Raw genomic sequence first — 48,700 nt, 5'->3', positions numbered from 1 at the left:
TGGGAGAGAGGTTCAAATGAAAATCATAATCGATTAATTCGGAGATGGTTACCTAAAGGAACCAAGAAAACGACTCCGAAAGAAGTCGCTTTTATCGAAAATTGGATTAACAACTACCCTAAAAAATGCTTGGACTACAAGTCGCCAAGTGAATTTCTTTTGGGTGGCTAACTTCAACTTGAAATTTGGGTCCTAATAGAAATCAGGAAAAATTTATGCTATATTGATAGTAGAAAAATGAAAGAGATGTTCCTATGTCTAAAACAAAAAATCATATTGAAAAGATGGAACCCCTTCTGGCTGACTTGAGGGCTAGAGAATTAGAAGAGAAACAGCCTATACTGGAAGACTTATACAAACTGTACCAAGAACAGCCAGATGAGACAACTGCTCTGATTTATGCTAAAGGCTTGCTTAATTTAACAGCCTTTCAGGAATTATCCGATTGTGAAACAAGTGTAAATCGCCTATCTGAGTTATCTAGTCGTTTCCCTGATGAATCAGCTATCGCAATGGAATATGCCCAAGGTTTGGTAAACTTGACAGTCAAGCAGGGCTTAGAGGGTTGTGAACAAACGGTAAAAGAACTGGCTAACTTGCCTAGTCGTTTTCCTGATGACTCTGATATTGCACTGGTATACGCCCAAGGTTTGGTGAACCTGAGTGCTAAACAAGATTTATTGGGTCATGAGCAAACAGTTGGAGAATTGTGGCATCTTTCTACATGCTTTTCAGAATATCCGTTCATTGCCTTGGAATATGCTAAAGGTTTAGTAAACTTGACAGTGGAGCAGGACTTAGAGGGTTGTGAACAAACGGTAAAAGAACTGGCTACCTTGTTTAGCCGCTTTTCCGAGGATTCCTCTATTGCTCTGGCATATGCCAAAGGTTTGGTGAACCTGAGTGCTAAACAAGATTTATTGGGTCGTGAGCAAACAGTTGGAGAATTGTGGCATCTTTCTATACGCTTTTCCGAAGATCTGTTCATTGCCTTGGAATATGCTAAAGGCTTAGTAAACTTGACAGTCAAGCAGGACTTAGAGGGTTGTGAACAAACGGTAAAAGAACTGGCTACCTTGTTTAGCCGCTTTTCCGAGGATTCCTCTATTGCTCTGGCATATGCCAAAGGTTTGGTGAACCTGAGTGCTAAACAAGATTTATTGGGTCGTGAGCAAACAGTTGGAGAATTGTGGCATCTTTCCACACGCTTTTCCGAAGATCCGTTCATTGCCTTGGAATATGCCAAAGGTTTGTTTAACTTGACAGTTAAGCAGGACTTAGAGGGGTGTGAACAAACGGTAAAAGAACTGGCTAACTTGTCTAGTCGTTTTCCTGATGACTCAGATATTGCACTGGTATATGCCCAAGGTTTGGTGAACCTGAGTGCTAAACAAGATTTATTGGGTCGTGAGCAAACAGTTGGAGAATTGTGGCATCTTTCTACATGCTTTTCAGAAAATCCGTTCATTGCCTTGGAATATGCCCAAGGTTTGTTTAACTTGACAGTTAAGCAGGACTTAGAGGGTTGTGAACAAACGGTAAAAGAACTGGCTACCTTGTTTAGCCGCTTTTCCGAGGATTCCTCTACTGCTCTGGCATATGCCCAAGGTTTGGTGAACCTGAGTGCTGAACAAGATTTATTGGGTCGTGAGCAAACAGTTGGAGAATTGTGGCATCTTTCCACACGCTTTTCAGAAGATCCGTTCATTGCCTTGGAATATGCCCAAGGTTTGTTTAACTTGACAGTTAAGCAGGACTTAGAGGGTTGTGAACAAACGGTAAAAGAACTGGCTACCTTGTCTAGTCGTTTTCCTGATGACTCAGATATTGCACTGGAATATGCCCAAGGTTTGGTGAACCTGAGTGCTGAACAAGATTTATTGGGTCGTGAACACACAGTAAAAGAACTGGCTACCTTGTCTAGTCGTTTTCCTGATGACTCAGATATTGCACTGGTATATGCCCAAGGTTTGGTGAACCTGAGTGCTAAACAAGATTTATTGGGTCGTGAGCAAACAGTTGGAGAATTGTGGCATCTTTCTATACGCTTTTCCGAAGATCCGTTCATTACTTTGGAATATGCCCAAGGTTTGTTTAACTTGACAGTTAAGCAGGACTTAGAGGGTTGTGAACAAACGGTAAAAGAACTGGCTACCTTGCTTAGCCGCTTTTCCGAGGATTCCTCTACTGCTCTGGCATATGCCCAAGGTTTGGTGAACCTGAGTGCTAAACAAGATTTATTGGGTCGTGAGCAAACAGTTGGAGAATTGTGGCATCTTTCTATACGCTTTTCCGAAGATCCGTTCATTGCCTTGGAATATGCCAAAGGTTTAGTAAACTTGACAGTCAAGCAGGACTTAGAGGGTTGTGAACAAACGGTAAAAGAACTGGCTACCTTGTCTAGCCGCTTTCCAGAGGACTCATCTATCGCTCTGGTATATGCTCAAGGTTTGGTAAATTTGAGCGTTGAAAAAGAGCTAGGAGAACAGAGAGAGATTTCTGATAAACTTGAAGAAATACTTAAACAGTTTCCAAAGTCTATTGGAATTGCGGAGCAAACAGCTAGGCTTCAGTTGATCATCGGTGGTAAGGAAGAGGGAAAAGAAGTGGCAAAAGTAGCCTTCGCCCAAGCCCTTTCATACATGAATGATCGGTTCCCAAAGAAACATCATTCGCTGCTGGAACGTTTTTTAATGTTCTTCTCACAGGGTAATGAGGAAAAACTCTGTTTATTGATCGAAACCTTGTTAGAGTCCGAATTTATCGATCTTTTGAATGGAATTGAAGCCACTGCAATTATTAAAGCAACCGATTGCTATTTTTATACTTCAGAAAATTGGGCAAATGTCCGAGAATTTTTATCAGTCTGCAAAGAGCAGCTTAGTGAGAGCAAGTATGCTTACTGGCTAGATATGCTTCATAAGGCTAAAGACAAGGACATTGACCATTTGTTTAAGGCGACCAAAGCCTGCAAGACCATTCTTCATCTTCTCCGTGTCAACCAAAAAGACCTTACTCATCTGAGTCACTATACTGCTCTTGAAACCCTTCCAAAGATTTTGTTGGGTGAAAAAGATGATGATGGAAGAATGATTAGAAAGAATGGCAAGGTTGAGATGGCAGGTCGTTACCGCTTCTACAATGCCAACTATATGAACGACCCTGAAGAGGGCAAGTTGTTGCATAAATGGTTAGAGGCAGAGGAAGAGAACGTTGATCAAGTGAGTCCTTTTTATCTGATGAGCCTGACGACAGAATCTGATCACTTGCCCATGTGGGTTCAGTATGGTAGAGACGGAAAAGGGATTTGTGTAACCTTACATGATGACCTGTTTGAAGTAAAAAATAGCCTAGCAGAACACGAGCTGATTGCTAGGGCAACCGATTTGAAGTTGCAAGAATATGAAGAGGAAGCAGATAGTCAGGATGAACAAAAAACTTCGTCTTCCAAAGAGGCAGAGCGCTTTGCTCCCTATCGAATCTGTTATATGTCTGACACGAATTTGTATGGTAATTTATTTAAACCAGATGAACTCGAAAAAATCGAAAAAGAGTTGGCGAATTTAAAAGATATTTTCGCAGCTTCATCTCAAAAGAAAGAGATTTATCAGATAATGGAGGAAATCCGTTTTCTCTTTAAATCAGCAGATTATGTGACTGAAAACGAAGTTCGTCTATTAAAGTATGCCGACCTAAAAAGTGACAAGATATTGCTGGATGAGACTGGAGATGGAGTTCCGCGACTCTATGTCGAGCAGGGTGGACATGTCAAAATCAAGAAAATCACCTTTGGACCAAAGGTCTACAACGAGTCCAAGATTGTGCCCTACATTAAGTTTTGTGACCCAGAAATTGAAATCGGAGTGTCTGGAATCCACTTCAGATAGTTCTTGTCGGATGTCTGAGGTGGGCAGATGATAAAAGTAAATATTTCACTTGAAAATTGTTAGTTTTTTTGGTATCATAATAGAGTTGCTGTGCAACAAATACTCATCTCGGACCAATTGTGGTCTTGTTGCCGAAAGGTTGGGCTGCAAGTCGAAGTTCGGGAGAGGAGAAAAAACAAAAAGGAGAAATACTCATGGCAGTAATTTCAATGAAACAACTTCTTGAGGCTGGTGTACACTTCGGTCACCAAACTCGTCGCTGGAATCCTAAGATGGCTAAATACATCTTCACAGAGCGTAACGGTATCCACGTTATCGACTTGCAACAAACTGTAAAATTGGCTGACCAAGCTTACGAATTCATCCGTGACGCTGCAGCAAACGACGCAGTTATCTTGTTCGTAGGTACTAAAAAACAAGCTGCTGAAGCTGTAAAAGACGAAGCTATCCGTGCTGGTCAATATTACATCAACCACCGTTGGTTGGGTGGAACTCTTACAAACTGGGGTACAATCCAAAAACGTATCGCTCGTTTGAAAGAAATCAACCGCATGGAAGAAGATGGAACTTTCGAAGTGCTTCCTAAGAAAGAAGTAGCATTGTTGAACAAACAACGTGCACGTCTTGAAAAATTCTTGGGCGGTATCGCTGACATGCCACGTATTCCAGATGTAATGTTCGTAGTTGACCCACACAAAGAGCAAATCGCTGTTAAAGAAGCTAAAAAATTGGGTATCCCAGTTGTAGCGATGGTTGACACAAACACAGATCCAGATGATATCGATGTTATCATCCCAGCTAACGATGACGCTATCCGCGCTGTTAAATTGATCACAGCTAAAATGGCTGACGCTATCATCGAAGGTAACCAAGGTGAAGACAGCGTAGCAGCAGTTGAAGCTGAATTGGCAGCTGAGCCAGCATCTACAGAATCAATTGAAGAATTGGTTGAAGTTGTAGAAGGAAAATAAGTAACGAAGGCGTTTAGAAATCTGTATGAAAGTAGGAAACTGACGCAGTATGCTTGCATACAAGGAAGTTTATCTTTTTCACTAAGATTTTAGCCTGAGTACAATTGAATAAGTAACGAAGGCGTTAAGAAAAGCGTTAGATTTATCTAAATTCTAGCTTTTTAGTCCGAGTACATTCTACATCATTTATCAAACACAAAAACAATCCTAGAGGGGCAGGGCTGAGCCCGCTCCTCTATTTTATAAATACAAACAAGGAGAATAGACATGGCAGAAATTACAGCAGCTCTCGTTAAAGAATTGCGTGAAAAATCAGGTGCTGGCGTTATGGACGCTAAAAAAGCATTGGTTGAAGTAGAAGGCGATATCGAAAAAGCAATTGAATTGCTTCGTGAAAAAGGTATGGCTAAGGCAGCTAAGAAAGCTGACCGTGTAGCAGCTGAAGGTTTGACAGGTGTTTACGTTGACGGTAACGTAGCCGCAGTTGTTGAAGTGAACGCTGAAACAGACTTCGTTGCGAAAAATGCTCAATTCGTTGAATTGGTAAACACTACTGCTAAAGTAATTGCAGAAGGCAAACCAGCTGACAACGAAGCAGCTCTTAAATTGACTATGCCTTCAGGTGAAACCCTTGAAGAAGCATACGTAAACGCAACTGCAACAATCGGTGAGAAAATCTCATTCCGTCGCTTTGCTTTGGTTGAAAAAACAGATGCTCAAGCATTCGGTGCATACCAACACAACGGCGGCCGTATCGGTGTTATCTCAGTTGTTGAAGGTGGCGACGAAACTCTTGCAAAACAAATCTCAATGCACATCGCTGCGATGAAACCAACTGTTCTTTCTTACACTGAATTGGATGAGCAATTCGTTAAAGATGAGTTGGCACAAATCAACCACAAGATCGAACAAGACAACGAAAGCCGTGCAATGGTTGACAAACCAGCGTTGCCATTGTTGAAATACGGTTCAAAAGCTCAATTGACTGACGAAGTGATTGCAGCAGCTGAAGAAGCTATTAAAGCTGAATTAGCAGCAGAAGGCAAACCAGAAAAAATCTGGGACAAAATCATCCCAGGTAAAATGGATCGCTTCTTGCTTGACAACACTCAAGTTGACCAAGCTTACACACTTCTTGCACAAGTTTACATCATGGACGACAGCAAAACAGTTGAAGCTTACTTGAACTCAGTGAACGCTTCAGTTGTAGAATTTGCTCGTTTCGAAGTGGGTGAAGGTATCGAGAAAGCTTCAAACGACTTTGAAGCAGAAGTTGCAGCTACGATGGCAGCAGCTCTTGGTAAATAATTGGTAGTCTTCATTTTATCTTTTATTACTTCGTTAACTCGCCTTGCCGTACTTCAGTACAGCCTGCAGCTCGTTGCCTAGTACTAAAAGCAAACTGAAAGACTACTCGACAACTCAAGAACTTCCGAAAGGGAGTTCTTTTTATATTGAGGGTATTACTTCACGAATATGACTTGCTTCGCAAGTTCGATTTCCGATCTTGTACATGTACAAGATGTACGGCTCTTTTGAGGCGAATTTGGTTCGCACTATCTCCAGCCTTCAAAGGTTCCCCAAACCTTTGAAGCGAGTACTAAAAGCAAACTGAAAGACTACTTGATAATTCAAGAACTTCCGAAAGGGAGTTCTTTTTGTAAAATCGGTCTTAGGGCGGATGTCGGCTATGTTTGATTCGGTTATACTAGTATCAATCCTAAATATTTTTCATAATCTCCTTAAAAAGCACCGGCCTTGTGGTCGGTGCTTTTTGTTAGATTTCTAAAATATAAGTATCCCAGCTAGGCTTGTTTGGTTGTAGGAATTGGTCAGCTAAACGCATGGTGGCTAGGCTCAAATTCAGCCACGCTACTCAGAGTTCGTGTCAACATCTCAGCGCAGTGGTTGATTGGCAGATTTGTTCGTGTTTCACACTCCAAATCTGAGCTAATCAACTGTGCGGGGGTGAGAAGACGAACTCTTCTTAAGACCAGTCGAGTTCTTTCTCACTCCCAGTCATCAGCCTCAAAGCTAATCTGATCATACTGTTCAAATAGTTGGCAAATAACTGCTTGGATGAAGGAATCAAAGCTTTGTTCATCTTTTCCGCATACGTAGGCAATTTCATTGTTTTCTACGAAGGCCCAGTTTTCTGAGTCTGTATAAACCAGATCAGGTAAGCCCTTTTCAAATTCTTCTTGACTGGCAGTCCAAGGGTTGATGTTTTGATGAACTGTCTGGTAGTGTTCAAAGACTCGCTGGCAGGCTCTTTGGTAGAGTGCGGAGTCTTTGCGAGCTGTGATGAGGTTGGTGGTGCCTGTTTGACCAAGGTAGTCTTGTTTGGTCACTTCAAACTCGTAACATTTCCGTTTGCAGACAAAGCCAGCTGCGGTGAGGAAATGGATTCTTTCCTGCTCTGCAGAGGAGAGCATCACCTGAAGAGGATTTCCGTCCAAGGCAGTCTGTAGGGACTGGAAGAGCTGCTCTGCTATGGTGCAATCGAAATCAACCAAATCTAGTCGCAGATAGATATTGGTCTGGTGGTAGGGATTTTGGTAGCTGTGAATCTTGCCTAGTGGTTTTCCTTGATAAGAGATGTGGAAGGCGTTGGCTTGGTAGGAAATGTCTAGCATTAGTCCTCAATAAAAGCCACAATTTCTTCTTCCGTCATGCTGGAGTCGCAGCGGACTTGGACGCCAGTAGGTTTAGCGACGAGGAGGCCTGGGACGGTAGGAACTTGGTAGTGGTCGCGAAGGGCCTGGAGTTCTGGACTGATTTGGCTGGAGTCGAGGAAGTGGACGGTCACTTGCTTGTCTTGGGCGACCTTATGGAGTTTTGGCGCAAAGCGGTTGCAGTAAGGGCAGGTTGCTCGTCCGATGAAGAGAACAGCCCCCTCTTTTGCAGCTAGAAGGTTCTGTGCCTGCTCCACAGTCACACTTGTAAAGTCTTGAATGTAATCTTGAAAGTTCATGGTATAAGATATAAAGGGCCTTAAGCGGACACAGACAAAATAGGAAACAGAACGACGCCTAGTTCTCGTTTATCTTTTTGGTCTAGTCCGTAGCCCGTATTCAGTTCAACCAAATACGGAGACCCTAGTCCTTTCTATTTTTCTTTTATTATAGGATAAAGCAGAGCAGATTTCAAAATTCTGCTACGCTAGTTGCTAGGCTTTTGCTTTCAAAATTCGTCATTTTAAGGTATAATGGTCAAAGATAGTCAAAGAAAGAGGCGATACTATGGCGATGAAGAATACATCGGATTATATAGAAGAGCATATCAAAGCCATCTTGGACCAAGTCAGTGTAGCTGAGTTGCGTCGAAGTGAATTGGCCAGTCGGTTTGAAGTGGTGCCAAGTCAGATTAACTACGTCATTAAAACCCGTTTTACAGCCAGCCGTGGTTATATTGTGGAAAGCAAGCGTGGTGGCGGTGGTTATATCCGAATTGGGCGGATTACCTTTTCGGATAAGCACGAACTGGTCCATGATTTGTTAAACAATATGGGTGAGCAGTTGTCTGCGACGGTTTATGCGGATATTTTACAGCTCCTTTTTGATGAAGGATTGATGACAGAACGAGAAGGCAATCTCTTTTTGTCCACAGGATCTGATGAAATATTAGGAAAAGATGCAAGTACTATTCGAGCACGCATGATGCGTCAAATACTACGACGTTTAGATAGGAAAGAGGAATAATTCATGAAAATTTCAACTGGTTTACAAAGAGTATTTGAAGATGCTCAGTTGGTTGCCCAACGTTATGCCTGTGATTACTTGGAAACCTGGCATGTTCTCTTATCATTTGTCATCAACCATGATACCGTTGCGGGAGCTGTCTTGGCAGAATATCCCATTTCAATTTCTGACTATGAACATGCAACTTTTGTTGTGACCGACAAGGTCTATCGTGAAGAGTTGGATAGTTTTCGTATTTTACCATCTTCTAAACGTTTGGATGAAACGGCTAGTTTTGCCAAGAAAATTGCAGAAGTCGTCAAGGCTAAGGAGCTGGGAACGGAGCATTTGTTTATGGCTATGTTGTTGGACAAGCGGTCAACAGCTAGTCAGATTTTGGACAAGGTAGGTTTTTATTTTGAAGACTCAGATGATAAGTTTCGTTTCTTGGACTTGCGTAAAAACTTGGAGGCACGTGCGGGATTTACCAAAGAGGACCTTAAAGCTATCCGCAGTGTGATGAAGGGTGGCAAAGCCAAACCTACTAATATGGGACAGATGATGGGAATGCCCCCAGCACCTCAAAGTGGTGGATTAGAAGACTACACTCGTGATTTGACAGCTTTGGCGCGTGAAGGGAAGATTGAACCTGTCATCGGTCGAGACGCTGAGATTGCACGGATGATCCAAATTCTATCACGTAAAACCAAGAACAACCCAGTTCTGGTTGGTGATGCAGGTGTCGGAAAAACTGCGCTTGCTTTGGGTCTTGCTCAACGTGTTGCTGCAGGTGATGTCCCTGTCAGCTTGGCTAAGATGCGGGTTTTGGAACTTGACTTGATGAACGTTATCGCTGGAACTCGTTTCCGTGGTGATTTCGAAGAGCGGATGAATAATATCATCAACGACATCGAGGAAGATGGTCAGGTCATCCTCTTCATCGATGAGTTGCATACCATTATGGGTTCAGGGTCAGGGATTGATTCGACCTTGGATGCAGCCAATATCCTCAAACCAGCTCTTGCTCGTGGCACCCTCCGTACGGTCGGAGCGACAACTCAGACAGAGTATCAAAAGCATATTGAGAAAGACGCAGCCCTGGTTCGTCGTTTTGCCAAAGTGACCATTGAAGAGCCGACAGTGGAAGATAGCATTGCCATTTTGACTGGTTTAAAAGGTACTTTTGAGAAATACCACAGGGTCCGTATTGGAGATACTGCTGTTGAAACTGCTGTGACCTACGCTAAGCGGTATTTGACCAGTAAAAACCTGCCAGATTCTGCCATTGATCTGCTGGATGAAGCCAGTGCAACGGTACAAAATCGAGTGAAAGGGCAGGCTGAGGAAACGGGACTGACGAGTATTGACAAGGCCTTGATGGATAAAAAATATAAGACTGTCAGCAAGCTTTTGATTAAAACGAAAGAAGATGCCGAGGCTAGTCAAAACTATGACCTTGAAGTAACAGAAGAAGATGTTTTAGAAACACTTAGCCGCTTGTCAGGTATCCCAGTAGCCAAGCTTAGCCAATCAGATACTAAGAAGTATCTGAATCTGGAAGCAGAATTGCACAAGCGTGTGATTGGTCAGGAAGAAGCTATTTCTGCAGTTAGCAGAGCTATTCGCCGTAATCAGTCAGGGATTCGTACAGGTCGCAGACCGATTGGTTCCTTTATGTTCTTGGGACCAACTGGTGTCGGTAAGACAGAGCTTGCTAAGGCCTTGGCAGAAGTTCTCTTTGATGACGAATCTGCTCTTATCCGTTTTGATATGTCTGAATACATGGAGAAATTCGCAGCCAGCCGTTTAAACGGTGCCCCTCCGGGCTATGTGGGCTATGAGGAAGGTGGCGAATTGACAGAAAAAGTTCGTAACAAACCTTATTCTGTTCTTCTTTTTGATGAGGTTGAAAAGGCTCATCCAGATATTTTCAATGTTCTCTTGCAGGTCTTGGATGATGGTGTTCTGACAGACAGTAAGGGACGTAAGGTTGATTTCTCAAATACCATTATTATCATGACGTCTAACCTTGGAGCAACAGCCCTTCGTGATGATAAGACAGTTGGCTTCGGTGCCCTTGATTTATCTAAGGACCACAAGGAAGTGGAGAAACGCATTTTTGAGGAATTGAAAAAAGCCTATCGTCCAGAATTTATCAACCGTATTGACGAGAAAGTTGTCTTCCATAGCCTAACGGAAACTCATATGCAGGATGTTGTCAAGGTCATGATTAAACCGTTGTTAGCTATAACAGCTGAGAAAGGAATTACCCTTAAACTGCAACCGTCAGCTCTCAAGTTATTGGCTAAACAAGGTTACGACCCAGAAATGGGGGCTCGTCCTCTTCGTAGACTCTTACAAACCAAATTGGAAGATCCGTTAGCAGAAATGTTGCTCCGTGGTGACTTGGCTACTGGCTCGACCTTGAAGGTTGGGGTCAAGGGCGAAGAACTCAAGTTTGATGTCGTCATTTAGTTTTTCTTTTATTACTTCGACGTACGAGGAAACTTCGTTTCCCTATTTCCAACTTCAAACACTCCACAGGAGTATTTGAACTCGCCTTGCCTAACTTCAGTTATGCCTGTGGCTCATTGCCTCGTACTAAAAGTAAACTAAGAGACCATATAGTCAAATAGGAGGAAAAATGGTAGAACTAAGACCGCTTCTGGAAGAAGAGCGTGAAGAATTTATCCGCCGCAATCAAGCTGCGTTTTTAGAAGCCTTGGCAGAGGAAATGCCAGAGGGGGAAGAGGTGATTAGCCGTGAGGAAATCTTGGAAAGCTTGCTTGCCCCTAAGGCTCAAGCCTTTCAGGTTTATTGGAAAAATGACTTGGTAGGCGGTGTCGTTGTGCAGATTGATTCAGCAACCAAGCGCAACTCCTTGGATCTCTTGTTTGTTGATGGCAATCATAAGGGCAAAGGTCTGGGGTTAAACATCTGGCAGGCTATTGAGCAAGCTTATCCAGATACGGAAGTGTGGGAAACACACACTCCGCATTTTGAGGTACGCAATATTCATTTCTATGTCAATAAATGTGGCTTTCAGATTGTAGAATTTTTCAATCTTGCCCATCCAATGGAACATGTGCCTGACTTTCCAGATGCAGAATTGTTCTTCCGTTTTGAAAAAAGGATGAAATAGTTGAAGAGGTGAGCTTGAACGCCTCTTTAGCAAGTAGAAAGGAAATCTATGAATCAAACCATAGCTGTTGTTTTTGGGACCTTTGCCCCCATGCACAAGGGACATTTGGATTTGATCGAGCGAGCAAAGTTGGCCTGTGTTCAGGTTCGTATTGTGGTGTCAGGATATGACAAGGACCGTGGGGATTTGATTGGTTTAGATTTGACCAAACGATTTCAATTTGCTCAAGGGCAGTTTGAGGGTGATGATTTTGTCGAAGTTCGTGCCCTGGATGAAACGGACTTGCCTCCCTATCCAGATGGTTGGGACCTTTGGTTAGACCGCTTGCTTGGTTTATTGGATTTGTCTGAACATCAAGTACCAGTCTTCTATGTGTCTGAGGAAGAATATGCTCAGGAACTGCTCAGTCGAGGCTATCAAGCTCATTATAGTCCTAGAAAATTTGGTATTTCAGCGACCCTCATTCGCGAGAGTCCAGAGAAGTATCGAGACTACATTGCCCCTGCCTTTGTTGACTTCTTTGCTGAGCAGGAATAAGGTAATCATACAGAAAAAACGCATAAAATCAGGTTATAACCTTGGTTTTATGCGTTTTTTCTGTATGATTAATGATTGACAAGTATCAAACTTCTCAGATTTTCTTACTTAGTGATCCGTTCTTGATAAGCTTCTCTGGCTTGGTCAAAGAGTTCTTGGACCTGCTCAATGGTTTCTGCCTTGGCAACGGCACCACGGATTTTGGCAGCACCTGCTGAACCACGGAGGTAGTGAGGGGCAAGACCACGGAATTCACGTACGGCAATGGATTCGCCTTTGAGATTGGTCAATCGGGTCAGGTGGTCGAAGGCGACATTGAGTTTGTCATCGAAGGAGAGGTCGGGCAGGACTTCTCCTGTTTCAAGATAGTGGTTGATTTGGTTGAAGATGTAAGGATTTCCCATAGCAGTCCGTCCGACCATGACGGCATCAGCTCCGACTTCCTCGATTCGTTGGCGGGCATCTTCTACAGTACGGATGTCACCATTTGCGATGAAGGGAATCTTGGTTAGGCTGCTGGCTACCTTGGTGAGGGTTTCCAGGTCAACAGTTCCTGTGTACATCTGCTCGCGGGTCCGTCCGTGCATGGCCAGGGCAGACACACCGGCACTTTCTGCGGCCAGGGCATTTTCGACTGCTAGGTCGGTATTGTTCCAACCCGTCCGCATTTTAACAGTCAAGGGAATATCGAGGACTGAGGTCACTTCCTTGATGATGTGGTAAATCTTGTCGGGGTCCTTGAGCCACTTGGCACCAGCTTCGTTTTTAACAACCTTATTGACAGGGCAGCCCATGTTAATATCGACGATATTAGCCTTGGTGTTGGTTTGGATGAAGTCGGCAGCCCGTTTCAGTCCTTCGGCATCGCCGCCGAAAAGCTGGATGGACATAGGGTATTCGTTGTCATCGATATGGAGCATATGGAGGGTCTTCTCGTTGTTGTAGAGAAGGCCTTTTTCAGAAATCATTTCCATAACGACCAGACCTGCTCCCATTTCCTTGGCAATGGTGCGGAAGGCCGAGTTGGTCACGCCAGCCATTGGGGCCAGCACGCAGCGATTGGGGATTTCCACATCACCAATCATGAAAGGGGTGTTGAGATTAGCCATTGATGAGTTCCTCCAAATCGTTTTCGTCAAAGTGGTAATGGGTCTGGCAGAATTGACAGGTGATGTCTACGCCCTTGTCTTCCTCTTTCATCTCTTGCAGGTCCGCTTTTGGCAGGCTGGCCAGAGCATCGAGGAAGCGGTCTTTAGAGCAGTCGCAGACAAAGCCGATTTCCTCTTCTGACAGGCGTTTGAAGTCGTCGTCGCCATAAATGGCGGATAGCAGAGCTTCTATATGGTTTTCAGAAGCCAGCAAGCTCGAAATGGCAGGCATTTCCTGGATGCGTTTCTCGAAACGGGCAATTTCAGCCTCAGTTGCACCTGGTAAAACTTGCAACAAGAATCCGCCAGCCACCTTGACCTTATCTTCTTCGTCTAATAACACGTTTAGTCCCACCGCAGAAGGTGTCTGCTGGCTGTCTGTTAAGAAATAAGCAAAGTCTTCACCGATTTCACCAGAAATCAATGGCGTCATAGAGTTGTAAGGGTGACCTGTTCCGTAATCTGTGATAACCAGGAATTGCCCGTTGCCCACAAGAGGCCCAACGATGACTTCGCCAGTTGAGGTCCGTTTGTAATCCAAGTCTGGATTTTGAATGTAGCCCTTGACCTGACCTTTGGTATTGGCAACGGAGATGATAGCCCCAACAGCACCGCTGGCCAAGATTTTCAGGGTGATTTTTGTATCGCCTTTTTCATTGGCAGCCAAAATTTGATTGGCAATGAGGGTGCGCCCCAGAGCAACGGTGGACGACGCCATAGTGTCGTGTTTTTCTTGGGCTGTTTTCACGGTTTCTGTGCTATCTAGCACAAAGGCACGAAAATGCCCGCTCTTTGATAGTGTCTTAATAATTTTATCCATAACTTTAATTATAGCACAAGTGGAGGTGGAGCAGTAGAAAAATGAGCCTGAAAGTCATGCTTTCAAGCTCAAAAAATGATTAGGATTCTTTTTGTTTTTTAACAAGGCAGGCACTCAAGATTACGAGACCGATTGTGATAAGTACAAAGCTTGTTTCTCCTCCTGTCTTTGGAAGGATTTTCTTTTGACTGTTTTTGGCAGTAGGGGTCACGGTTGTTTGTCCCTTGTCTGTAGTGCCAGAACGGTCATCAGTATTTACAGATGTTTGATTAGAAGTTGAAAGATTTGTTGGCTTGTTATTGTTGGTCGTACCATTGTCATCACTATTATTGACTGTTCCTGAGTCATCTGTCTGCTTGTCGCTTGGTTCTGGTTGAGTTGGTTCTTGTGCCTTTGTCACATCCAGTTGTACCAATAGCGGATCGTGGTCAGAAGCTCTGCCATGTTCTTCCATAAAGGCCGAATTGACATGGACCATATCAAAGGCATAGCGCTCCAACAAGTTAGTTGATACCAGCATATTGTCAAGGGACTGATTGTTTCCATGATAGAAGTAAGAGTAGCGATCGGATGCATCGTGACGACTAACGAGGTTAGCCATTCCTCCTGTTTCTAAAATTTCTATGGTTTTAGTAAATTCATAGTCATTGAAGTCGCCTAGCATAACGATATTAGCATTTGGATTTTGAGTTAAGCCTGCTTTTGTAAAGTCAGCGATAATTTGTGCCAGTATGTGGCGTTTTTCTTCGGACTTGAAGCTGACGGGTTGGATTTTTCCGTAGAGACCATTGTCACCGCGTTTTGAGTTGAGATGGTTGGCAAGGACAACGACTTTTTCGCCTTTGAAGACGAATTCAGCTGCAAGTGTTTTGCGGACAGCTGCCCAAGCAGGGTTGGTTGGGTCGATTCGGCCCAGGCTGAGATTGAGTTCGCCGTTTTCCCAAGCTACTGCCTGTGTTGCGGTACCGATTGGTTTGTCAGATAGGCTGACACGTTTGGAGTTGTAGAGGAAGCCGACGCGAATATTGCCTCCCTCTTGTCCACCGTCTTTGTTGTTTTCAGGAGCAATATCCACATAGGTATAGGTTGGTCCGCCGGCTGCTTGAATGGCTGCAATCAGGCGCTCAGCACTCTTACTAGCATCAGTTGTACCGTCGTTTGTAGCACCGTTGTTGTCCTGCACTTCAATCAATCCGATAATGTCTGGAGAATGTAGGTCTGAAACAAAGGATTTGGCAATGCGTTGGACTTTAGCGTCTGATGTTGACTTACTATCAGCAGAGAAGTTTTCAATGTTATAAGAAGCGATAGTCAGCTTGTCATCATTTGGGATAATGGTTGTTGTTTCTGGTTTTGTAGCTCCTTCGTGCAAGGTTGGAAGGGAGCTATCATCTACATAGACCTTATAATTGGTGTAAGAGTAGGTAACTGGTCCAGCAATACGACCGGTAAAATAGTCTCCTGATTTGACGATCTGTTTTCCATTTTTCAAAAGTAGTGGAATGATATTGGTATTATTCCCTTCAGGGCGAAGGTTGACGCCTCCGACATTGTTTAAAGGAAGTTGACTAGTGGCAGGAGTGACATAGATTTCCTTGTTTTTTAGTGGGCCGAGGATTTTTGCATCATCAACGGCAACCACCATGCCTTCAACGGATTCCCAGAAATCGAGTGCATCTTGTTCTGGATCAAATTGAGCCAAACCGTCGTTGTCAATAATATCGGCTGGGATGGTTCGATCAAGACCAAGGACTATAGGAGATGGTACAGGTGCAGTCCCATCCACAGTTACTTCAGTAGCTCGAATTTGTGTGATGGTTAAGTCTGTTTCACCACGTTCTGTATAACCTTTTCCGAGGTATTCTTCTACACGTCCTGCGATAGTGACAAGATCTCCTACCTTGACATTTGTTTTTAATTTGTCAGTAAAAATATTAATACCGTCAGATGTTTTGACGTCTCCATCTGGTGTGACATCCTGCACGTAGAAGTTATTGGCAGAGGTAACGTAGGTTACTACGACGTTTTTAAGAATCACAGATTGATTCACCAGAGGTGATTGGTGACTTGCACCTTGAATGTGACCGACTGTTACAGTTTCGGTCTTGCCTGGTGCTGTTTCTGTTGTTGCCTTTTCAACGACTTCAAAATGAGAGAGGTCAAATGGTTTTAATTGTATTTTTCCATTATAGGTGGATAAAATAGCGGTTAGATTAATCTTATCTCCCTTGTTGATATGGTTCAAAAGATCAGCTGCTTTGATACCTGTTCGACTATCTAAACGCACATCCACAGTTTGTCCTTCGGAGTCAGTTACGGTAAAGGTAGAATTTTGATAGCTATCGCTTTGAATATCTCCGACAGTCAAGTTTTTTAGAGAAACTAGTGTTGCCTGTGCTTGCGTTGCTAACTGAGCGATGTTTGTTTCTGTAATAGGAGTGTTGAAATGCTCAGATATAGCCTTGTGGTTGCTAACTGTGGTTAGTTGGAGTTCGCCTTTATACTCACCCAATGTTCCTGTTAATTGAACGGTATCACCAGGCTGATAGCCCAAGGCAGCCCCAGGGTAGATATAGATACCAGCGCCGTCAGAACCTTGGAGGTAAAAGCCATTTCCTCCCCAACCGTTTACTAGGCTAATAATTTTACCAGAGACTGTGTACTCTGTTCCTTGTGCACCAGAACGAACAGTAGCAATCGGTGTAGAAACAAGGTCACTTGACTCGGTAGTCGTATTTTCACTGGTTGGTGGCTGAACATTAGTAGAAGATGAATCTACGATTTCAATCGCTGTAGCTGGTTTGATCCCAGCTCGCTTCATGTATGTATCGCTAGTTCCTGTGATGCGAACCAATTTTCCGACTAGTTCGGGATGATCAACGAGGTTGAATTGGCTGCGAAGTGGTTCCTTTAGTTGAATAGGGATAGTGTCGGCGGCCGCAGTATCCATGCTTGCACCAAGGGCTAGATTTGTTTTGTTGGTAGCGTCAAAAGCAGTTCCGCTACTATTAAGTGGTGCAATAAGATAGCCTTGTATCGTGACTTCCGACTTGGTTATTGCAAGTGACGGATAATTCTCTATCGCCACTTCAGTAGCGTGCACAGATTGTATGGGCGAAGTGGCGAGACTAAGCAAGAGTCCGGCTGTTACCGCTACAGAACCTACGGTATAGAAGAGAGAACGGTTTCTAATCTTCATATAAAACTCCTTTTTGTTATATATGGACGTTATCAAAACGTCTGAGGTTGTTATATACATATAGTTTAACAAAAAATGAGTCGTTTGGAATACTTTTTCTAGATATAATACGGATATTTTTAAAAAATCAAATGAAGCAGTAAAAATAAATTGGAAAACAAAGTAAATAACGAACAATTGGGTTGGATACAGGGAATTGGTTCACAAAAAAAGCACCGAGATATAACTGATTATCTTGGTGTCTTATTCGTTTTGTTTAACATTAGTTGGGAGTTTTCGTGAAGGAACAAAGGGGCAAAGCAGATATATAGTCCTTTAGTTGACTTTTTTACTTCGACGCAAGAGGAACTCCGTTTCTGGATTTCCCGCTTCAAACAATCCACTGGTTTGTTTGAACTCGCTTTGCCGTACTTTATAGAAAGGCAAGTCTTATTTCCAACCTAGAATGTTCTAGCAACCTGCCGCTATTGAGGCGAACTCGCTTTGCCCTATCTCCAGCCTTCAAAAGCTCCACGAATCTTTGAAGTAAGTACTAACAAAGTAAGGAAAATGGAAAACTATAGCTCTGGAAACAATTTTTTCAAAATCTTCGGTGTAATGCTCTGTCCAGGTCCTGCGTAAGTATAGGTGTGCAGGTACATGGCAGGGTTGAAGTTGAGCTCAATACAGGTGCAGTTGGGCTTGTCTTTGCTGGCTGGCTTGGTGCGGTCGGGGATAATCAAGTCCACACCGCAAGCCCAAGCTCCCATAGCAGTCGCCATATCAGCGGCCAGTTGCTTGTAGGACTCGTCCATCTGGTCGGTCATATCGATGGAGTCACCACCCGTTGAGATATTGGAATTGCCACGCAGAAAGGCTTGAACGCCCTCTGGCAAAACTGTATCGGGTGTGTAGCCTTGTTGCTCCAACATAAGCAGTTCGATGTCGCCCAAGTTAATGATTTCCAGCGGTGAACGGTGGTCACGCCCACGCAGTGGATCTTGGTTTTTTTGGTCCACCAATTCACGGATGGTTGAGCTACCGTCCCCCACGACATTGGCTGCGACGCGGAGCAGGACAGCCTCGCACTTGCCGTCCAGGACGAAGAAACGGTACTCGGTTCCTGCCACGAATTTCTCCACTAGTACATGGCTGTCTTCTGAAAAGGCGATGTCAAGGGCTTTTTCATAGTCCGCAAGGCTGGCTGGTTCTTGGAAGATAGAGATGCCGAGACCGAAGTTAGTGGACTTTGGTTTGACAACAATAGCAGAGCTGGCTACCTGTCCATAATACCGCAGGGCGTCTGTCTTGTTTGCAAATTCAGCTCCCGCAGGTACTGGAAAACCAGCCTGGTCCAAGATTTTCTTGGTCACGACCTTGTTGGCCATGGCGAGAGGAATGACGTAGTTGTCCTTGGAGGTCATGTTACCATTTTTGATGTACTCGACATGGTCACCATGCCAGAGTTTGAGAAACTGGTCTTCCTCATCCAAAATCTCCACGTTCAAGCCCAGCTGAATGGCGTCGAAGAGAATCATCTGAGTGGAGAGTTCCATGTTTTCATAGCCCTTGAGGGCGTAAGGGGCTGTCCAAGCATAGTCATGGAAGACTTGTCCTTGCTGCTGACCAAACTTTTCTAGAGACCCATCTTCAACCTGCTCTGCTATTTTTCCGGAAAGGGTCAGATGTGGGTCTTGAAGAGCGGCCTCTACATGTGCAATGAGCTGGCCATAGTAGTCATCCAGTCCAAAGTGGGCAACTATGGCTTTCATGGCTGTCAAGATTGGCGTGGCATCGGCCTCGCTAGCTAGAGGTGTCTGTGGGTGGCTAAGGGCGATGAGGTTGTTCAGTATATCTGCTTTTGATAGGGTGTTATCAACATCTGTCAGTTGGTCTAGCCAAAGAAGAGATAAGATAAAGAGGTGGACTGTATCAAGGGTTTCCTGACTAATAGCAAGCGGGTCATAGGGGTTAAGGTCAAAGGAACGGAATTCTAAATAAGAAATCCCCTTGCTGAGGTAGTCACGGCTAGTCTTGGCACCACGGAGGCGGACAGCTGAGTAAAATTCCTTCTCAGCGGATAGTTGACCAGACTGGACAGCTTGTTCGATGTCATCCACGTACTGTTCGAGAGAAGAAAAGGAAATATGAACATCATCGGAGTTGACATAGCCGTACTTGGAATTACGAATGGAACGGACGCAACCGACTTCCGTAGTTAGGAATCCTTTTTCGGCTAGGCTACTTGCCCCATATAGGTAAGTTAAGAGCCAACGATAGTTGAGGAAGTTTTGTGCTAATTTGAGGTAGAGGGTATTTTTGAATGCGATAAAGTCTGTTTTCTCGCTTAATTCAAAAAGTTGTTGTGTTAAGTCTTTTCCTAATTCAAAATTATAGTGGATGCCAGACATAGATTGGACGAGCTTACCATAGCGTTCCCCTAAACCGACACGATATTGGTACTCATAGTTGCTATCTAGTTGAGCAATTTGGATTTCCTCTTCTGAAATCACAGGTGGCATGGATAGGGGCCAGAGGTATTCTTGCTTATCCATAGAACGTGCGGCAACATCTGTAATGGCTCCCAGTAGGCGACGAGCTTCCTTAGTCGACTGAGCGATTGGTGTAATCAATTCTAACTGTGGCTCGCTGTAGTCTGTCTGGATATAGGGGTGGAAGCTACGAGAACCCAGTTTATGAGGATGGGGAGTTTGTGCAACTCTGTGGTTTGAATTGATGCGAAGTGATTCGCGCTCAATTCCAAAAGTAGCCTGAAGAATGGGGCTGTTTGGTGATAATTTTTGTAACATACTAAGTCCTTTATATTTCTGTCAAAGTCTTATTCCAATTTTATCTAGATTGGAGGGCAAATACAAATTTCTGCTACGTTTCTCGTGAAAAATGTACTGAAAATCATTGAAAGCAAACAAAGACTTCGGATTTCTCTGTCAAAAGCATATTTACACATGTCTATCTCGTGTGTTTAATCGGATTTTTTTGAAATATACTTTTAAAAAAATAAAAACATTCGCTATATATGAAATTATTGGAATTTCTTGAAAAAATGTTCGTTTTTTGATAGAATAGTGTGTAAAACGAAACTTGCAGGTGAGATTCCTGCCAGAAGTAGAAGAAAGGCTGGGCTGGTCAGTCAGTTCAGAGAAAGAGTGAATATGACATCAGTAGTTGTTGTAGGAACCCAGTGGGGCGACGAAGGTAAGGGTAAAATCACAGATTTCTTATCTGCTAATGCTGAAGTAATCGCGCGTTATCAAGGTGGAGATAATGCTGGACATACCATCGTTATCGACGGCACCAAGTATAAATTGCACTTGATTCCGTCAGGAATCTTCTTCCCAGAAAAGATTTCTGTAATCGGTAATGGTGTGGTTGTCAATCCAAAATCTTTGGTCAAGGAAATCAATTATCTCCATGATTCAGGTGTGACAACAGACAATTTGCGGATTTCAGACCGCGCACATGTCATCTTGCCTTACCACATCAAATTGGACCAGTTGCAAGAAGAGTCTAAAGGTGAGAACAAGATTGGTACAACCAACAAGGGTATCGGTCCTGCTTACATGGACAAGGCAGCTCGTGTCGGTATCCGTATTGCAGACCTCTTGGACAAGGAGATTTTTGCGGAGCGTTTGAGAACAAACTTGGCTGAGAAAAACCGTTTGTTTGAGAAAATGTATGAGTCAACTCCGATTGAGTTTGATGAAATCTTTGAAGAATACTATGCTTATGGTCAAGAAATCAAAAAGTATGTAACAGATACCTCTGTTATCTTGAACGATGCTCTCGATCAAGGTAAACGTGTCTTGTTTGAAGGGGCGCAAGGGGTTATGTTGGATATTGACCAAGGTACCTATCCATTCGTTACTTCTTCAAACCCAGTTGCTGGTGGTGTGACCATCGGTAGCGGTGTCGGCCCAAGCAAGATTGACAAGGTTGTTGGTGTATGTAAGGCATACACTAGCCGTGTTGGTGACGGACCATTCCCAACTGAATTGCACGATGAAATCGGAGACCGTATCCGCGAAATCGGTAAGGAATACGGTACGACAACTGGCCGTCCACGCCGTGTCGGTTGGTTTGACTCAGTGGTGATGCGCCATAGCCGCCGTGTGTCAGGTATTACCAACTTGTCCCTCAACTCGATTGACGTCTTGTCAGGTCTTGAAACGTTGAAAATCTGCGTGGCTTATGACTTGGATGGTGAGCGTATTGACCACTACCCAGCAAGCTTGGAGCAACTCAAACGTTGCAAACCAATCTATGAAGAAATGCCAGGTTGGTCTGAAGACATCACAGGTGTGCGTAGCCTGGATGAATTGCCAGAAGCGGCTCGCAACTATGTTCGTCGTATCAGCGAATTGGTAGGCGTTCGTATCTCAACCTTCTCAGTAGGTCCTGGTCGTGAACAGACCAACATCCTTGAGAGTGTATGGAGCGCAAAATAGTGTGCGAAGACTGAACGAAAGTTCGGTCTTTTTCTGTTTGGTCGAATTTTGCTTTCTTGTCCAGAATTTGATATAATCATGCTTATCAAACAATAAAAGAGGTAAACAAATGGAAGGTTTATTTTTGCCGCTTGTCATGGTTGCCATGATTGGTTTTATGTTCTATTCGCAACGTAAACAACAAAAACAACGTCAAGAAGCACTAAATCAAATCAAAAAAGGTGATGAAATTGTGACCATTGGTGGGCTATTTGGTATTGTCGATGAAATCGATGATAAAAAGGTTGTTCTCGATGTTGATGGTGTTTATTTGACATTTGAACGTGGTGCTATTCGTAATCGTGTAGCAAGTTCAGGTACTACATCTGCAGTTGTTGAAGAAGTGGCAGTTGAAACGACAGAAGCGACTCCAGAATCTGCAATTGAAGAATAAGGATGAAAAACCGAGGGAAACCTTGGTTTTCTCTTGTTTTAGCCCTGCCTGATTTTTGCTATCCTAGGTAAAAATATGGTATAATGAAACGATTATACAATAAGGAAAATACCATGTTTAAATTTAATTTTAAAAAGAAAGAAAGCATTGAAACAGCAATTGAAGTCCCTAAGCATATCGCTGTGATTATGGATGGCAATGGCCGTTGGGCGAAAAAGCGGATGCAGCCACGTATTATGGGGCATAAGGCTGGTATGGATGCACTTCAAAAGGTTACCAAGACGGCTTCTGATTTGGGAGTAAAGGTGTTGACTGTCTATGCCTTTTCTACAGAAAACTGGTCTCGACCGGAAAAAGAAGTGAAGTTTATCATGAATTTACCTGTGGAGTTTTATGATAAGTATGTTCCAGAACTCCATGCCAATAATGTCAAAATTCAGATGATTGGTGACCATTCCAAACTTCCTGTTCCGACTCTCAATGCGCTTTATAAAGCTGAACAAAAGACAAAGAGTAACACTGGTTTGATTCTCAATTTCGCTCTGAACTATGGCGGTCGTGATGAGGTGACTCGCGCAGTCAAGGCTATTGCGCAAGATGTCTTGGATGCCAAGTTCAATCCTGGTGATATTGATGAGAAATTAATAGCGGATTACCTCTATACAGGAACCTTATCACCAACGTTACGCGATCCCGATCTAGTTATCCGTACAAGTGGTGAACTTCGTCTTAGCAACTTCCTGCCGTGGCAAACAGCCTACAGCGAGCTGTACTTTACAGATATTGCTTGGCCTGATTTTGATGGAGAAGCACTTAAATTAGCGATTAAAGAATACAACCGTCGCCACAGACGTTTTGGCGGTGTATAAGGAGAAGGTATGACAAACGATTTACAGAAACGAGTGATATTTGGCGGCATTGCTCTAGCTATTTTCATTCCCTTTTTGTTGGCTGGTGGGATGGCATTTCAATTTTTTGTAGGCCTGTTAGCTATCATTGCTACGGCTGAATTGATTAAAATGCATCGCCTAGCACCAAATTCTATCGAGGGTGTCCTAGCTATGTTGGCCAGTTTAGTCTTGGCTCTTCCGCTCCAGAATTATCTGACATTTTTACCGACGGATGGAAATTACACAGCCTACGCCATTGTAGTATTTTTACTGCTTGGTTCGACGGTTTTTAATATCGGCCATTACAACTATTCCGATGTGGTCTTTCCAATTGCCTCAAGTTTCTATGTTGGTATCGGCTTTCATAGTTTGATACTGGCTCGTATGGATGGGCTCAATAAAGTCTTCTTTGCCCTCTGTTTAGTCTGGGCAACAGACATTGGTGCCTACTTAATCGGTCGTCAGATTGGTCGGAGAAAATTATTGCCCAAGGTTTCACCAAATAAAACGGTTGAAGGCTTTGTAGGCGGTATTCTTTCTGCGGTGGTAGTTGCTATCATTTTCTTGATTGTCGATAAGTCCTTGTTGGCGGGCTATTCATTTGGCATGATGTTGTTGTTAGTTGTGATTTTCTCGATATTCTCACAATTCGGAGACTTAGTAGAAAGTGCTATTAAACGCCATTTTGGTGTGAAGGATTCTGGAAAAATTATTCCAGGACACGGCGGTATCCTGGATCGTTTTGACGGTATGATTTTTGTCTTTCCAATCATGCACTTCTTTGGATTATTTTAAGGAGGTACTATGAAGGGAATTTTAGCATTTATATTTATATTTGGTGTGATTGTGGTTGTCCATGAATTTGGTCATTTCTACTTCGCCAAGAAAGCGGGTATCCTTGTGAGGGAATTTGCGATTGGGATGGGTCCCAAAATTTTCGCTCATACGGGTAAGGATGGGACGCTTTACACCATCCGTATTCTTCCTCTAGGTGGCTATGTTCGAATGGCTGGATGGGGTGAAGATAAGACAGAGATTAAGACAGGTAGTCCTGCCAGCCTCAGCTTGAATGAAGCTGGTGTTGTGACGCGGATTAATTTGTCTGGTAAGCAACTGGATAGTCTCAGTTTGCCAATGAATGTAACCAGTTTTGACTTTGAAGAAAAATTGGAAATCACAGGCTTGGTCTTGGAAGAAAGCAAGACCTATAAGGTTGATCACGATGCCACGATTGTAGAGGAAGATGGAACAGAAGTTCGGATTGCTCCACTTGATGTTCAGTATCAAAATGCGACAGTCTGGGGTCGGTTGATGACCAACTTTGCGGGGCCCATGAATAATTTTATTCTAGGGATTCTAGTATTTATTATTTTGTTCTTCATGCAAGGCGGGGTTGCCAACCCATCAAGCAATGCAGTAAGTATTACTGAAGGTGGTGCTTTGCAGGCTGTGGGTGTTGTCACAGGGGACAAGATTCTTTCGGTCAATGGGAACGCGACAGACAGCTACACAGAAGTTGCAACGATTATTAGCAAAGCAGCGACAGATGCAACAACAGCCCCAAGCTTTGATTTGGTTGTTGAGCATGATGGGAAAAACCGTCATGTTTCCGTTACTGCTGAACAAGTAGATGGGACCTATCGAATTGGTATTTCACCGATTTTGAAAACTGGTTTCGTTGATAAAATTGTCGGTGGTTTCCAAGAAGCGGGAGCGACAGCTCTTAGGGTTGTAACAGCTTTGAAGAATCTAATTGCAAACTTTGATGTTAAGCAGTTGGGGGGACCGGTTGCTATTTACAAAGTAAGTTCTCAAGCGGCTGAATTTGGTTTGGTTTCTGTATTAGGGCTAATGGCTGCGCTCTCCATTAACCTTGGAATCTTTAATTTGATTCCAATTCCAGCCTTGGATGGTGGTAAGATTGTTATGAATATTCTGGAAGCTATTCGCAGAAAACCACTCAAACCAGAGACGGAATCTTATATCACTCTAGCAGGTGTAGCCGTTATGGTGGTTCTTATGATAGTAGTCACTTGGAATGATATTATAAGAGTCTTCTTCTAAGATAATTTGAAATTTATGAAAGGAATTGAATGCGTGCTAAACGCAGGATGTTCTGAAAAATACGAAAGGAATTGAATGCGGGCTGAAACCGTGTCTTCCTGTCAAACAAATGATGAAAGGAACTGAATGCGTGCTAAAAACTTTACGAAAAAGATAAACCTGCCTAGTGCCAAAGGCACTGCGTTAGGTTTCCTATTTTCGTTTCGTTTTCTTAACGCACTTATATCTTAACTATGAAACAGTCTAAAATGATTATCCCTACTTTGCGGGAGATGCCTTCGGATGCGTCGGTGATTAGCCACGCTTTGATGTTACGTGCGGGCTATGTCCGTCAGATTTCGGCTGGTATTTACAGCTACTTGCCATTGGCTAACCGTGTGATTGAAAAAGCAAAAAACATCATGCGTGAGGAGTTTGATAAGATTGATGCTATTGAATTTTTGGCTCCAGCTCTCTTGTCAGCGGACATTTGGCGTGAGTCAGGTCGTTATGAAACATATGGCGACGATCTTTACAAGCTCAAAAACCGCGAAGGTTCTGACTTTATCTTGGGACCAACTCACGAAGAAACGGTGACTCTTTTGGCGCGTGATGCGGTCCAGTCTTACAAACAGTTGCCGCTCAACATCTACCAAATCCAGCCAAAATACCGCGATGAAAAACGCCCGCGTAACGGTCTTCTCCGTGGTCGCGAGTTCATCATGAAAGATGGCTACAGCTTCCATGCTAGCTACGAGAGCTTGGACCAGACCTACGATGATTATAAGCGTGCCTATGAGGCGATTTTCACTCGTGCAGGCTTGGAGTTCAAAGCTATCATCGGTGACGGTGGTGCCATGGGTGGTAAGGATAGTCAGGAGTTTATGGCTATAACTCCAGATCGTACTGACCTGGACCGTTGGGTTGTCTTGGACAAGTCGGTTGCTTCTTTTGAGGAAATCCCAGAGGATGTTCTTGAAGCGATCAAGGCAGAACTCTTGGCATGGTCTGTGTCTGGTGAAGACACCATCGCCTACTCTAGCGAATCAGGCTACGCTGCCAACCTTGAAATGGCAACTAGCGAATATAAACCAAGTACAGCAGTTGTAGTTGAAGAAGACTTGGTTAAAGTAGCGACGCCAGATGCTAAAACGATCGACGAAGTTGCTGCCTTCTTGAATGTTGCGGAAGAGCAAACTATCAAAACCATGCTCTTTATGGCAGATGGCGAGCCAGTTGTTGCCCTCCTTGTTGGCAATGATCAAGTGAACGATGTCAAATTGAAAAACCACCTCGGAGCAGATTTCTTTGATGTAGCAGGCCAAACGGATGCTGAAAAAATCTTCGGTGCAGGTTTTGGTTCCCTTGGACCAGTCGGCTTGCCAGAAAACATCAAGATTATTGCAGACCGCAAGGTGCAAGATGTGAAAAATGCTGTTGTCGGTGCCAACGAAGACGGTTTCCACTACACAGGTGCCAATGCGGGACGTGATTTCCAAGTGACTGAGTATGTGGATATTCGTGAAGTCAAGGAAGGTGAACCTTCTCCAGATGGACACGGGGTTCTCAACTTTGCCCGTGGTATCGAGATTGGTCACATCTTCAAACTCGGTACACGCTATTCTGACAGCATGAATGCCAACATCTTGGATGAGAATGGTCGTTCTATGCCGATTATCATGGGGTGCTACGGAATCGGTGTTAGCCGCCTCTTGTCAGCCGTTCTTGAACAACACGCTCGCCTCTTTGTTAACAAGACACCAAAAGGCGAATACCGTTACGCTTGGGGAATCAACTTCCCTAAAGAATTGGCACCGTTTGATGTGCATTTGATTCCAGTCAATGTCAAAGATGAAGCGGCAATGGAATTGACTCAGTCTATCGAAGCGAGCTTGGTTGGTGCAGGCTATGAAGTCTTGACAGATGACCGTAATGAGCGTGTCGGCGTTAAGTTCTCTGACAGTGACTTGATTGGCTTGCCAATCCGTGTGACTGTTGGTAAGAAAGCAGCGGACGGCATTGTCGAAGTGAAAATCAAGGGCACAGGTGATACTGTGGAAGTCCATGTGGACCAACTCCTTGAAACCTTGCAAATCCTTACAAAAGAAAATGAATAACAGAAAAAGACTTGGTTGATGATAGCCAAGACTTTGTTGATATCATAATTTTTATGTATCGTGAATTGCTTCGACGAGTGAAGAGATGTTACTTGCATATTTCCGGTTTAGGACAGGGTTTAGCTTGTTGTTTAGACTTAAAAGTAAACGAAACGACGATACAAAAATCAAAGGCTTGGTGACTAAAACCAAGCCTATTTTTTTATAACATATTTAGTAGGAGGTTATAGAGGATAGCTCCTGCGACTCCTCCAAGAATTGGGCCAGCAACTGGGATCCAGCTATAGGACCAATCAGAATCTCCCTTGTTTGGAATTGGAAGGATGGCATGCATGATACGAGGACCAAGGTCACGAGCTGGATTGACTGCGTAGCCTGTTGTAGATCCTAGTGAGAAGCCGATTGCAAATACGATAAGTCCCACGATGATTGGACCGAGGCCAGCGCTGACATTGTTAGGGCCAATTGCAAGGATTCCCATGACTAAGACAGCTGTGCCAAGAGCCTCGCCGAGCAAGTTTGAAGCTGTGTGACGAAGAGCTGGTCCAGTAGAGAAGGTAGCAAGGATTGTTCCGCTATCTTTTGTTTCCTGCCAATGTGGGTAGAAATGGAGATAGAGGACGATGGATGCCAACATTGCTCCAGCAAATTGGGCAAGTAGGAAGCCTGGGACTTGAGCCCATTGTAGGGAGCCGATAGATGCCATTGCGATAGTGACAGCTGGATTCAGGTGGGCAGGTCCAAAAATTCCTGATACGTAGACGGCAATTGTTACAGCGATGCCCCATCCTAGTACGATGGTCAGCCAGCCGCTATTTTCAGCCTTGGTTTTAGAGAGGATGCAGGATGCAACCACACCGTTTCCAAGTAATACTAGTATGAAAGTTCCAAGTAATTCTCCAATCAGATTCATAATGACCTCCTATTTATTGATTGTCAGTTCTTTTAATTGTTCAAGAATAGTCTCCAAGTCAGCTCCAGCCTGTAAGAGAGCTGCGGCAGTATAGCAACCTTCGACGACTGGTACGGTCTGGATAAGAATTTGTTTGTCTGTAAAATCGGCAGCAAGTTCCATGTTCATTCGGGCGCTACCTAGATCGAAAAAGGCAAGGAGGGTATCAGCAGGGTTGGCTTCAACTCGCTCTTGTACGATTTCAAAGCTGGTACCGATGCTACCATCTTCTAGTCCGCCACAGTAGGTGATGGGAATATCTTTCGCGACTTCAGATACTAGGTCGATGATTCCTTGGGCCAAATTTTTTGAATGGGATACGAGTAAGATACCAACCTTTGTCATAGTCCTGCCTCCAGCATGGCTTCAAAGAGAAGTCCAGATGAGAAAGAGCCTGGATCAATGTGTCCAATAGACCTTTCTCCAACATAGGACGCGCGTCCCTTGGTTGCAGCAATATCCTTTGTTCCTTGAACGGCTTTATGGATAATTTCCGTTGTCAGTTGGCTTTCTCTTAGGGCAGAAATAACAGGAATCCAGACGTCTACCATGGTTTTCTCGCCTAATTCAGCCTTGCCGCGTTTTTGGATCATGTCCAAACCTGCTTGTAGCATGTCTGCCAAATCAGTGCCGGCTTGACTGGCTTTAGTAATCCCCATAAAGGCAGAGCCGTAGAGAGGACCGGAAGCACCGCCAACCTTGCTGAGAAGTTGCATGGCAACCACCTTAAAGACTTGGTCCGCAGTCTCATAGTCTTTTTCAGATAGCTCCTGCATGACGGCAGCCATTCCTCGCGCCATGTTGCCCCCGTGATCTCCATCTCCGATAGGAGAGTCAAGCTCACTCAAATAATCTTTGTTTTCTTGAATTTTCTTGTTAAATATCTCCATCCAGAGCAGTGCTTGTTTTGCATCCATAGTCTTTCTCCTACCAAGCTACCACTTCAACAGGGGCCTGCAAAGCGTCAATCCAGCTTGGGTCTTCTAATTTGATTAAGGTCAATGACAGTCCAGCCATATCAATCGATGTCATGTAGTTACCGATTTTCTTGTAGTCAACGACCACACCTTTTTTAGCCAGCAATTGAGCAACGTCGTTGGCAAAGACATATTGCTCCATCAGTGGGGTAGCGCCGAGACCGTTGATAAGGACACCATAGTGCTCGCCATCTTGAATATCGAAGCCTTCTGCCAATTTCTCAACCAATTCTTCAGCCAATTTAGCAGATGGTTGGAGTTTTTCTTTCTTATAGCCAGGTTCGCCATGGATACCGACACCATATTCAAATTCATCTTCTTCAAGGACGAAGCCTGGTTTGCCCACTTCTGGTACAGTAGCGCCTGAAAGGGCTAAGCCGATAGTCTTGATTTGTGGGACGAGACGGTCGGCTAGTTCCTTGATTTCTGCTAGGGATTTGCCAGTTGTTGCAGCGTGACCGAGAATTTTGTGGACAAGGATGGTACCTGCTACCCCACGACGGCCTTGGGTATAGAGGCTATTTTCTACAGCGATGTCATCGTCCACAACGACACTGGCTACTTCGATGCCCTCCATTTCCGCCAATTCTTGCGCCATCTCAAAGTTCATGATGTCGCCGGAGTAGTTTTTGATGACCATAAAGACGCCAGCTCCCTCGTCAGCAGCCTTGATGGCTTCCAAGATTTGGTCTGGTGTTGGTGAGGTAAATACTGCGCCACATACAGCGGCAGACAGCATGCCCTTGCCGACAAAACCTGCATGAGAAGGTTCGTGACCAGAGCCACCTCCTGAGATGATGCCGACTTTACCAGTTTTTTCAGCCTTGCGGATAATCACATCAAATCCATCGATACGATCGACAAGATCTTGGTGCATAAAGACAAGTCCTTTTAACATTTCATCAACGACATGTTCGGGTTGATTGATAATTTTTTTCATGAGAAAACTCCTTTGTTTTTGTTTGCGCTTTCATTTTACATTGTCCGAAAGAAAAAAGGAAGGGACAGATTGTCCAAAGTGTCCCTTTTGTTCCAAAGAAAAGCATGATAGGGTATAATAAAGAGGAAGCGAAAGGAAGTGACATATGCCAACCTCGTTGATTACAAAGAAAAGGATTGCAAAGGCTTTTAAAAAACAGCTATCCCAAAAATCCTTTGATAAAATCTCAGTTGTCGACATCATGCAGGAAGCAGGGATTCGTCGTCAAACCTTTTACAACCATTTTTTAGACAAGTATGAGTTGCTGGACTGGATATTTGAAACAGAATTGCAGGAGCAGGTAACTGACAATCTGACCTATATTAGTGGAATCAAGCTTCTGGATGAGCTTTTGTACTACATCGAGAGTAACCAATCTTTCTATAGACAACTCTTTGAGATTAAGGGGCAAAATGATTTTGTCAGCTATTTAGAAGGCTACTTTATGGTTTTGATGGAGAAAATTATCAACGAATACCAGCTTCAGGAGGGTAAAATAATTTCCCAACAGGATAAGCATTTTTTGATTCTCTATCATGTTAATGCTTGGATTGGACTGATAAAGGAAGGACTGACGCAGTCGCCTTGTCAGATTCACAGTTATTGGAAGCAAATGGTGGCTCTTGTTCGCGAGTCGTTTTTGATTTTGTAGGAGTTAATATATGGTGTTTATTAGAAATAGACAGGCAACAATTATTGAAGATTATTTGGATGGTTTCTGTCGAACCAATCCTAAAGTGAAGAAAGTGAAGGGGCTTCCGATTGTTCTGCAAAGAAGACAAAATGGGGAACAGATTCCGATTGTTTCTGGCGGTGGTTCTGGTCATGAGCCAGCCCATGTTGGCTTCGTCGGTAAAGGAATGCTGACTGCAGCAGTTTATGGAGAGATTTTTACTCCACCAACTGCTGAAGAAGTCTTGGCAGCCATTCGTGCAGTAGATAAGGGCAAGGGAGTTTTTCTGATTGTAAAAAACTTTGAGGCAGACCTTGTCTCTTTTAGAAAAGCCATCGAATTGGCTCGGCAGGAGGGAATTGCAGTCAAGTACATCGTATCCCATGACGATATTTCGGTCGATACTAAGAATAATTTCCGTATGCGGCATAGGGGGCTTGCAGGGACTATTCTACTTCATAAGATATTAGGAGCTGCTGCCCTTACTGGCTATAGCCTGGATGAATTGGAACAGCTGGGACTGTCTCTGGCAACAGAAATTGCGACCATCGGTTTTGCAACCAAGTCGGCCTATTTGCCCAATGCTGCCCTGCCTTTGTTTGATTTGGAGGAGGGGCAAATATCTTACGGCATCGGCATCCATGGAGAAGAAGGCTATCGGACCGTTCGTTTTGAATCCTCTGAGCAGTTAGCCAACGAAATTGTGAACAAATTAAAATTAAAATTCCGCTGGAAGGAGGGGGAAGACTACATCCTCCTGGTCAATAATCTTGGATCTATGTCCGAGGTTGAGCAAGGAATCTTTTTGAACGACATTTGCCAATTTCTAGAGCTAGAAGGTCTGAAGCTTTCCTATATAAAAACAGGTAAGTTTATGACTAGTCTAGATATGGGAGGAATTTCTGTCACCCTCTGTCGTGTCAAGGATAAAAAATGGCTGGATTTTTTAGAAGCACCGACAGAAGCTGCGGCTTGGTAGGCTACCAATTTCTATAGAAATCAGATCTCTCAGGAAATGAACCTGAGAGTTTTTTCTTCCTGACTCAGGAAAAAATACCTCATTTATGGTAAAATGTTTCTAACGAACTACAAAGGAAATAAGTATGTCAGATAAGTTTCAACTCTTGCTACAACAAATCGGAATGCCTCTTGATGCACGACAATCAGGGGCTTTTTCGACTGCAACGATTGAGAAAGTAGTCTTGCACAAGGTCAGCAAACTCTGGGAATTTACCTTCCGTTTTGAAACCCCCTTGCCGCTCATGGATTATCAACTCTTCAAGGCTCGTTTGGCGACGGAGTTTGAAAAGGTGGGCAATAAGATTCAATTTTCTATTGTCAGCGATGCGGAGGCCTTTGAAGCTGGTTTGGTAGAAGCTTATTATCCAGAAGCTTTTACGGAAGATTTGTGCCAGAGTGCAGGCTTCAAGGCTCTTTTTCAGCCATTAGAGGTGACTTATAGAGATGGTGTTTTGTGGATAAAAGGTCCTGAAACCATTGACACAGATCATTTTCGGAAGAATCATCTGCCAAATCTTGTGGAACAATATAAGCGATTTGGTTTTGGCAATCTTGCGGTGGACATCCAAGTCTGTCAGGAAATGACGCAGCAACAAGCGGAGATTTTCCATGCGCAAAATGAAGAAATTTACCAGCAGGCTAATGAAGAAAACTTGGCGGCCCTTGAACAACTGGCTCAAATGGCGCCACCACCAGAGGCAGCTCAGCCATTTGTCCCAGAATATAAGAAAAATCGTCCTGCCAAGGTCAATATTGAAAAGGCTGAGATTACGCCTATGATTGAGGTGGATAGTGAGGAGAACCGGATTGTCTTTGAGGGACTGGTCTTTGAGGTCGAGCAGAAGACGACCAAGACGGGACGGGTCATTATCAACTTTAAGATGACCGACTATACTTCGTCCTTCACCTTGCAGAAGTGGGCTAAGAATGAGGAAGAGGCCCAGAAGTTTGATATGGTCAAAAAGGGCAACTGGTTGCGGGTGCGAGGCAATGTGGAGACCAATAATTTTACCCGTGATTTGACTATGAATGTGCAGGAAGTCCAAGAGGTCAAGAAGGAAATCCGTAAGGACCTTATGCCTGAAGGGGAGAAACGGGTCGAGTTTCATGCTCATACCAATATGTCTACCATGGATGCCCTGCCTGCTGTTGAGGACTTGGTGGCACGTGCTGCGGCTTGGGGACACAAGGCGGTGGCCATTACTGACCATGGCAATGTCCAGTCCTTCCCCCATGGCTATCATGCTGCCCGTAAAGCTGGGATTAAGCCCCTCTTCGGGATGGAGGCCAATATTGTTGAGGACTCTGTGCCCATTGCTTACAACGAAGCAGATGTAGTCCTGTCCGAAGCAACCTATGTGGTCTTTGACGTGGAAACAACCGGTCTATCTGCAGTCAACAATGCCCTGATTCAGATTGCGGCGTCTAAGATGCACAAGGGCAATATCATTGCAGAATTTGATGAGTTTATCGATCCAGGTCATCCGCTCAGTCAATTTACAACAGATCTGACAGGAATCACAGATGAGCATGTGCGCGGTTCTAAACCTCTGGAACAAGTCCTGCGTGAGTTTCAAGATTTCTGTCAAGATTCCGTCATGGTTGCCCACAACGCGACCTTTGACGTTGGCTTTATGAATGTCAACTATGAACGAGCAGGCTTACCTATTATTAGCCAGCCTGTCATTGATACCTTGGAATTTGCTCGTAACCTCTACCCCGACTTTAAGCGTCATGGTTTAGGTCCTCTCACCAAGCGGTTTGGTGTTGCTCTTGAACATCACCACATGGCCAACTACGATGCGGAGGCGACAGGACGCCTGCTCTTCATCTTTCTAAAAGATGCTCTGGAGAAGCACAATTTGACCAATCTCAACCAGCTAAATACGGAGCTGATTGCGGAGGATTCCTATAAGAAGGCTCGTGTCAAGCATGCCACGTTATATGTGATCAATCAGGTTGGTTTGAAAAATATGTTCAAACTGGTCTCTCTTTCTAATACCAAGTATTTTGAGGGAGTTCCACGTATTCCACGGACCGTTCTCAATGCCCATCGTGAAGGCTTAATATTGGGAACAGCCTGTCAAGAGGGCGAGGTCTTCGATGATTTACTCTCCAAAGGGATAGATGAAGCGGTTAAAACGGCAGCTTATTATGATTTTATCGAAGTCATGCCACCTGCTCTCTATGCTCCCATGATTGCCAAGGAGCAGTTTAAGGACGTGGCAGAGATTGAAGAGACTATCAAGCAGTTGATTGAGGTAGGACGTAGGGCAGGTCTGCCAGTTTTGGCGACAGGAAATGTTCACTATATTGACCCCGAAGAGGAAATCTATCGGGAAATCATTGTTCGTGCCCTAGGTCAAGGGGCACCGATTAACTGGACCATCGGAAATGGTGAGAATGCCCAACCAGCACCACTGCCTAAGGCTCACTTTAGAACGACCAGCGAGATGTTGGACGAATTTGCCTTCTTGGGAGAAAGTCTAGCGCGCGAGATTGTCATTACCAATCCCAATGCCATGCTCGATCGGTTTGAAGATGTTCAGGTAGTCAAGACCGACCTCTACACGCCTTATATTGAGAAGGCTGAGGAAACGGTTGCGGAATTGACCTATCAAAAAGCCTTTGAAATTTATGGCAATCCTCTGCCTGATATTATTGACCTGCGAATTGAGAAGGAATTGACGTCCATTCTGGGTAATGGATTCGCCGTGATTTACCTGGCGTCGCAGATGTTGGTGCATCGTTCCAACGAGCGGGGCTACCTGGTGGGTTCACGGGGGTCTGTCGGCTCCAGTTTCGTTGCGACCATGATTGGGATTACCGAGGTAAACCCTATGCCTCCTCACTATGTCTGTCCAAATTGTCAACACAGTGAATTTATCACAGATGGTTCCTATGGTTCAGGTTTTGACCTGCCAGACAAGGACTGTGAAGAATGTGGGACCAAGTATAAAAAAGATGGACAGGACATTCCTTTCGAGACCTTCCTTGGTTTCGATGGAGACAAGGTTCCCGATATTGACTTGAACTTCTCAGGGGATGACCAACCCTCTGCCCATTTGGATGTTCGGGATATTTTTGGCGAAGAAAATGCCTTCCGTGCAGGAACGGTAGGTACGGTAGCTGCTAAGACTGCCTATGGTTTTGTCCGAGGCTATGAGCGGGATTATGGCAAATTCTACCGTGATGTAGAAGTAGAACGTTTGGCTGCTGGTGCGGCTGGGGTCAAACGGACGACTGGTCAGCACCCAGGGGGAATTATCGTATTCCCTGACTACATGGATGTCTATGACTTTACACCTGTTCAGTATCCTGCCGATGATGTGACGGCCAACTGGCAGACGACCCACTTTAACTTCCACGATATTGATGAAAACGTCTTGAAACTCGATGTCCTGGGTCACGATGATCCGACCATGGTTCGCAAGTTGCAGGACTTGTCGGGCATTGATCCGCAGACCATTCCTGCTGATGATAAGGGAGTGATGGCCCTTTTCTCAGGTACGGAAATTCTAGGAGTTACCCCAGAGCAGATTGGGACGCCGACAGGTATGCTGGGCATTCCTGAATTTGGAACCAACTTTGTACGGGGGATGGTGGAGGAAACCAAACCGACCACCTTTGCAGAACTCTTGCAGCTGTCTGGTCTATCCCACGGTACAGACGTATGGTTGGGCAATGCCCAGGACTTGATTAAGGCAGGAATTGCCGACCTATCCACAGTTATCGGTTGTCGGGATGACATCATGGTTTATCTCATGCACGCAGGTTTGCCACCTAAGATGGCCTTTAACATCATGGAACGGGTGCGGAAGGGCTTGTGGCTCAAGATTTCCGAGGAAGAGCGAAATGGCTATATCCAAGCCATGAAGGATAACAAGGTGCCAGACTGGTACATCGAATCCTGTGGGAAAATCAAGTACATGTTCCCTAAAGCCCACGCGGCTGCCTACGTTATGATGGCCTTGCGGGTTGCCTATTTCAAGGTTCATCACCCACTCTACTACTATTGTGCTTATTTCTCTATTCGTGCCAAGGCCTTTGATTTGGCGACCATGTCAGGTGGTCTGGAACGGGTCAAGGCCAAGATGGAAGAAATTGCCCTCAAGAAGAAGAACAACGAAGCCTCAAACGTTGAGCAAGACCTTTATACCACGCTTGAGTTGGTCAATGAGATGCTGGAACGTGGTTTCAAGTTCGGTAAGCTGGACCTTTACAAGTCCCATGCGACCGATTTCTTGATTGAAGAAGACACCCTCATCCCGCCATTTGTTGCCATGGATGGTCTGGGAGAGAACGTTGCCAAGCAGGTTGTGGCGGCGCGTGCAGAGGGAGAATTCCTCTCTAAGACAGAACTCCGTAAGCGTGGTGGATTGTCAGGTACACTGGTTGAAAAAATGGATGAAATGGGCATTCTCGGCAAAATGCCAGAGGATAACCAGCTCAGTCTCTTTGATGATTTGTTTTAAACTTGTTCACTGTTTCTTTTGGAAGCAGTGAATTTTTTTTATAAAAAGAAATCAAAACTCTTGACTAATATTTTTGATAGGTATATAATCTCTACATAGTGATAAAAAACTACTATGTAGTAACAATAAGAAAAGAGGAAATCCTATGTCAAACTTTGCAAAACTTCAAGAAACTCGTCGTTCTATCTATGCACTTGGTAAAGAATTGCCAGTATCAAACGAAGAAGTAGTAGCACTTGTTGAGAAAGCCATGAAAGAATCTCCATCAGCTTTCAACTCACAATCAAGCCGTGCAGTTGTACTTTTCGGAGCTGAATCAGATGCTTTCTGGAACGAAATTGCCTACAGCGAATTAGAAAAAGTAACGCCAGCAGAAGCTTTTGAAGGCACAAAAGGTCGTTTGGCTGGTTTTGCGGCTGGTGCTGGTACTATCTTGTTCTTCGAAGACCAAGACGTGGTTAAAGGCCTGCAAGAAAGCTTCCCACTTTACGCTGAAAACTTCCCAATCTGGTCTGAGCAAGCTCACGGTATCAACTTGTACGCAGTATGGTTGGCTTTCGCTGAGAAAAATATCGGCATGAACGTACAACACTACAACCCATTGGTTGACGCACAAGTTGCTGAAAAATACGGTATCCCAGCTAACTGGAAACTCCGTGCACAAGCACCATTCGGAAGCATCGCAGCTCCAGCAGCAGACAAAGACTATATGGCGGATAGTGACCGTGTAAAGGTTTTTGGTAACTAGTAAAGTTTACAGTTTGCTTTATTACGTCGTTAACTCGCTTTGGCGTACTTCAGTACAGCCTTCAGCTCGTTGCCTAGTACTAAAAGCAAACTGAAAACTTTACCCTGTGATGGGATCAGACGTTGTTGACTTGATGTGATGAACTTAAGTTCTATCTACATCTGCGTCGCCTAGTCTGACTTCAATTTTCATTGAGTATACATATTTACAGTTTGTTTTATTACGTCGGCAGATGAGAAAACTTCGTTTCCTTATTTCCAACTTCAACCTCGCTTTTGCGTTTTTGGGCTCAGGCTGAAACAGTTCCCCGAACTGTTTCACTCCACTGGATTGTTTGAACTCGCTTTGCCTGATTTTGCAAAAGCGAGTTGCTCTGCAAGTTTTATCTCCAATCTTGCACAGTCCATTAACTGTGCAAGCAGTCTGGGGGACTGTTTCAAGTCAATGCCTAGAAATAAGAGAGCATTGAGTTATACCTTCGGCTTTTTGACACGAACTCCGTTCGCTTTATCTTCCAGCTCTAACTATCTCCCAGAGCTAACCTTTCCAACTTCCTGTATCAGCAGGAAGTTTTTTTATCTGTCTAGCTTAAAATATGATACAATAATAGGGTATTTCAAAGTACAAAGGAGAAAAAGATGGTATTACCAAATTTTAAAGAAAATCTCGCTAAATATGCTAAACTTTTGGTTTCAACAGGTATCAATGTGCAACCAGGTCACACGATTCAATTGACAATTGGTGTGGAACAGGCTGAGTTGGCACGTTTGATTGTCAAAGAAGCTTACGCTCATGGTGCTAAGGAAGTCTTGGTCAACTGGTTGGACGATGTGATTGCGCGTGAACGTTTGGTCAATGTAGATGTGGAACTCTTGGAACAAGTTCATCCACAACGTGTTACTGAAATGAACTACCTCCTAGAGCGCAAGGCAAGCCGTTTGGTGGTCTTGTCTGAAGATCCAGGAGCTTACGACGGTGTGGATCCAGAGAAATTGTCTCGCAACGCTCGTGCACTCAGCCAAGCATTGCAGCCAATGCGTCAAGCAACGCAAGCGAACAAGGTTAGTTGGACACTTGGTGCAGCCTCTGGTTTGGAATGGGCTAAAAAAGTCTTTCCAAATGCAGCGTCTGACGAAGAGGCAGTGGACCTCCTTTGGGATCAAATCTTCAAGACTTGCCGTATCTACGAAGAAGATCCAATCAAGGCTTGGGAAGAGCATGAGGCACGCTTGGTGGCTAAGGCTAAGGTCCTTAACGACGAGCAGTTTGTCAAATTGCACTACACAGCACCAGGAACTGACCTCGTTCTTGGTATGCCGAAGAATCACTTGTGGGAAGCGGCTGGTTCGGTCAATGCCCAAGGTGAACACTTTATTGCCAATATGCCAACAGAAGAGGTCTTCACAGCACCTGACTACCGTGTAGCAGACGGCTATGTAACGTCTACAAAACCACTCAGCTACAATGGTAACATCATCGAAGGCATCAAAGTAACCTTCAAAGATGGTGAAATCGTGGATGTAACAGCTGAAAAAGGCGATGAAGTCATGAAGAAATTGGTCTTTGACAATGCTGGTGCACGTGGTCTCGGTGAAGTTGCCCTTGTGCCAGACAAGAGCCCAATCTCTCAATCAGGCGTGACTTTCTTCAATACTCTCTTTGACGAAAATGCCTCAAACCACTTGGCGATTGGTCAAGCCTATGCCTTCTCTATCGAAGGTGGTACAGAAATGAGCCAAGAAGAGCTTAAAGAAGCTGGTCTCAATCGTTCAGATGTTCACGTGGACTTTATGATTGGTTCCAACAAGATGAACATTGACGGTATCCGTGAAGACGGTACCCGTGTACCAATCTTCCGTGACGGTGAGTGGGCTATCTAATGATATTTGAATGAAATTGGGCAAAAAGCCCAGTGTCACTTCTCAGAGTTCGTGTCAACATCTCAGCGCAGTGGTTGATTGGCAGATTTGTTCGTGTTTTGCACTCCAAATCTGACCTAATCAACTGTGCGGGGGTGGGAAGACGAACTCTTTTTGACCTAGTCGAGTTCTTTCCCACTCCCATTTTGTAAGAATAGGAGGAATACAAGATGTTAACAAGTATTATCGCAGGTGCCATTATTGGCTTGATTGCTGGCGCTCTTACTTCGTCAGATGACCGTCGTGGTTGTCTGGGGAATATTATCCTTGGGCTTGCTGGTTCGTGGATTGGACAGTTGCTCTTTGGTGATTGGGGACCACAATTTGCTGGCATGGCCCTGGTACCGTCAGTCTTTGGAGCAGTATTACTGGTGGCAATTTTTAGCAGTTCCAGACGGAATTAAAATGAACTGTAAAACCAAACTTCGGATGAGGTTTGGTTTTATTTGTGGAGGGATTTGCGGGAATTGCCGCATTGTTCGGATTTTTCAGAAAATTACAACATTTGTATTGACAAGTGAAAAAAAGTAAGGTATTATTGTAAACAACCAAGAACCTGTATTCACAAGTGAAGTGCTTGCATATAAGATGTGGTTTTTCGCTAATCAAGGCAGTTTTTTGAGGGAATACTGACGTATTTTGAAAAAAACTAACGATGAGTAGCTGAAATACTAGCCTTAGATGGAAGTGCTGAACTGTGAATACAGGTTCCAGAACACTGAAAGGAAAAAGTCAAATGAAACCAGTCACTACAAACTTTACTTTGTTGTTGCGACGGTTGGGCTAGTGCACTAGGTAGCATTAGTCCTGTTTGGCTTACCAAGCGGGCGCTGTTGACAACATCTCGCAGGTAATAATCCTCGAGGTGTTTTCTTTTTATCACAGTCCATCCCCTTTTCTTTTATTACTGCGTTAACTCGCTTTGCCGTACTCCACGGATGTGACTTGCTTTGCAAGTCTAATCTCCCGCCTTGCACAATCCACTGGACTATGCAAGCTGTCTTCGGCTTTTGATGCGAACTAAGTTCGCTCTATTTCCTACCTTCAACAGTCACTACTCTGACTGTAGCTTTTGATGCGAACTAAGTTCGCTTTATTTCCCACCTCCAACAGTCACTACTCTGACTGTTGGAGCTAGTACTAAAAGTAAGTTGAATGGACTGTCAAAATTATAGAGTAAGGAACTAGTTGTTCGTATATCTTTAATTTGAAGAGTTTAGAAAGGTATTCTTATGCGTGTGATTGAATTTTTAGATACGACTTTACGGGATGGTGAACAGACGCCGGGTGTGAATTTTTCTATCAAGGAAAAAGTGACCATCGCCAAGCAGTTGGAGAAATGGGGGATTTCTGCCATTGAAGCGGGTTTCCCAGCTGCCAGTCCTGATTCTTTTGAAGCGGTTCGTCAGATTGCGGCGGCTATGACCAAGACGGCTGTGACAGGTTTGGCTCGGTCAGTCAAGTCAGACATTGATGCTTGTTATGAGGCTCTGAAAGATGCCAAGTATCCGCAGATTCATGTTTTCATTGCGACCAGTCCCATTCACCGTGAATTTAAACTTCAAAAGACCAAAGAAGAAATTTTGGCGCAAATCACTGAACATGTCAGCTATGCCCGTGAGCGTTTTGAGGTAGTGGAGTTCTCGCCAGAGGATGCGACGCGGACGGAGTTGGATTATTTGCTAGAAGTTGTGCAGACAGCGGTAGATGCTGGTGCGACCTACATCAACATTCCAGATACAGTCGGCTTTACGACTCCTCAGCACTACGGAGAAATTTTCCGTTACTTGACAAGCAACGTCAAATCGGACCGTGAGATTATTTTCAGTCCGCATTGCCACAATGACCTAGGTATGGCTGTTGCCAATACTCTTTCAGCTATTAAAAACGGTGCCGGTCGTGTTGAGGGAACTATCAATGGTATCGGTGAGCGGGCAGGAAATGCGGCCCTTGAAGAAGTAGCTGTTGCCCTTGAAATTCGGAAAGATTTCTATGATGTGACCAGTCCGATTGTTCTTAAGGAAACGCTCAATACTTCGGAATTAGTATCTCGCTTTTCTGGGATTGCCATTCCACGCAATAAGGCGGTGGTTGGTGGCAATGCCTTCTCTCATGAGTCAGGTATCCACCAAGATGGTGTCTTGAAAAATCCATTGACTTATGAAATCATTACACCTGAGTTGGTAGGGGTCAAGAAAAATTCTCTGCCACTGGGTAAACTATCTGGTCGCCATGCCTTTGTGGAAAAGCTGAAAGAATTAGACTTGTATTTTGAAGAAAGTGATGTTGCTGGTCTCTTTGCTCGTTTTAAAAATCTGGCGGACAAGAAAGAAAAAATCACGGACGCAGATATTCGTGCCTTGGTAGCTGGGACAGAAATCAGCAATCGTGATGGTTTCCAATTTAAAGATTTGCGTTTGGATAGCCAGTCTGACGGAAGTATTCAGGCACAGGTCATCTTCATCAATCAGGATGAGGAAGAAGTGGTTGTTGTGGAATCTGGCAAGGGTTCGGTTGAGGCTGTCTTTAATGCCATTGACCAATTCTTCCACCAAGAGATCAGCTTGGAACGCTACCATATCGACGCTATTACCGATGGAATTGATGCCCAGGCGCGTGTGCTTGTCGCCGTAGAAAACAAGGCAACGGAAACCGTCTTTAACGCCTCTGGTATTGACTTTGACGTATTGAAAGCTTCTGCAATTGCTTATATTCATGCCAATGTCATGGTACAGAAAGAAAATAGCGGACAGATTGATAAGAAACTATCTGAGAAAGAGTTGCCAACTAGCTAGGAGGAAATATGACGAAAAAAATTGTAGCCTTGGCTGGTGATGGAATCGGTCCTGAAATCATGGAGGCTGGCCTAGCAGTCCTCGAGGCTGTTGCTGGGCAAGTAGGGTTTGATTATGAGATTGAGGAGAGAGCTTTTGGTGGCGCTGGGATTGATGCGGCTGGCCATCCTCTACCAGATGCTACCTTACAAGCCTGCCGTCAGGCGGATGCGATTTTGTTAGCAGCTATCGGTAGCCCTCAATATGATGATGCAGCTGTTCGACCAGAACAAGGTCTGCTTCAACTTCGGAAGGAATTGGGTCTCTTTGCCAATATCCGTCCGGTCAAAATTTTTGATAGCCTGAAAGACTATTCTCCTCTGAAAGCCGACCGGCTGGATGGTGTGGATTTGGTCATGGTACGGGAGTTGACAGGCGGGATTTATTTTGGAGAGCATATTCTGGAAACAGACCAAGCCAGCGATAGCAATACCTATCAAGCTGAGGAAATCGAACGAGTTGTCCGCTCTGCCTTTGACCTAGCCCAAAAAAGACGGAAAAAAGTCACCAGCATTGATAAGCAAAATGTACTGGCGACGTCAAAATTGTGGCGGAAGGTAGCGGATGAGGTGGCTAAGGACTACCCAGATGTGACCTTGGAGCACCAGTTGGTGGATAGTGCTGCCATGCTCTTGATTACCAATCCTAGTCGATTTGACGTCTTGGTGACGGAAAATCTTTTCGGAGATATTTTGTCGGATGAGGCCAGCGTATTAACAGGAACGCTAGGGGTTCTGCCTTCTGCTAGTCATGCGGTGGCAGGTCCCAGTCTCTACGAACCTATCCATGGTTCGGCACCCGATATTGCAGGTCAGGGCATTGCTAATCCTGTCAGCATGATTTTATCTGTTGCCATGATGTTGGAAGAGAGTTTTGATTTGGTCCAAGCAGGTCAAGCCATTCGCCAGGCAGTTGAAGCGGTCTTTGCACAGGGCATTTTCACTAAAGACCTAGGTGGGACCGCATCCACCAAAGAAATGACCGCGGCTATTATTGAACAGCTTGAAAGGAGGTCACCATGAGTGGCAAATCCATTTTCGATAAGCTCTGGGATCGCCATGTGATTATAGGTCAGGAAGGTCAGCCCCAGCTCCTCTATGTCGACCAACATTATGTGCACGAGGTGACCAGTCCCCAGGCCTTTCAAGGATTGAGGGATACAGGGCGACCTGTTCGGCGCCCAGACTTGACCTTTGCGACTTTTGACCACAATGTGCCAACCGTTGATATTCACAATATCCGTGATGTCATTTCCAAGACTCAGATGGATGCCTTGGCGAAGAATATAGAAGATTTCGGTATTCCCCACGCAACCCACGGTTCTGAACATCAGGGGATTGTCCATATGGTCGGACCAGAAACAGGCAGGACCCAGCCAGGTAAGTTTATTGTCTGCGGGGATAGCCATACGGCGACTCACGGAGCATTTGGTGCCATTGCCTTTGGGATTGGCACTTCCGAAGTGGAGCACGTTCTGGCTACCCAGACCATCTGGCAGGTCAAACCTAAGCGGCTCCTAGTGGAGTTTGTCGGTCAGGCCCAGGCGGGTGTCTATGCCAAGGACTTTATCCTGGCTCTGATTGCCCGCTACGGCGTGGATTGTGGTTTGGGTCACGTGGTTGAATTTGCAGGTCCAGTCATCGACCGACTCAGCATGGAAGAGCGGATGACCATTTGCAATATGTCCATTGAGTTCGGCTCTAAGATGGGCATTATGGCTCCAGACCAGACCACTTTTGACTACCTGCGAGGTCGTGAGTGTGCACCAGCGGACTTTGAGGCGGCGGTGGCAGACTGGAAGGAGCTCTACTCGGATGCGGACACGGTCTATGACAAGCACCTGGTCCTTGATGTGTCAGACTTGGCACCGATGGTCACTTGGGGAACGACGCCTGCTATGGGGGTTAGCTTTGATGAAACCTTCCCAGCTATCCGTGATCACAACGACGAGCGGGCCTACGCTTATATGGACTTAGCTCCTGGGCAAAAGGCTGCGGACATTCCCGTTGGCTATGTCTTCCTAGGCTCCTGTACCAATGCTCGCCTCAGCGATTTGCAGCTGGCAGCTAGGATTGTTAAGGGGCGGAAAATAGCAGAGCAGGTTACGGCTATTGTCGTACCAGGCAGTCGCCCTGTCAAGCGAGCTGCAGAAAAGCTTGGTCTAGACAAGATTTTCATGGAGGCTGGTTTTGAATGGCGAGATCCAGGTTGCTCCATGTGTCTGGGTATGAATCCAGACAAGGTGCCTGCAGGTGTCCACTGCGCCTCTACAAGTAATCGAAACTTTGAAGACCGACAGGGCTTTGGGGCCAAGACCCACTTGTGTAGTCCTGCTATGGCTGCCGCAGCTGCGCTTTATGGACGATTTGTCGACACTAGACAGCTAGACATTCTCAAGGAGGGAGTTTAATGCACCAATTTACCACATGGACAGGAACAACCGTTCCGCTCATGAATGATAATATTGATACTGACCAGCTCCTGCCCAAGCAGTTTCTCAAGCTGATTGACAAAAAAGGCTTTGGTAAGTATCTGCTCTATGCTTGGCGGTATTTGGATGATAACTACACGGATAATCCTGATTTCATTCTCAATCAGCCTGAGTATCAAGGAGCTAGTATCCTCATATCTGGGGACAACTTCGGAGCAGGTTCTTCTAGGGAACACGCTGCTTGGGCTCTGGCAGATTATGGCTTCAAGGTTATCATTGCAGGCTCCTTTGGAGATATTCATTACAACAATGACTTGAACAACGGCATTCTGCCCATTATCCAGCCCAAAGAAGTCAGGGACCAACTGGCTCAGCTGGGTCCTGACCAAGAAATCACGGTTGACTTGGCAGACCAGTTGATACGGACGCCTTTTGGGGAATTCCCATTTGACATCGAACAGGACTGGAAACACAAGTTGCTCAATGGCTTGGATGATATTGGTATTACATTACAGTATCAGGATTTGATTGCTGAGTATGAAGGGGACCGTCCAAGCTACTGGCAAAACTAGAGTCTTCCATTTTATCTTTTATTACTGCGACGAACGAGGAAACTCCGTTTCCCTATTTCCAACTTCAAATAATTTCATCATTATTTGAACTCGCTTTGCCGTACTTTACAAGCGTTACTTACTATCGTAAGTATGATTTTAAAACTTTAACAGTCACTACTCTGACTGTTGAAGCTGTCTGCGACTCGTTGACACGAACAATGTTCGTTTTATCTCCAAGCTCTAACTGTCTCCCAGACAGTTAGAGCTAGTACTAAAAGTAAACTGAAAGACTCTTACGAGAGATGAAAAAATAGGCAGTTAGCTCTGCTATGGAAAAAAAGAAAAGAGGAAATGATTATGACGAAACAAATTCACTGGGATGGCACACTTTCACAAGAAGGTCTTGACATTATCAAGGGCGAGGGGGGCGTGATTGTCTGTCCGACTAAGGTTGGTTACATCATCATGACGTCTGACAAGGCTGGTTTGGAACGTAAATTTGACGCTAAAGAGCGCAAGCGTAATAAGCCGGGCGTGGTCCTTTGTGGTAGCATGGAGGAGCTGCGTGAGTTGGCTCAGTTGACTCCTGAGATTGATGCCTTCTACCAAAAACATTGGGATGAGGACATTTTGTTGGGTTGTATCCTGCCTTGGAAACCAGAGGCTTATGCCAAGTTGCAGGCTTATGGCGATGGTCGTGAAGAGTTGATGACCGACGTTCGTGGTACTTCTTGCTTTGTTATCAAGTTTGGTGTGGCTGGCGAGCAAATTGCCAAGGAAATGTGGGAAAAAGAAGGCCGCATGGTCTACGCTTCATCTGCTAACCCGTCAGGTAAGGGAAATCGTGGTAAGGTAGAAGGTATCGGTGAGCGTATCGCGTCTAAAGTAGACTTGATTATTGAGGCGGATGATTATGTGGCATCTATCCAACCAGACAAGACCATTGAAACTCGCTATGAGCAAGGGGTTATGGTATCTATGGTAGACAAAGATGGTAAACTGATTCCAGAACAAGGTGCAGATAGCCGTTCTATCAGCCCATGCCCAGTTGTCATCCGTAAGGGTCTGGACATCGATAAAATCATGATGCACTTGTCTGACCATTTCAACTCTTGGGACTATAGACAAGGGGAATACTACTAAGATATCGTCATTTAGTTTATCTTTTATTACGTCGTTAACTCACCTTGCCTAACTCCAGTTATGCCTGCGGCGTTTGAAGCGAACTTGGTTCGCACTATCTCCAGCCTTCAAAGGTTCCCCAAACCTTTGAAGCGAGTACTAAAAGTAAACTAAAAGACTATAATTGAGAACGATCCGAAAGGGTCGTTTTTTGCTCTAATCTATCTAGCATTGGTTTACAATTTTCGCAAAATGTGTTACAATGTAACACAAAGAAGTGAGGTGAACTGATGAGTACAGTAACTATCCGATTAAACAAAGAGGAAGAAGTATTTTTCAAGAGCTATGCTCAATTGACTGGTCAAAGTCTTTCAAGTTTATTTAAGAAGGCGCTTGAGCGTGATATTGAGGATGAGTATGATTTGAGCATTTACCATCAAGCCTACGAGGAGTACCAGAAAGATCCTGAAACCATCAGTCATGCTGATTTCAAGAAGGAACTTGGTCTGTAATATGTTTCATGTAGAGTATTCTAAGAAGGCGCAGAAACAAATCAGAAAATTGGATAAGCAAATCCAAAGATTATTATTTGCATGGGTGGATAAACACCTAGATGGTACAGTTAATCCGAGGTTGCATGGCAAGGGATTGACAGGGGACCATGCCAATGAGTGGCGTTATCGTATCGGTGATTATCGGCTGATTTGCGTTATTCAGGATAATAGGATGGTTATTCTGGCACTTGAATTTGGTCATCATAGAGATAGTTATTAAAAGCTGGTCTAATATAAGGTAGAACGATCCGAAAGGGTCGTTTTTTTGTACCAGAAAAAAACTGACCGAGATTTCAGTCAGTTTGGTGCTGTTTGATAAGAAATTGGAGGTTGTCGAATAGGTTTTGCTCGTCCGTCAGTTCCAAGATTTGTAGCCCTTTGTCAATTAGTTCCTGCTTGTTTTGGGCAATACCCAGGTAGACATAGGCACGGGCTAGTTGGTCATAACGTTTTTCTTGCTTGGCTAGTTCCATGAGTTTGGTGGCAAAAAAAGTAGACTTGCTGTACTGTCTTTGTTCAAGAAGGAAATAAGCAAATGATTGATAGTATGACAGTATGGTGGGCTGGATTCGCTTGTAATCCTTGTATTTTTCCAATCGTTTTAGAAGAAGATTGGCAGTTTCTTCAAGGCTATCAAGTGAGATTATATGTGACAAGAGAGTACCTACTAAGATAATATCGTTATGGTACCAGTTATCGTATCCTTCTAGTTGGGACCAGAGGAGTTTGGACAGGGTTTCAGCCTCGTCGGAAAGCTGGGTGATAGAAGAACTTTTTCGGACAGCTACAACAGTCTCCAATAGGAGGCTCTTTCTGTGAATAGGAACGTCATTGGGTTCTTTGTTCAAGTGGTCGTTGCAACGCTTTATCAAATCCTCCATGGTCTTAGTGGTCGGATTTCGGAGATTATCTATATCATAGAGTAATTGTTGGCGTTGGCTGGGCTGATAGTAGTTACAGAGGTATTCGAATTCCTCGAAGGTCATATCTACTTGTTTGAGCAAGAAGTGCATAAGCTCATAGCTAGGGATATTCTGATTTTTTTCAAAGCGAACCAAGGTCGTGCGATTGAGATAATCCCCACAAATCTGCTCCTGACTCAAATGTTTGCTTTTTCGAATCTCTCTGTAAACACTTCCGTAATCCCACCGCATAAACTACTCCTTTCAAAAAATTGTGAAAATATGTAACAAAATAAACAATATTTGTAAAAATAGTATATCATGATAATGTGGAAATATTGTTTTTTGTATATAGAAAATAAGCTGCTGAAAGGCTGTTGTTTCGCTCTGCCATTTCTCTAAGAAAGGAGTTTCTATGCTAAAAGTAGTTGATGTCTGCAAGCGATACGGTGCCCACCAGGTCTTGTCCTATGTGTCCTTTGAGCTGCAAGCGGGGGACTTGGTTGCCCTAGTCGGTCCCAATGGTGTGGGGAAATCCACTCTGTTGAATATTATCAGCAACACAGAAACCGCTGACCGTGGGTCGGTAACCATCAATGGTCGGCCCAATAGTGACCGAGCGATTTTTCAGGACATGTCTGTCATATTGGATGCCCAAGCCCTTTATCCACAGCTGACGGGTTATGACCATCTGACCTATGTGGCTGCCACCCACAAGCTGGGGAAAAAGGAAGTGGATGCGTTGGTGGAAGAATTGGGGATGGGCTACTATGTCAAAAAGCGGGTGGCTGGTTATTCCATGGGTATGAAGCAGAAGTTGCTCTTTGCCATGGCTGTCCTTCCCAAGCCCAAGCTCTTGTTGCTGGATGAACCCCATATCGGCTTGGACCCGACCAATATCATCCAGCAGCGGGAATTTCTTCTGAATTTACAGGCAGAAGGTGTTGCCCTTTTGCTTTCTTCCCACCATTTGTCGGAGATTGAGAAGCTGACCAATCAGGTTTATTTCCTCAAGGCCAGCAAGTTGATTGCCACAGAAGTGGAGTTGACGGCGGATTATGATTACCATCTTGCTGTGGAAAACTCCAAGCAGGTCCAGGAATTTTTACGGGATTATCCGCAACTCTTGTGGAAAAAGGCAGAGCAGGGTCTAGTGGAAATCTTCTTACCCGAGCGAGATTTATTGGATTGTCTGGATCGTATTCCAATCCAGCAGGTAGCTGGTCTTACAAAAGCCAGCGACTATAT

General features: G+C 44.4%; 39 protein-coding genes (1 of these 39 running past the window's edge). 28 read left to right on the top strand and 11 right to left on the bottom strand.

Annotation, left to right across the window (positions count from 1 at the left end; translation table 11 throughout):
* From K5Q34_RS05615 to tsf, 4 genes are all read left to right on the top strand, one after another.
* Positions 1 to 171, top strand: a 171-nt coding sequence (locus tag K5Q34_RS05615) for a transposase (protein ID WP_367303171.1), incomplete at its 5' end; no start/stop codon positions are given.
* A gap of 83 nt (positions 172 to 254) precedes the next feature.
* Positions 255 to 3,887 carry a DUF2971 domain-containing protein gene (locus tag K5Q34_RS05610; RefSeq protein ID WP_221864647.1) on the top strand — a complete coding sequence of 1,211 codons (3,633 nt, stop codon included), beginning with the start codon at positions 255 to 257 and terminating at the stop codon, positions 3,885 to 3,887.
* A 194-nt stretch (positions 3,888 to 4,081) separates the two neighbouring features.
* Positions 4,082 to 4,858, top strand: a complete 777-nt coding sequence (gene rpsB, locus K5Q34_RS05605) for a 30S ribosomal protein S2 (RefSeq protein WP_029752673.1) — start codon at positions 4,082 to 4,084, stop codon at positions 4,856 to 4,858.
* 267 nt (positions 4,859 to 5,125) lie between these two features.
* Positions 5,126 to 6,166: a translation elongation factor Ts gene (gene tsf, locus K5Q34_RS05600; protein WP_024407282.1), complete on the top strand. Its 1,041-nt coding sequence runs from the start codon at positions 5,126 to 5,128 to the stop codon at positions 6,164 to 6,166.
* Positions 6,167 to 6,867: 701 nt separating this feature from the next.
* Here the strand turns inward: tsf and K5Q34_RS05595 are convergent.
* Together K5Q34_RS05595 and K5Q34_RS05590 are read right to left on the bottom strand one after the other, a co-directional pair.
* Entirely contained in the window at positions 6,868 to 7,494 is a 627-nt protein-coding gene (locus tag K5Q34_RS05595; protein WP_172115454.1) for a GNAT family acetyltransferase, read from the bottom strand.
* Positions 7,494 to 7,832 carry a thioredoxin domain-containing protein gene (locus tag K5Q34_RS05590; RefSeq protein ID WP_044761198.1) on the bottom strand — a complete coding sequence of 113 codons (339 nt, stop codon included), beginning with the start codon at positions 7,830 to 7,832 and terminating at the stop codon, positions 7,494 to 7,496. The genes K5Q34_RS05595 and K5Q34_RS05590 overlap by 1 nt, the downstream gene beginning before the upstream one ends.
* 268 nt (positions 7,833 to 8,100) lie before the next feature.
* Between K5Q34_RS05590 and K5Q34_RS05585 the strand changes: the two genes are divergently transcribed.
* The 4 genes from K5Q34_RS05585 (at position 8,101) to K5Q34_RS05570 (ending at position 12,217) form a co-directional block, all read left to right on the top strand.
* Positions 8,101 to 8,559 (top strand): CtsR family transcriptional regulator, encoded by a 459-nt coding sequence (locus K5Q34_RS05585; RefSeq protein WP_002937810.1) that lies wholly within the window; start codon positions 8,101 to 8,103, stop codon positions 8,557 to 8,559.
* 3 nt (positions 8,560 to 8,562) lie between these two features.
* A complete protein-coding gene (locus tag K5Q34_RS05580; protein WP_172115456.1) occupies positions 8,563 to 11,013 on the top strand; it encodes an ATP-dependent Clp protease ATP-binding subunit in 2,451 nt (816 codons plus the stop codon).
* 169 nt (positions 11,014 to 11,182) lie between these two features.
* Complete coding sequence (locus K5Q34_RS05575; RefSeq protein ID WP_208546579.1) at positions 11,183 to 11,680, top strand: GNAT family N-acetyltransferase; 498 nt, start codon at positions 11,183 to 11,185, stop codon at positions 11,678 to 11,680.
* A gap of 48 nt (positions 11,681 to 11,728) precedes the next feature.
* A complete protein-coding gene (locus K5Q34_RS05570) occupies positions 11,729 to 12,217 on the top strand; it encodes an adenylyltransferase/cytidyltransferase family protein (RefSeq protein ID WP_172115458.1) in 489 nt (162 codons plus the stop codon).
* 104 nt (positions 12,218 to 12,321) lie between these two features.
* Here the strand turns inward: K5Q34_RS05570 and dusB are convergent, their stop codons facing one another.
* The 4 genes from dusB to gshAB form a co-directional block, all read right to left on the bottom strand.
* A complete protein-coding gene (gene dusB, locus K5Q34_RS05565) occupies positions 12,322 to 13,326 on the bottom strand; it encodes a tRNA dihydrouridine synthase DusB (RefSeq protein ID WP_105133985.1) in 1,005 nt (334 codons plus the stop codon).
* Positions 13,319 to 14,185, bottom strand: coding sequence for an Hsp33 family molecular chaperone HslO (gene hslO / locus K5Q34_RS05560; protein ID WP_105133986.1), 867 nt, complete (start codon positions 14,183 to 14,185; stop codon positions 13,319 to 13,321). Before hslO ends, dusB begins: the two co-directional genes overlap by 8 nt.
* Positions 14,186 to 14,264: 79 nt before the next feature.
* Positions 14,265 to 17,384, bottom strand: coding sequence for a DUF6359 domain-containing protein (locus K5Q34_RS05555; protein ID WP_221864646.1), 3,120 nt, complete (start codon positions 17,382 to 17,384; stop codon positions 14,265 to 14,267).
* Positions 17,385 to 17,941: 557 nt separating this feature from the next.
* Entirely contained in the window at positions 17,942 to 20,173 is a 2,232-nt protein-coding gene (gene gshAB / locus K5Q34_RS05550) for a bifunctional glutamate--cysteine ligase GshA/glutathione synthetase GshB (RefSeq protein ID WP_221864645.1), read from the bottom strand.
* Between the two features lie 363 nt (positions 20,174 to 20,536).
* Here gshAB and K5Q34_RS05545 point away from each other — a divergent pair, with 363 nt between their 5' ends.
* The 6 genes from K5Q34_RS05545 (at position 20,537) to K5Q34_RS05520 (ending at position 27,312) form a co-directional block, all read left to right on the top strand.
* Positions 20,537 to 21,829 carry an adenylosuccinate synthase gene (locus tag K5Q34_RS05545; RefSeq protein ID WP_002937782.1) on the top strand — a complete coding sequence of 431 codons (1,293 nt, stop codon included), beginning with the start codon at positions 20,537 to 20,539 and terminating at the stop codon, positions 21,827 to 21,829.
* 109 nt (positions 21,830 to 21,938) lie between these two features.
* Entirely contained in the window at positions 21,939 to 22,262 is a 324-nt protein-coding gene (gene yajC / locus K5Q34_RS05540; RefSeq protein WP_014638693.1) for a preprotein translocase subunit YajC, read from the top strand.
* 113 nt (positions 22,263 to 22,375) lie between these two features.
* Positions 22,376 to 23,131, top strand: a complete 756-nt coding sequence (locus tag K5Q34_RS05535) for an isoprenyl transferase (RefSeq protein ID WP_013730586.1) — start codon at positions 22,376 to 22,378, stop codon at positions 23,129 to 23,131.
* 9 nt (positions 23,132 to 23,140) lie between these two features.
* Positions 23,141 to 23,947 carry a phosphatidate cytidylyltransferase gene (locus tag K5Q34_RS05530; protein ID WP_014638692.1) on the top strand — a complete coding sequence of 269 codons (807 nt, stop codon included), beginning with the start codon at positions 23,141 to 23,143 and terminating at the stop codon, positions 23,945 to 23,947.
* 9 nt (positions 23,948 to 23,956) lie between these two features.
* The gene (locus K5Q34_RS05525) at positions 23,957 to 25,216 is read left to right on the top strand and encodes an RIP metalloprotease (protein WP_172115464.1); all 1,260 of its coding nucleotides are present in this window, start codon (positions 23,957 to 23,959) and stop codon (positions 25,214 to 25,216) included.
* A 233-nt stretch (positions 25,217 to 25,449) separates the two neighbouring features.
* Positions 25,450 to 27,312, top strand: a complete 1,863-nt coding sequence (locus tag K5Q34_RS05520; protein WP_105136495.1) for a proline--tRNA ligase — start codon at positions 25,450 to 25,452, stop codon at positions 27,310 to 27,312.
* A 202-nt stretch (positions 27,313 to 27,514) separates the two neighbouring features.
* Here the strand turns inward: K5Q34_RS05520 and K5Q34_RS05515 are convergent, their stop codons facing one another.
* From K5Q34_RS05515 to dhaK, 4 genes are read right to left on the bottom strand one after another with little or no spacing between them, the layout of a single operon-like run.
* A complete protein-coding gene (locus K5Q34_RS05515; RefSeq protein WP_024395675.1) occupies positions 27,515 to 28,225 on the bottom strand; it encodes an MIP/aquaporin family protein in 711 nt (236 codons plus the stop codon).
* 9 nt (positions 28,226 to 28,234) lie between these two features.
* Positions 28,235 to 28,609 carry a dihydroxyacetone kinase phosphoryl donor subunit DhaM gene (dhaM, locus tag K5Q34_RS05510; protein WP_002938758.1) on the bottom strand — a complete coding sequence of 125 codons (375 nt, stop codon included), beginning with the start codon at positions 28,607 to 28,609 and terminating at the stop codon, positions 28,235 to 28,237.
* Positions 28,606 to 29,181, bottom strand: a complete 576-nt coding sequence (gene dhaL / locus K5Q34_RS05505) for a dihydroxyacetone kinase subunit DhaL (RefSeq protein WP_221864644.1) — start codon at positions 29,179 to 29,181, stop codon at positions 28,606 to 28,608. The genes dhaM and dhaL overlap by 4 nt, the downstream gene beginning before the upstream one ends.
* A gap of 10 nt (positions 29,182 to 29,191) precedes the next feature.
* The gene (gene dhaK / locus K5Q34_RS05500; protein ID WP_044758335.1) at positions 29,192 to 30,181 is read right to left on the bottom strand and encodes a dihydroxyacetone kinase subunit DhaK; all 990 of its coding nucleotides are present in this window, start codon (positions 30,179 to 30,181) and stop codon (positions 29,192 to 29,194) included.
* A 145-nt stretch (positions 30,182 to 30,326) separates the two neighbouring features.
* On the opposite strand from dhaK, the gene dhaS reads away from it, so the two are divergent.
* The 13 genes from dhaS to K5Q34_RS05435 all read left to right on the top strand — a co-directional run bounded on the left by dhaS (position 30,327) and on the right by K5Q34_RS05435 (position 46,770).
* Complete coding sequence (gene dhaS, locus K5Q34_RS05495; RefSeq protein WP_221864643.1) at positions 30,327 to 30,872, top strand: dihydroxyacetone kinase transcriptional activator DhaS; 546 nt, start codon at positions 30,327 to 30,329, stop codon at positions 30,870 to 30,872.
* A gap of 10 nt (positions 30,873 to 30,882) precedes the next feature.
* Positions 30,883 to 31,872, top strand: a complete 990-nt coding sequence (gene dhaQ, locus K5Q34_RS05490; RefSeq protein WP_221864642.1) for a DhaKLM operon coactivator DhaQ — start codon at positions 30,883 to 30,885, stop codon at positions 31,870 to 31,872.
* A 124-nt stretch (positions 31,873 to 31,996) separates the two neighbouring features.
* Positions 31,997 to 36,388, top strand: a complete 4,392-nt coding sequence (locus K5Q34_RS05485; protein WP_172115470.1) for a PolC-type DNA polymerase III — start codon at positions 31,997 to 31,999, stop codon at positions 36,386 to 36,388.
* A gap of 145 nt (positions 36,389 to 36,533) precedes the next feature.
* Positions 36,534 to 37,136: a nitroreductase family protein gene (locus K5Q34_RS05480; protein WP_105133996.1), complete on the top strand. Its 603-nt coding sequence runs from the start codon at positions 36,534 to 36,536 to the stop codon at positions 37,134 to 37,136.
* 638 nt (positions 37,137 to 37,774) lie between these two features.
* On the top strand, positions 37,775 to 39,016 hold the full coding sequence (locus K5Q34_RS05475) for an aminopeptidase (RefSeq protein ID WP_105211712.1): 1,242 nt from the start codon (positions 37,775 to 37,777) through the stop codon (positions 39,014 to 39,016).
* 209 nt (positions 39,017 to 39,225) lie between these two features.
* Complete coding sequence (locus K5Q34_RS05470) at positions 39,226 to 39,459, top strand: GlsB/YeaQ/YmgE family stress response membrane protein (protein ID WP_002938398.1); 234 nt, start codon at positions 39,226 to 39,228, stop codon at positions 39,457 to 39,459.
* Between the two features lie 828 nt (positions 39,460 to 40,287).
* On the top strand, positions 40,288 to 41,850 hold the full coding sequence (locus K5Q34_RS05465) for a 2-isopropylmalate synthase (protein WP_221864641.1): 1,563 nt from the start codon (positions 40,288 to 40,290) through the stop codon (positions 41,848 to 41,850).
* An 8-nt stretch (positions 41,851 to 41,858) separates the two neighbouring features.
* A complete protein-coding gene (leuB, locus tag K5Q34_RS05460) occupies positions 41,859 to 42,911 on the top strand; it encodes a 3-isopropylmalate dehydrogenase (protein WP_221864640.1) in 1,053 nt (350 codons plus the stop codon).
* Positions 42,908 to 44,299, top strand: a complete 1,392-nt coding sequence (gene leuC / locus K5Q34_RS05455) for a 3-isopropylmalate dehydratase large subunit (RefSeq protein ID WP_172115478.1) — start codon at positions 42,908 to 42,910, stop codon at positions 44,297 to 44,299. The genes leuB and leuC overlap by 4 nt, the downstream gene beginning before the upstream one ends.
* The gene (gene leuD / locus K5Q34_RS05450; RefSeq protein WP_172115480.1) at positions 44,299 to 44,892 is read left to right on the top strand and encodes a 3-isopropylmalate dehydratase small subunit; all 594 of its coding nucleotides are present in this window, start codon (positions 44,299 to 44,301) and stop codon (positions 44,890 to 44,892) included. Before leuC ends, leuD begins: the two co-directional genes overlap by 1 nt.
* 339 nt (positions 44,893 to 45,231) lie before the next feature.
* Positions 45,232 to 46,017, top strand: coding sequence for an L-threonylcarbamoyladenylate synthase (locus K5Q34_RS05445; RefSeq protein WP_105143697.1), 786 nt, complete (start codon positions 45,232 to 45,234; stop codon positions 46,015 to 46,017).
* 269 nt (positions 46,018 to 46,286) lie between these two features.
* On the top strand, positions 46,287 to 46,508 hold the full coding sequence (relB, locus tag K5Q34_RS05440; protein WP_024391430.1) for a type II toxin-antitoxin system RelB family antitoxin: 222 nt from the start codon (positions 46,287 to 46,289) through the stop codon (positions 46,506 to 46,508).
* 1 nt (position 46,509) lies between these two features.
* Positions 46,510 to 46,770, top strand: a complete 261-nt coding sequence (locus K5Q34_RS05435; protein WP_105126400.1) for a type II toxin-antitoxin system RelE/ParE family toxin — start codon at positions 46,510 to 46,512, stop codon at positions 46,768 to 46,770.
* A gap of 73 nt (positions 46,771 to 46,843) precedes the next feature.
* Here the strand turns inward: K5Q34_RS05435 and K5Q34_RS05430 are convergent, their stop codons facing one another.
* The gene (locus K5Q34_RS05430) at positions 46,844 to 47,704 is read right to left on the bottom strand and encodes a helix-turn-helix transcriptional regulator (protein ID WP_221864639.1); all 861 of its coding nucleotides are present in this window, start codon (positions 47,702 to 47,704) and stop codon (positions 46,844 to 46,846) included.
* A gap of 163 nt (positions 47,705 to 47,867) precedes the next feature.
* Here K5Q34_RS05430 and K5Q34_RS05425 point away from each other — a divergent pair, with 163 nt between their 5' ends.
* A protein-coding gene (locus K5Q34_RS05425) for an ABC transporter ATP-binding protein (protein WP_221864638.1) crosses the window boundary here: on the top strand, positions 47,868 to 48,700 show its 5' portion. Its footprint extends 52 nt past the window's final position; the window shows 833 of its 885 coding nt (coding positions 1-833); it begins with the start codon at positions 47,868 to 47,870; the stop codon falls past the right edge of the window.

This window comes from Streptococcus sp. 2018110 (assembly GCF_019754115.1).
Classification (GTDB): Bacteria; Bacillota; Bacilli; order Lactobacillales; family Streptococcaceae; genus Streptococcus; species Streptococcus hashimotonensis.
The sequence above is the reverse complement of the archived record's forward strand: the minus strand, read 5'-3'. Positions and strand labels throughout refer to the sequence as shown.

Excerpts from the sequence above, each read along its gene's own strand:
- K5Q34_RS05610 (WP_221864647.1), top strand. The coding sequence starts at position 255 with ATGTCTAAAACAAAAAATCATATTGAAAAGATGGAACCCCTTCTGGCT.
- K5Q34_RS05435 (WP_105126400.1), top strand. The coding sequence starts at position 46,510 with ATGTTTCATGTAGAGTATTCTAAGAAGGCGCAGAAACAAATCAGAAAA.
- gshAB (WP_221864645.1), bottom strand. The coding sequence starts at position 20,173 with ATGTTACAAAAATTATCACCAAACAGCCCCATTCTTCAGGCTACTTTT.
- K5Q34_RS05525 (WP_172115464.1), top strand. The coding sequence starts at position 23,957 with ATGAAGGGAATTTTAGCATTTATATTTATATTTGGTGTGATTGTGGTT.
- K5Q34_RS05545 (WP_002937782.1), top strand. The coding sequence starts at position 20,537 with ATGACATCAGTAGTTGTTGTAGGAACCCAGTGGGGCGACGAAGGTAAG.
- K5Q34_RS05515 (WP_024395675.1), bottom strand. The coding sequence starts at position 28,225 with ATGAATCTGATTGGAGAATTACTTGGAACTTTCATACTAGTATTACTT.
- K5Q34_RS05430 (WP_221864639.1), bottom strand. The coding sequence starts at position 47,704 with ATGCGGTGGGATTACGGAAGTGTTTACAGAGAGATTCGAAAAAGCAAA.
- K5Q34_RS05535 (WP_013730586.1), top strand. The coding sequence starts at position 22,376 with ATGTTTAAATTTAATTTTAAAAAGAAAGAAAGCATTGAAACAGCAATT.
- K5Q34_RS05530 (WP_014638692.1), top strand. The coding sequence starts at position 23,141 with ATGACAAACGATTTACAGAAACGAGTGATATTTGGCGGCATTGCTCTA.
- K5Q34_RS05595 (WP_172115454.1), bottom strand. The coding sequence starts at position 7,494 with ATGCTAGACATTTCCTACCAAGCCAACGCCTTCCACATCTCTTATCAA.
- K5Q34_RS05445 (WP_105143697.1), top strand. The coding sequence starts at position 45,232 with ATGACGAAACAAATTCACTGGGATGGCACACTTTCACAAGAAGGTCTT.
- K5Q34_RS05570 (WP_172115458.1), top strand. The coding sequence starts at position 11,729 with ATGAATCAAACCATAGCTGTTGTTTTTGGGACCTTTGCCCCCATGCAC.
- K5Q34_RS05575 (WP_208546579.1), top strand. The coding sequence starts at position 11,183 with ATGGTAGAACTAAGACCGCTTCTGGAAGAAGAGCGTGAAGAATTTATC.
- K5Q34_RS05590 (WP_044761198.1), bottom strand. The coding sequence starts at position 7,832 with ATGAACTTTCAAGATTACATTCAAGACTTTACAAGTGTGACTGTGGAG.
- K5Q34_RS05465 (WP_221864641.1), top strand. The coding sequence starts at position 40,288 with ATGCGTGTGATTGAATTTTTAGATACGACTTTACGGGATGGTGAACAG.
- K5Q34_RS05555 (WP_221864646.1), bottom strand. The coding sequence starts at position 17,384 with ATGAAGATTAGAAACCGTTCTCTCTTCTATACCGTAGGTTCTGTAGCG.
- K5Q34_RS05520 (WP_105136495.1), top strand. The coding sequence starts at position 25,450 with ATGAAACAGTCTAAAATGATTATCCCTACTTTGCGGGAGATGCCTTCG.
- dhaK (WP_044758335.1), bottom strand. The coding sequence starts at position 30,181 with ATGAAAAAAATTATCAATCAACCCGAACATGTCGTTGATGAAATGTTA.
- tsf (WP_024407282.1), top strand. The coding sequence starts at position 5,126 with ATGGCAGAAATTACAGCAGCTCTCGTTAAAGAATTGCGTGAAAAATCA.
- K5Q34_RS05475 (WP_105211712.1), top strand. The coding sequence starts at position 37,775 with ATGGTATTACCAAATTTTAAAGAAAATCTCGCTAAATATGCTAAACTT.
- leuD (WP_172115480.1), top strand. The coding sequence starts at position 44,299 with ATGCACCAATTTACCACATGGACAGGAACAACCGTTCCGCTCATGAAT.
- dusB (WP_105133985.1), bottom strand. The coding sequence starts at position 13,326 with ATGGCTAATCTCAACACCCCTTTCATGATTGGTGATGTGGAAATCCCC.
- yajC (WP_014638693.1), top strand. The coding sequence starts at position 21,939 with ATGGAAGGTTTATTTTTGCCGCTTGTCATGGTTGCCATGATTGGTTTT.
- dhaM (WP_002938758.1), bottom strand. The coding sequence starts at position 28,609 with ATGACAAAGGTTGGTATCTTACTCGTATCCCATTCAAAAAATTTGGCC.
- leuB (WP_221864640.1), top strand. The coding sequence starts at position 41,859 with ATGACGAAAAAAATTGTAGCCTTGGCTGGTGATGGAATCGGTCCTGAA.
- dhaL (WP_221864644.1), bottom strand. The coding sequence starts at position 29,181 with ATGGATGCAAAACAAGCACTGCTCTGGATGGAGATATTTAACAAGAAA.
- rpsB (WP_029752673.1), top strand. The coding sequence starts at position 4,082 with ATGGCAGTAATTTCAATGAAACAACTTCTTGAGGCTGGTGTACACTTC.
- leuC (WP_172115478.1), top strand. The coding sequence starts at position 42,908 with ATGAGTGGCAAATCCATTTTCGATAAGCTCTGGGATCGCCATGTGATT.
- K5Q34_RS05580 (WP_172115456.1), top strand. The coding sequence starts at position 8,563 with ATGAAAATTTCAACTGGTTTACAAAGAGTATTTGAAGATGCTCAGTTG.
- relB (WP_024391430.1), top strand. The coding sequence starts at position 46,287 with ATGAGTACAGTAACTATCCGATTAAACAAAGAGGAAGAAGTATTTTTC.
- hslO (WP_105133986.1), bottom strand. The coding sequence starts at position 14,185 with ATGGATAAAATTATTAAGACACTATCAAAGAGCGGGCATTTTCGTGCC.
- K5Q34_RS05480 (WP_105133996.1), top strand. The coding sequence starts at position 36,534 with ATGTCAAACTTTGCAAAACTTCAAGAAACTCGTCGTTCTATCTATGCA.
- dhaQ (WP_221864642.1), top strand. The coding sequence starts at position 30,883 with ATGGTGTTTATTAGAAATAGACAGGCAACAATTATTGAAGATTATTTG.
- K5Q34_RS05585 (WP_002937810.1), top strand. The coding sequence starts at position 8,101 with ATGGCGATGAAGAATACATCGGATTATATAGAAGAGCATATCAAAGCC.
- K5Q34_RS05485 (WP_172115470.1), top strand. The coding sequence starts at position 31,997 with ATGTCAGATAAGTTTCAACTCTTGCTACAACAAATCGGAATGCCTCTT.
- K5Q34_RS05470 (WP_002938398.1), top strand. The coding sequence starts at position 39,226 with ATGTTAACAAGTATTATCGCAGGTGCCATTATTGGCTTGATTGCTGGC.
- dhaS (WP_221864643.1), top strand. The coding sequence starts at position 30,327 with ATGCCAACCTCGTTGATTACAAAGAAAAGGATTGCAAAGGCTTTTAAA.